Genomic DNA, 56,453 nt, shown 5'->3' with positions numbered 1-56,453 from the left:
CATCAACCAGAAGGAAACTGCCAAAATTTCCTTTCCGTCGAAATTTTGAAAAAATTTCGCGTACTTGTCCCACTCTAAAACAAATCCAATAATGACTGTACTAACCCCACCAAGAAACAACGTCGTAAAAAATAGTCGAACCCACTTGCGGCTATTCACAACACATCCCCCATTATCCTTATATTTCTAATTAAATTGTATCAATGACAATTTCAAAAAGCTAGCCATGTTCATGTATAAATTCCTTAAAGATATTTATATTAAAAAGAGAGAACTGTGCTGAAAGGAGTTCCAACTTATGAAACGGATGCTGCTCGTTTTGACTTCTTCTTTTCTATTTCTTGTACTTGTAGCATGTGCACAAGAAAAAGAAGCAAAGTCCGAACTTGATTATGATCAAACGAAGAAAATGATTGTTGATATTTTAAAAACCGATCAAGGTAAGAAAGCCATTCAAGATGTGTTAACTGATGAAAAAATGAAACAAGCACTCATACTAGATGAAACAGTAGTAAAGAAAACGATTGAAGATGCAATGGTATCCGATAAAGGGCAACAATTCTGGGAAAAGCTCTTTAAAGACCCTGAGTTCTCATCGAAATTCGCTAAAAGTATGGGAAAAGAACAAACAGCCTTAATGAAAACATTACTAAAAGACCCTGAATACCAAGCAGGCGTTATAGAAATTATGAAAAACCCTGAAGTAGAAAAAATGATGTTACAAACAATGAAGAGCAAAGAATACCGTCAATATTTACAACAAGTATTAACAGAAACTGCTGAAAGCCCACTCTTCCAAGCTAAGATGATTGATATTATTAGTAAAGGTGTCCAAAAAGCCGAAAAAAGTGGTTCTGATAAAAAGGAAGCCGGCGGTGAAGGTGGTTCCCAAGAAGGTAAAAAGGAACAGCAGTAAAAATAATAACGATAATAATGAGTGGACAATACATGTATCATCCACTCATTATTATTTTATTTTTGCGCAACAGTTGTTTTATCAATTACCGCTTCAGCTATTGTGCGATAAATAAGACCTGTCGTATGCGTATCTTCATATACTGACGGCGCAAAATCTTCTTTATTCCAATCAGGTTGTTGAAGCGGGATTCGGCCAAGTACTTCTGTTTGAAGTTCTGTAGCTAATTTATCTCCACCACCTCTTCCAAACACATATTCTTTTTCGCCAGTTGTTTTACTTTCAAAATAAGCCATATTTTCAACAACACCAAGAATGCTATGTTCTGTACGTAAAGCCATTGCTCCAGCACGCGCTGCTACAAATGCCGCTGTTGGATGCGGTGTTGTGACAATAATCTCTTTACAAGCCGGCAACATCGAATGTAAGTCTAGCGCAACATCACCTGTACCTGGTGGTAAATCTAAAACTAAATAATCTAAATCGCCCCATTCTACTTCTGTAAAGAAATGATTTAACATTTTCCCAAGCATAGGCCCTCTCCAAATAACCGGTGCATTATCTTCTACAAAGAATCCCATTGAGATTACCTTTACACCTAGACGCTCCACTGGAATGATTTTATCTCCTCTTACTACAGGGCGTTTTTCTATCCCCATCATATCAGGTACGCTAAAACCATAAATATCAGCATCAATGATACCAACTTTTTTCCCTAGACGAGCTAAAGCAATAGCAAGGTTAACAGAAACTGTTGATTTCCCTACTCCACCTTTTCCACTCGCCACTGCTAAAAATGTCGTTTTCGAATTTGGTGACAATAAAGATTCAGTTTGCTCTTCTTCTTGTTCTGGTGCAAACTGAGCTAATTCCTCTTCTGTAAATTCTGCAAAGCGAAGCCCTACTGTTGCTGCTCCTAGTTCTTTTACTAACTTTACAATTCCAGATTGCAATTGCATTTGTTCCGCGGTACCAGTTTTTACGATTGCAATTTTAACACTTACATGTTCCTTCTCAGGCTTGACTGTTACCTCTTTAATTGCACCTGTTTCTTTTAACGTTTTATGTAAAAACGGATCTACAATCCCTTCTAACGCTTCCACTACTTGCTCTTTCGTTACCATAATTAGCCCAGCCCCCTGTATGAAAAATAACATAATGTTAATTAAATATATCTCTCTTTACTTTTGAAATAAATGCGTTTACATTTCCAGTATAACATATTTTCGGAAAACTTCGTTAACGAGAGAAACGCAAAAAAATCCTCCTTATTCTGGAGGATTTCCTTTTTCCGTGAAATAACGTAATATACCACGATATACTGCAGCTGCTACCTTTTGCTGATATTTCTCCGAATTTAACATATACCTTTCATTTACATTCGATAAAAAGCCAGCTTCAATTAAAGCACCTGGGTTTTTCGCATACTTTAATAAATACACATGAGAAATTGTTTTAGCAGAACGATTTGTATTCTCTAAACTCGTTCTCAACTCAGCTTGTATAAATTTCGCAGCACGTTCATTTTCAATTGAAGAACGGTAATAGAACGTTTGTGCGCCTTTCGATCCACTACTAGTTAAAGCATTTAAATGGATACTTGCAAAAAAATCTACATCGGGTTTATTAATAATCTCTACACGTTTTTTTAAATCTTCTGCTTTACGTCTACTATATGACTTTGTATCTTTCTGGGCTAAATCATAATCTCCCTCACGCGTTAAAATAACTAGTGCACCTTGCTCTTGTAAATAATCTTGCACCTTCTTTGTAATCTCAAGCGTAATATCTTTTTCTACAATATCCTTGCCACCAACAGCCCCTCCGTCTGGTCCACCATGCCCAGCATCTAATACGATTACTTTCCCTGATAAGGGTAAATTCCAAGCTCGCCACGATTTTGTAATTTGAAATTCTTGTTTGACTAAAAAAAACAAAATAACCGCAGCGAGTGCAAAAGAGATAATTCGAATTCTCTTCATACCTTTCCTCCTCCAGCTAGTCCCTCTAATTACTTATATGGGACAAGAGGAAAGTTTATGCTTGTCTTAATGAAGCTTTAATCGATATCTTCTTTCACCTTTTTCATATCCTTCCTGCCACCATAAGCCGATAAACTGCTGGCAAGATTCAAAAAGTAATTCCTCATCTTGTAACTTAATCTCCCGCATAGTCATGCTCGTTAAAAATTGAAATAGTGTTTCCGTTAATTGTTGCTCTTCTTCTAAGGCCCTATATTTCACATCAAAGAACGATTCGCCATAATAACCAAATTTACTATATCTCGCTCCTAATAAATACGATTCTATCCCTAATTCAATGCAGTAATCTTCATACTGACGATGAAGTTCCTGCATCTGAAAGGCATCTCTAATATTTGAACGTAATGTTTTTAATGATAATTCCCGCAGCATCTTCCGCTCATATTTCAACTGCTTTTCTTTTTGTTTTTCTTGTAAGCTGACAATGACATTCATAGTACTTATAAACCTCCCTAATACGTATTAGTCTAAACTTCTAAAGAAGAAGCATACGCGAGAGGATAGCACTAAAATATTCCAAACTACAAAAATTTCAAAAGAGGAATGAAACATAAAAAACCCCAACCAAAATGGTTGGGGTTTGTAGTTCGCAAAAATTAACGTTTTGAGAACTGAGGTGCACGACGTGCGCCTTTAAGACCGTATTTTTTACGCTCTTTCATACGTGCGTCACGAGTTAATAGACCTGCACGTTTTAGTGTTAAACGGTATTCTGGATCAGCTTTTAATAAAGCGCGAGAAATACCGTGACGAATAGCACCAGCTTGACCAGTGTATCCACCACCATTTACGTTTACAAGTACATCGTAGTTACCTAAAGTTTCTGTTGCAACTAGAGGTTGTTTCACTACTTCACGTAATGCAGCAAATGGGATATAGTTTTCAAAATCACGACCGTTAATGATAACGCGTCCTTCGCCTGGAACTAGGCGTACGCGCGCTACTGAACTCTTACGACGTCCAGTGCCATAGTATTGAACCTGTGCCAAAGTAAGCCCTCCTTTAATTGATTATCCGCGAAGTTCGTAAACTTCTGGTTTTTGTGCTTGGTGTGGATGCTCTGCTCCAGCATACACGTTTAGTTTCTTAGAAACTTGACGGCCTAAGCGTCCTTTTGGAAGCATGCCTTTAATTGCAAGCTCTAACATTTGTACAGGGTAGTTTGTACGCATTTCAAGAGCTGTTCTTTGTTTAAGTCCACCTGGGTGGTTAGTGTGACGGTAGTAAATTTTATCGTTTAATTTATTACCTGTTAAATGAATTTTCTCAGCGTTAATAATAATTACATGATCACCCGTGTCAACGTGTGGTGTAAATGTAGGTTTGTTTTTACCACGTAAAATGGATGCTACTTCACTAGCAAGGCGACCTAAAGTTTGACCTTCAGCATCAACCACATACCATTTACGCTCAACTTCGTTAGCTTTTGCCATAAAAGTCGTACGCATGTGTTTCCCTCCTCGTTATCTTTTCCATAGAAAAAATCTATTGTTTATCTTAAACACGATTTCCTTCCGGGGCTAATCGTGGTTTTAGAAACAATACCATATGTTATGATATACTTTTGAGTTTCTAATGTCAAGCAAATGTTACACCAGGATTAGTTGTTATAGTTTACCTGCCATAAATAAAGCCCATGACCAGGAGCCATCTTTCCAGCAAACTGACGATTTTGTTTCGCTAAAATCTCTGGAATGCTATCCGGATCAAGCTTTCCTTGCCCTACGCTCAGTAACGTACCAACAATAATCCTGACCATATTATATAAAAATCCATTACCTACAAAACGAAAAATTAATTCGTCGTCCTGCTCAATTAGCTCGATTTCATAAATTGTTCTCACTTTATCTTTTTTGTCAGTTTTTGCCGAACAAAAAGAAGTGAAATCATGCGTTCCAATAAAATAAGGGATCGCTTTTCTTATAGCATTTATTTCGAGCGGATATGGATATTGATATACGTAATTTCTACGGAATACATCCGCAGTCTTTGATAATAATACACGATAACGATATTCTTTTCTCTCGACACCGTAACGTGCGTGAAATTCTTCTGTTTTTTTCTCTACCTGTGTGATAACAATATCATCTGGTAACATAGTGTTTAATGCATTGCTCCATTGCCACTCTTCAAGAGACAACGGTGTATCAAAGTGTATCACTTGTCCTTTAGCATGAACGGTAGAATCCGTTCTGCCCGATGCCTGAACACGAACAAGTTCCCCTTTATGCAATTTCTGCAAAGCTTTCTCTATCTCTTGTTGAACAGTACGATGCTGCGGTTGAATTTGATAACCACAAAAATGCATGCCATCATATGCAACCGTACATTTTATTCTATCCATTTCTCTATTCTCCATTACGATCGCACCCATGCCAAAATACAAGCTAAACAAAGTAAGCTTATAATCGTTACAGTATCGCTTGTTTTCCAGCGTAGTTGCCTAAATTTAGTACGTCCTTCGCCACTTTGATATCCACGGGCTTCCATAGCAATTGCTAAGTCTTCTGCACGCTTAAAAGCACTGATAAATAGAGGAACGAGTAGTGAAATGATAGCTTTCATCCTATCTTTTATCGGTCCCCCTGCAAAATCAATACCACGTGACGATTGTGCCTTCATTATTTTACTCGTTTCATCCATTAATGTCGGGATAAAACGAAGAGAAATTGACATCATTAATGCGATTTCATGAACAGGAACTTTTATACGCTTCAACGGCTTTAATAACGTCTCCAAACCATCTGTAATCTCAATAGGTGTCGTCGTTAACGTTAATAATGTCGTCATTAAAATAATAACGAAGAATCGTATAGAAATGTATATTCCTTGCTCTAATCCTTTTTCATGTATCGAAAACCAACCAAGCTGGAATAATACTTCCCCTTCTTTATTCGTAAAAATATGCAGGAAAAATGTGAAAAGAAAAATCCATAGAATTGGTTTTAAGCCCGAAAGTACATAACGAATCGGCACTTTTGCAAAAAATAAAGCAATGAGTGCATATAAAAATAAAAATCCATATGAAATCGCATTATTTGCTAAGAAAACAACAAATACATATAAAAAGACAATCAGCAGCTTCGTACGTGGATCAAGTTGATGAATAAGAGAATTCCCTGGAATATATCTTCCAATAATCAACTGCTGCATGATTCATGACCACCTTTTCGTAACACCTGCACAACTTCATGAGTAAGATCCTCTAAAGATAAGGTAGCCTTTGGGATTGAAATGCCAAACTTCTCTTCAATTGCACGTTTATACTTTAAAGACATAGGAAGATCCACGCCAATTTTCTCTAGTTCATCAGCATGTGAAAATACTTCCTCTGCACTTCCTTGCAAAAAGACCGTTCCTTTATGCATGACTACAATCTGCTCGGCATATTTAGCAGCATCCTCCATATTATGCGTTACAAGGATAACTGTAAGGCCTTTCTCCTTATGTAGCTTATAAAACATCTCCATAAGTTCCTTTTGCCCTTTTGGATCTAGTCCTGCTGTAGGTTCATCTAATACAAGCACTTCGGGTTCCATCGCTAATACGCCTGCTATCGCAACACGCCTCATTTGCCCACCACTTAACTCAAATGGTGAACGTGCTAACAGTTCTGGTTCTAACCCTACAAGTTGAATTGCCTCTCTTGCCTTTTGCTTCGCTTCTTCTACAGATACACCAAAATTAGTAGGGCCGAAGCAAATATCTTTCTCCACAGTCTCTTCAAACAACTGATGTTCTGGGAATTGAAAGACAACCCCTACCTTTTTACGTAGTGGCTTTAGCTTTTTTTCTTTCTTTCCTGCCGAAATGAAATGTTCACCGATTTGAACTGTGCCATTTGTCGGCTGCAATAAACCATTTAAATGTTGAATCATCGTCGACTTACCTGAACCAGTATGACCGATAATGGCATAATAGCCCCCACTTGGAAACGACACGTCTACATCATAAAGTGCGCGTCTTTCAAATGGAGTTTTATATTGATAACGATGTTCTACTTTTTGGAATGTAATCTCCAAAGTTCGTTCACCAAGCTTTCCATTGTAAGATGCGTATTTTGCAAGAGAATTTCATTTCTTTTTAATAATTCTGCTATTTTCACTGAAAATGGTACATCTAATCCAATTTCTTGGAGCATATGAGAGGACTTGAAAATTTGTTCTGGAGTCCCTTCCTCTAATATCTCTCCCTTATTTAAAATAATGACACGGTCTGACTGTGCCGCTTCTTCTAAATCGTGCGTAATTGATAACACGGTAATACCTTTTTCATTAACAAGTTGTCTAACCGTTTCTACCACTTCACGTCTCCCTTGAGGGTCTAGCATTGACGTTGCTTCATCTAATATCAAAATAGACGGCTGAAGTGCTAAAACGCCTGCTATTGCTACTCGCTGCTTTTGCCCACCAGATAACGAATGTGGCTCATCATTAAGAAAATCTTCCATACGGACTAGTCGTAAGGCCTGATCTAATCTTTCTACCATTTGCTCTCTTGGCATTCCGATATTCTCTAAACCAAAGACAACGTCATCTTGCACTGTCGTTCCAACAAATTGATTATCTGGATTTTGAAATACCATCCCAATTTGTTTTCGAACATCCCATACCGTTTCCTCTGACAAAACCATTGTATCATTTACTGTAATTGTCCCTGCTTCCGGCAAAAACAAACCATTCAATAATTTTGCAAGTGTAGACTTCCCAGAACCGTTTTGTCCAATAACAGATACCCATTCTCCTTCAAATAAGGAGAATGAAACATCTTTTAATGCATAAGTGGCTGCACCAGGATATTGAAATGATATATTTTCTGTCCGAAGTTTCTCTTTTTTCAATACAAGGCACCCTTTCCTTCGCCAAGTAAGCCTATTTTTATATTTAAAAAAAAGGGCCATGACCAGTTTCTTGAAAAGAACTGTCCTGCCCTTTTAATTATCATTATACTAACTCGATAATTACCATTGGTGCTGCGTCTCCGCGACGTGGACCAATTTTTGCAATACGAGTGTATCCGCCTTGGCGCTCAGCATAGCGTGGAGCTACATCAGCGAATAGTTTTTGAAGTGCATCTTGACCAGTCTCAGCGTTAGCTACTTCATTGCGAATGAAAGCTGCTGCTTGACGACGAGCATGAAGATCTCCGCGTTTACCTAAAGTGATCATTTTTTCCACTACAGAACGAAGTTCTTTTGCACGAGTTTCTGTCGTTTGGATGCGCTCGTTGATAATTAAATCAGTAGCTAAGTCACGTAACATAGCTTTACGTTGCGCACTTGTACGGCCTAATTTTCTGTATGCCATTCGTAGTTCCCTCCTTTGTTGATGGGTTTAAATCCTCAGTCGTCTTTACGTAAACCTAAACCTAATTCCTCAAGTTTATGTTTAACTTCTTCTAAGGATTTACGTCCTAAGTTACGAACTTTCATCATATCTTCTTCTGTTTTGTTCGCAAGCTCTTGTACAGTATTAATTCCTGCACGTTTTAGGCAATTATAAGAACGAACAGAAAGGTCTAGTTCTTCGATAGTCATCTCAAGAACTTTCTCTTTTTGATCTTCTTCCTTCTCGACCATAATCTCAGCATTTTGTGCTTCATCAGTTAAACCAACAAAGATATTTAAATGCTCAGTTAAGATTTTGGCACCTAAAGAGATAGCTTCTTTTGGCCCGATGCTTCCATCCGTCCATACATCAAGCGTAAGCTTATCATAATTAGCCACTTGTCCGACACGTGTCTTTTCCACTTGGTAAGTCACACGTGATACTGGAGTATAAATAGAATCAATAGGAATTACTCCTATTGGTTGATCTTCGCTTTTATTTGCATCAGCTGGCGTATACCCACGGCCACGCTTTGCAGTTAAACGCACGCGGAAATGCGCATCTTTTGCTAACGTTGCAATGTGTAAATCTGGATTTAAGATTTCTACATCACTATCGTGAGTAATATCAGCAGCTGTGACAATACCTTCGCCCTGCACATCAATTTCCAACGTCTTCTCTTCTTCAGAGTAGATTTTAAGAGCTAACTTTTTCAAGTTTAAGATGATCGTTGTAACGTCTTCTACTACGCCCTCAACTGTTGAAAATTCATGTAATACGCCATCGATTTGGATAGCAGTAACAGCGGCACCAGGGAGTGAAGATAAAAGAATACGACGTAAGGAGTTACCCAACGTAGTACCATATCCACGCTCAAGCGGTTCAATTACGAATTTACCATATTTAGCATCTTCGTTAAGTTCAACCGTTTCGATTTTCGGCTTTTCGATTTCAATCATTAACTAAACCCTCCTTCAAAACGTCGAAACCCCGGTTAAACAAAGGTATAACCCCTGTCTAACCGAAAGTCCCCCTTAGGCAGTTCCCGATTGTGCACAACAAGCGATGTTTCTGTACGAAATTTCTCGATAATGCATCATATCCATTATAGACAAAAGGGAAAATTCTATACAGAAAAATTACACACGACGACGTTTTGGTGGACGACATCCATTATGAGGAACTGGAGTAACATCTCTAATTGCTGTTACTTCTAGACCTGCAGCTTGAAGAGCACGAATTGCAGCTTCACGACCAGCACCAGGACCTTTAACAGTAACCTCTAAAGTTTTTAAACCGTGCTCCATTGCAGCTTTAGCAGCAGTTTCAGCAGCCATTTGCGCAGCGAATGGAGTAGATTTACGAGATCCACGGAAACCAAGTGCACCAGCACTAGACCAAGAAAGTGCGTTACCGTGAGTATCTGTAAGTGTTACGATTGTGTTGTTGAAAGTAGAACGAATATGAGCTACACCAGCTTCAATATTCTTTTTCACACGTTTTTTACGAGTGTTTGTTTTACGTGCCATTGTTAGTTCAACCTCCTTTACTTATTATTTCTTTTTATTTGCTACTGTACGACGTGGACCTTTACGTGTACGAGCATTGTTTTTAGAGTTTTGACCACGAACTGGTAAACCACGACGGTGACGAAGACCACGGTAAGAACCGATCTCCATTAGACGTTTGATGTTAAGAGATACTTCACGACGAAGGTCTCCCTCAACTTTAATACGATCGATGATATCACGGATACGTCCTAATTCGTCTTCCGTTAAATCACGAACTCGTGTTTCTTCAGAAACACCAGCTTCAGCAAGAATTTTTTCAGCAGTTGTGCGACCAATGCCGAATACGTAAGTTAAAGAAATAACAACGCGTTTGTCACGAGGAATATCTACACCTGCGATACGTGCCATTCTGAATGCACCTCCTTCTGATTAACCTTGTTTTTGTTTATGTTTAGGGTTTTCACAAATAACCATTACTTTTCCACGTCTACGAATAACTTTACATTTTTCGCAGATTGGTTTAACTGACGGTCTTACTTTCATGTCTCGAACCTCCTTAAAGATTACGGAGTGCTATATTATTTAAAACGGTACGTAATACGACCACGATTTAAATCGTACGGAGATAATTCTACCGTAACTTTGTCTCCTGGTAAAATACGAATGAAGTTCATACGGATTTTACCAGAAACGTGAGCCAATACGACATGCCCATTCTCTAATTCTACTTTGAACATAGCATTTGGCAACGTTTCAAGAACGGTACCTTCGACTTCAATTACATCATCTTTAGCCATTCAATAGTTCTCCCTTCTTCAAATCAGTAACATTTTACACTGCTCTGAAATCCCGGAGAGCCAGCTACTTATAAAGTGGTAAGGATTTCGTATCCTGCTTCTGTAAGAGCAATCGTGTGCTCAAAATGGGCACACCATTTACCATCTACCGTTACCACTGTCCAGTCATCAGATAGTGTTTTTACATATCGTCTTCCTTGATTCACCATCGGCTCAACACAGATGACCATTCCCGGCTTTAATCTAGGGCCTCTATTTGGTGGACCATAGTGCGGGATTTGAGGGTCCTCATGTAAGTCTTGCCCGATTCCGTGACCAACATACTCCCTAACGATCGAGAATCCATTCTCTTCAGCATGGGTTTGAACCGCATGTGAGATATTTGATAATCTCTCGCCTGGTTTTACTTGTTCTAGACCAAGATACAACGATTTTTCTGTGACATCAAGTAGCTTTTGAACAGATTCAGAAATGTTTCCAACTGGATACGTCCATGCAGAATCTCCATGGTACCCATTGTATTTCGCACCAATATCGATACTGATGATATCGCCCTCTTTGAGCTTGCGCTTCCCTGGAATTCCGTGTACAAGCTCTTCATTTACAGAAGCACATATGCTCCCCGGAAATCCGTTGTATCCTTTAAAAGATGGCGTAGCACCATATTTTTGAATCGTCTTTTCCGCTATTTGATCGAGCTCTTTCGTTGTAATTCCTGGAGTAATGTGCTGTTTTAACTCTTGATGAGTCAAAGCAACGATCCTGCCCGCTTCTCGCATGATTTCTATCTCGCGAGGAGTTTTGCAGATTATCATTACGCTAAGCCTCCGATGAGAACATCGATATCAGCAAATACTTTATTGATATCTTGCTCACCATTAATGCTTTGTAAGTAACCAAGCTCCTCGTAGAAATCAAGCAAAGGTTTAGTTTGCTTAATATTTACATCTAAGCGATTTGCTACAGTTTCTTCATTGTCATCAGAGCGTTGATATAACTCGCCACCACATTTATCGCACACGTCAGCTTTTGCTGGCGGATTGAATTCTAAGTGGTAAGTCGCACCGCACTCTTTACAAATGCGACGGCCTGTAAGGCGTTTTAATAACAATCCTGAATCCACATTAATGTTTAAAACATAGTCGATTTTTTTGCCAAGATCTTTCATAATCTCTTCAAGAGCTGATGCTTGTGCAACAGTTCGTGGGAAACCATCTAATAAGAAGCCTCTTACGCAGTCTTCTTGACTTAAACGTTCACGAACGATTCCGATTGTAACTTCATCTGGAACAAGTGCCCCTTTATCAATAAAGGATTTTGCTTGTAAACCCATTTCAGTTTCAGCCTTCATAGCTGCACGGAACATATCTCCTGTTGAGATGTGAGGGATGTTATACTTAGCAACAATCTGTTCGGCTTGTGTACCTTTACCAGCACCAGGAAGCCCCATTAAAATTAAGTTCATCCTTGTTCCCCCTCAGAGTACATGAGCATGTAGGGAAGACAATACTTCCCACTTACTCACTGCTTGATAAACCCTTTGTAATGGCGTTTTACCAGTTGGCTTTCTAGCTGCTTCATTGTTTCTAAAGCAACGCCGACAACGATTAACATACTCGTTCCACCGATCTGTGCAGATGGAGGAAGATTTCCCAGCTTCGTAAAGATAACTGGTAAGATTGCAATCGCTGCTAGGAAAATTGATCCTACAAAGGTCAAACGATACAAGATTTTTGTTAGATATTGTTCCGTATTCTTACCCGGACGAATACCTGGAACATATCCACCTTGTTTGTTTAGATTCTCTGACATTTGCTCTGGATTAACCTGAACAAATGCATAGAAATATGTGAAGGCTACAATGAGCGCAACATATATGATCATTCCCACTGGGTGAGAATAGTTAAAGTTTGCAATAATCCACTGCGATACATCATGTTTCGGGAAGAACTGTGCAATAGTCGGAGGCGTAATTAAGAATGAAACAGCAAAAATTACTGGAATAACACCAGCACTATTTACCTTAAGCGGTAAATGTGTGTTTTGTGCTCCAGCATAACCACCATTTCCTCCTGTTACACGCTTCGCATATTGAATTGGGATCTTTCTAACAGCCTGTTGAATGAAAATAACACCCACAATAACTGCTAGCACAGCTAGTAAGATCAATGCAACTTTAACGATACTCATGAACAATTGATCTCCGATATTTTGAAACTGTTGCTGATACACTTGAGATATAACACTTGGGATCGCTGCGGCAATACCACCAAAGATCAGGATGGAAATACCATTACCTACACCTTTAGCTGTAATCTGTTCACCTAACCACATTAAAAATGCAGTACCAGCAGTCAGTACCGTAGCAATGTATAAATAAGTGCTCCAACCAGGATTCAAAATTAATTGTCCACCTACCATACCGTTAAAACCGATTGACATACCAAACCCCTGAATAAACGCAAGAACAATTGTAAAATAACGCGTGAATTGCGTTAATTTACGACGACCCATTTCACCTTGCTTCGCCCATTCCGAAAATTTAGGAACAACATCCATCTGCAATAATTGCACGATGATGGATGCTGTAATATACGGCATGATTCCCATCGCAAAGATGGAGAAGTTTTTCAAGGCTCCACCGCCAAATGTATTTAGAATACCTAAAGCATTTAATTGATCTTGTGCCTTCAGTACGTCTCCATTTGTAAATGGCACGGGGATAAACGTGCCAATCCTGAATACGATTAACATCGCTAAAGTGAATAATATTTTACGTCTTATCTCAGCAACGCGCATAAAGTTGGAGATTGTACGAAACATTAGATCACCTCAACTGATCCGCCAGCTGCTTCAATTGCTTCTTTAGCACTTGAAGAGAACTTGTGCGCTTTAACAGTTAGTTTTTTCTCTACTGCGCCGCTTGCAAGAATTTTAACACCGTCGTTTAATTTGCTGATAACGCCAGTTTCCAGCAATAATTCAGGTGTTACTTCTGTACCATCTTCAAAACGATTTAACGTTGATAAGTTTACAATAGCAAACTCTTTACGGTTAATGTTTGTGAAGCCGCGTTTTGGTAAACGACGGAATAATGGAGTTTGACCACCTTCGAAGCCAAGACGAACACCGCCGCCAGAACGTGCGTTTTGTCCTTTATGACCTTTACCAGCAGTTTTACCGTTACCAGAACCGATACCACGACCGACACGGTTACGTACTTTACGAGAACCTTCTGCAGGTTTTAATTCATGAAGTTTCATTCCCAGGCACCTCCTTATATTAATGAGTTATCCTTAAGCTTCTTTTACAGTTACAAGGTGAGAAACTTTGTTGATCATACCAAGAATAGCAGGAGTTTCTTCCTTAACTACAGTTGAATTCAACTTTTTAAGACCTAAAGCTTCTACCGTCGCACGTTGATCTTGTGGACGACCAATTACACTACGAGTGAGGGTAATTTCTAACTTTTTCGCCATTTGTTTTCCCTCCTTAACCTAGTAGCTCTTCTACAGATTTACCGCGTAATTTTGCAACATCTTCAGCGCGCTTAAGTTCGCTTAATCCGTTCACAGTAGCGCGAATCATGTTGATTGGTGTGTTAGAACCAAGAGATTTCGAAAGAATATCTTGTACACCAGCTAATTCAAGGACCGCACGAACAGGTCCACCAGCAATAACACCAGTACCCTCAGCAGCAGGCTTTAAGAATACTTCACCAGCGCCAAAATGACCGTTGATTGTGTGTGGAATTGTTGTACCAACTAATGGTACAGCGATTAAGTTTTTCTTAGCGTCTTCGATAGCTTTGCGGATTGCGTCTGGTACCTCTTGTGCTTTACCAGTACCGAATCCAACATGACCGTTTTTATCGCCAACTACAACTAGTGCAGCAAAGCGGAAACGACGACCACCCTTAACAACTTTCGCGACACGATTTATCGTAACTACACGTTCTTCAAGTTCTAATTTACTTGGGTCAATGCGATGCATCAATTTTCCCTCCTTTGACCATTAAAATTGTAATCCAGCCTCACGAGCAGCTTCAGCTAGAGCTTTAACACGGCCATGGTATAAGTAACCACCGCGATCAAATACTACTTCTTTAACGCCTTTCTCTACAGCACGCTTAGCAACTGATTCTCCAACTTTCGTAGCAGCTTCAATATTGCTAGTACCGTTAAGAGCAAGGTCTTTATCAAGAGTAGATGCACTTACTAACGTTACACCATTCACATCATCAATAACTTGAGCGTAAATATGTTGGTTAGAACGGAACACGTTTAAACGTGGACGCTCTGCAGTACCAGTAAGTTTAGCACGTACACGTGCATGTCTTTTCTTACGAGTCGCATTTTTATCAGCTTTAGTGATCATTCTTGTCACTCCTTTCTCTCACCTAACGGGTTTACTTAGCAGTTTTACCTTCTTTACGACGAACAACTTCGCCTTCGTAACGAATACCTTTACCTTTGTAAGGCTCAGGAGCACGTACAGCACGGATGTTAGCAGCGAATTCGCCAACACGTTGCTTGTCGATACCTTTGATTACGATCTTAGTTGGTGCAGGTACTTCAACTTCAAGACCTGCTTCCGGAGTCATTTCTACTGGATGAGAATAACCTACGCTTAATACAAGTTTATCACCTTGTTTTTGAGCACGGTAACCAACACCGACTAATTCAAGTCCGCGTGCGAAACCTTCAGTTACACCTTCAACCATGTTTCCGATTAAAGCACGAGTTGTACCGTGTAATGCACGGTGTTCCTTCTGTTCAGATGGACGCTCAACTGTTAATGTATTCTCTTCAATTTTGATAAGCATATCAGCATTGAAAGTACGAGTTAATTCACCTTTAGGGCCTTTTACTGTTACAGTATTGTCTTCTGCAACTGTAATAGTAACACCTGCAGGGATTTCAAGAATCTTTTTACCAATACGAGACATGTGGTCACACCTCCGTTCGTTTTAAATATATATTACCAAACGTATGCTACTACTTCTCCACCAGTTTGTAATTGACGAGCGTCTTTGTCTGTCATTACTCCCTTAGATGTAGAAACAAGAGCGATACCTAATCCGTTAAGTACACGTGGTACTTCGTCAGCTTTAGCGTAAACGCGTAAGCCAGGTTTACTGATACGTTTTAATCCAGTGATTACACGTTCATTGTTTGCACCATATTTCAGGAAAATACGAAGGATACCTTGTTTGTTATCCTCGATGTATTCTACATCACGAATGAAACCTTCACGTTTTAAAAGTTCAGCGATCTCTTTTTTGATTTTAGAAGCAGGAACCTCTAATTTCTCATGACGTACCATGTTCGCATTACGGATGCGAGTAAGCATGTCTGCAATTGGATCTGTCATCACCATGTGTTTTACCTCCTTCCCATTTGTGGGTTTTACCAACTAGCTTTTTTAACACCAGGAATTTGACCTTTATATGCAAGTTCACGGAAACAAATACGGCAAAGTTTAAATTTGCGGTATACAGAATGCGGACGACCGCAGCGTTCGCAACGTGTATACTCTTGTACTTTAAACTTAGGAGTACGCTTTTGTTTCGCTATCATAGATTTTTTAGCCACGTTTTCGCCTCCTCTACTTAGCGTTGGCTTCCATTATTTTTGGAATGGCATACCGAATTGTGTTAACAGTTCACGAGCTTCTTCATCAGTTTTCGCTGTAGTAACGATTACGATGTCCATACCGCGGACTTTGCTTACTTTATCATAATCAATCTCAGGGAAAATAAGTTGCTCTTTAACACCTAATGTGTAGTTTCCACGACCATCGAATGATTTCTTAGAAACACCACGGAAATCACGTACACGTGGTAAAGAAACTGATACTAATTTGTCGAAGAACTCATACATTTGCTCGCCGCGTAAAGTTACTTTCGCACCGATTGGCATACCTTCACGAAGACGGAAACCAGCGATTGATTTTTTAGCACGAGTTACAACAGGTTTTTGACCTGTGATTTGTGTTAATTCTTCTACTGCGTTGTCTAACGCTTTAGAGTTAGATACCGCGTCACCAACACCAGTGTTGATTACGATCTTTTCGATTTTTGGTACCTGCATTACAGATTTATAGTTAAACTTGCTCACTAGAGCAGGAGTAATTTCCTTTTGGAACTTCTCTTTAAGGCGATTCAATGAAGTGACCTCCTTTCTTAAGAAAATTATTTATCTAATAATTCACCAGATTTTTTTGCAATACGAACTTTTTTACCATCTTCTACTTTGAAGCCTACACGAGTAGGTTCACCTGTTTTCGGATCTAAAATCATAACGTTAGAAACGTGAATAGGTGCTTCTTTAGTAATAATTCCACCTTGTGGATTTAATTGAGATGGCTTAGAGTGCTTCTTAACGATATTGACACCCTCAACGATAACACGGTTTTGCTTTGGGAAAGCCACAAGGATAACGCCTTGTTTTCCTTTGTCTTTACCAGTGATTACCTGTACTTTATCACCTTTTTTTACATGCATCTTAATTCTGCACCTCCTTAGCAAGGCAATACCTTAAATTATAGAACTTCTGGAGCTAAAGAAACGATCTTCATGAAGTTGCTATCACGTAATTCACGAGCTACTGGTCCGAAGATACGAGTACCACGTGGGCTCTTATCGTCTTTAATGATAACCGCTGCGTTTTCATCAAATTTGATGTAAGAACCGTCCGGACGACGAGCTCCGCTCTTCGTACGTACTACTACTGCTTTAACAACGTCACCTTTTTTAACAACGCCACCTGGTGTTGCTTGTTTTACCGTAGCAACGATAATGTCACCAATGTTAGCATATTTACGACCAGAGCCGCCTAATACTTTAATTGTTAAAAGTTCACGTGCACCAGAGTTGTCAGCAACTTTCAAACGAGATTCTTGTTGGATCATGTTATGAAACCTCCCTTCGGACTAAAAATTCCGATTCGTCTATTTAGATAATAACCGCTTCTTCAACGATTTCAACTAAACGGAAACGCTTAGTAGCAGAAAGCGGGCGAGTTTCCATGATTTTAACGATATCGCCAAGTTTCGCTTGGTTTTGCTCATCATGGGCTTTGTACTTCTTAGAATACTTAACACGTTTTCCGTACAAGGAATGAGTTTTGTAAGTTTCAACTAAAACTGTAATCGTTTTGTCCATTTTGTCAGACACTACACGACCAGTATAAACTTTGCGTTGGTTACGTTCGCTCACTATGCAAACCTCCCCTCAATTTATCGATTAATTCCGATCTCTCTTTCACGAACTACAGTTTTCATACGAGCAATTGCTTTACGCACTTCACGAATGCGAGTTGGATTCTCTAATTGTCCTGTAGCAAGTTGGAAGCGAAGATTAAACAACTCTTCCTTTAAAGCTTTAACTTTTGTTTCGATTTCGGCAGTGGTTAATTCACGAATATCATTAGTTTTCATTAGATTCACCACCATTTTCTTCACGTTTTACGAATTTACATTTCACAGGTAACTTGTGAGCTGCAAGACGTAATGCTTCGCGTGCTACCTCTTCAGATACACCCGCGATTTCGAACATAATTTTCCCAGGTTTTACTACTGCTACCCAGCCTTCTGGTGCCCCTTTACCGGAACCCATACGTACTTCTAGAGGTTTTGCAGTGTAAGGTTTAGAAGGGAAAATTTTAATCCATACTTTACCGCCACGTTTCATGTAACGAGTCATTGCACGACGAGCAGCTTCGATTTGACGGTTTGTAATCCATGAAGCAGCTTGTGCTTGTAAACCGAATTCACCGAAAGCAATTTCAGTTCCACCTTTTGCACGACCACGCATTTTACCACGATGCTCTCTACGATATTTTACGCGTTTTGGCATTAACATATTATTTTCCTCCTTCCTCAGAAGCTTTCTTTTTTGTAGGAAGGACTTCTCCACGGTAGATCCATACTTTTACGCCTAATTTACCGTATGTTGTATCAGCTTCAACTGCTGCATAGTCAATATCAGCGCGAAGTGTATGAAGTGGAACAGTTCCTTCACTGTAAGATTCTGCACGAGCGATATCAGCTCCGCCAAGACGACCAGAAACCTGTGTTTTAATACCTTTAGCACCTGCACGCATAGCACGTTGAATAACTTGCTTTTGTGCACGACGGAATGATACACGGTTTTCTAATTGACGAGCAATATTTTCGCCTACTAATTTAGCGTTAAGATCAGCTCTCTTAACTTCTAAAATGTTGATGTGTACACGCTTGCCTGTTAATTGGTTAAGAGCTTTACGAAGTGCTTCAACTTCAGTACCACCTTTACCAATTACCATACCAGGTTTTGCTGTGTGAATTGTAACATTTACACGATTTGCTGCACGTTCGATTTCTACTTTAGCAACAGCAGAATCTTTTAAGCGTACATTAATGTACTCACGGATTTTGATGTCTTCATGTAATAATGTAGCGTAATCTTTCTCAGCGAACCAACGAGATTCCCAGTCACGGATAACGCCGACACGAAGACCAATTGGATTAACCTTTTGACCCATCGATTATCCCTCCTTCTTTTCTGATACCACAACTGTGATGTGGCTTGTGCGTTTGTTAATTTGGCTTGCACGACCCATTGCACGTGGACGGAAACGTTTTAACGTCGGACCTTCGTCAACGAAAACTTTCTCAACAACTAGGCTGTTAATGTCCATTTCATAATTGTGCTCTGCATTTGCGATTGCAGATTTTAAAACTTTTTCTACAACTGGAGAAGCAGTTTTTGGTGTGTGGTTAAGGATAGCAATCGCTTCACCCACTTGCTTACCTCGGATTAAGTCTACAACTAAACGAACTTTACGAGGAGCAATACGAACTGTTCTCGCTACTGCTTTAGCTTGCATTGAAGTGCCTCCTCTCATTATCTTCTAGTTTTCTTATCGTCAGCATCATGACCTTTATACGTACGAGTTGGTGCGAATTCACCTAACTTGTGGCCTACCATGTCTTCAGTAACATATACAGGTACATGTTTACGACCGTCATATACAGCGATTGTGTGACCGATGAACTGAGGGAAGATCGTTGAACGACGAGACCAAGTTTTAACAACTTGCTTTTGCTCAGTTTCATTTAGCTTTGCAATTTTACTCATTAAATGATCATCGACAAATGGTCCTTTTTTCAAGCTACGAGCCATTTTGGTGCCTCCCTTCGTGATTGCCGTACGGTTCTCAAAGTGAACCGTACTACAATCCCATTATTTTTTACGACGACGAACGATGAATTTGTCAGACGCTTTGTTTTTCTTACGAGTTTTGAATCCAAGAGTTGGTTTACCCCATGGAGACATTGGAGACTTACGTCCGATTGGTGAACGTCCTTCACCACCACCGTGTGGGTGATCAACTGGGTTCATTACAGAACCACGAACAGTTGGGCGCTTACCTAACCAGCGAGAGCGACCAGCTTTACCGATCTTGATAAGTTCGTGTGACTCGTTACCAACTTGACCTACAGTTGCACGGCAAGCAGATAATACAAGACGCACTTCACCAGAAGTTAAACGTACAAGAACGTATTTACCTTCTTTACCAAGTACTTGTGCAGATGTACCAGCAGAACGAACTAATTGTCCACCACGACCTGGTTTAAGCTCGATGTTATGAACAACAGTACCTACTGGAATGTTGATTAATGGTAATGCGTTACCGATTTTAATGTCAGCTTCAGCGCCAGACATAATTTCCATACCTACTTCTAAGTTCTTAGGAGCAAGAATGTAACGTTTTTCACCGTCAACGTAGTTAATTAATGCGATATTCGCAGAGCGGTTTGGATCGTATTCGATCGTAGCAACGCGTCCTGGAATTCCATCTTTGTTACGTTTGAAGTCGATGATACGGTATTGACGCTTATGTCCGCCACCTTGATGACGTACAGTGATTTTACCTTGGTTATTACGACCAGCCTTTTTGCTTAAAGGAGCAAGTAAAGACTTTTCGGGTCTGTCAGTCGTGATTTCAGCGAAATCATTCGTAGTCATGTTACGACGACCGTTAGTAGTTGGATTATACTTTTTAATTCCCATCTCAATTTCCCTCCTTCTTTAGTAAGAATTAAACGCCTTGGAAGATTTCGATTTCTTTGCTGTCAGCAGTTAGCTTAACGATTGCTTTACGACGACGGCTAGTAAAACCAGCGTGACGACCAACGCGTTTTGCTTTCGGCTTGTAGTTCATGATGTTCACTTTTTCTACTTTAACACCAAAGATCGCTTCAAGAGCATCTTTAACTTCTGTTTTATTAGATTTAACGTCCACATCGAACGTGTATTTTTTTTCAGCCATCATTTCCATAGAACGTTCAGTGATAACTGGGCGCTTAATGATATCACGAGGATCTCTCATTATGCAAGCACCTCCTCTACTTTTTCCACTGCCGCTTTTGTCATGATTAGCTTATCATGATGAAGCACGTCTAAAACGTTTACGCCATCAGCAGTGATTACTGTTACTCCAGGGATATTGCGAGCAGATAACTCTACAGATTCGTTTGCATCAGCAGTTACGATAAGAGCTTTCTTCTCAACAGTTAATCCTTTAAGTACTGCTAGCATATCTTTTGTTTTTGGTGCATTTAACACTAGGTCTTCAAGAACTACAATGTTGTTCTCAACTACTTTAGTAGCTAATGCAGATTTGATTGCTAAACGACGAACTTTCTTAGGAAGTTTGTACGCATAGCTTCTTGGTGTAGGTCCGAATACCGTACCACCACCACGCCATTGAGGAGAGCGGATAGACCCTTGACGAGCACGTCCAGTTCCTTTTTGACGCCATGGTTTACGACCACCACCGCGAACTTCAGAGCGAGTTTTTACTTTGTGTGTACCTTGACGTAAAGATGCACGTTGCATCATTACAGCTTCGAAAAGTACAGCTTCATTTGGTTCGATACCGAAAATAGCTTCAGCTAATTCGATTTCACCAACCTGTGAACCAGTTTGGTTATATACAGTAACTTTTGGCATTGGAATTCCTCCTTCCTATTGTGAATTATTTGCTAACCTTCACAGCGCCTTGAACAACTACAAGAGATTTCTTAGCACCTGGAACGTTACCTTTTACTAATAATAAGTTGCGCTCAGTGTCAACTTGAACGATTTCTAAGTTTTGGATAGTAACTTGGTCTCCACCCATACGTCCAGCAAGTTTTTTGCCTTTGAATACACGGTTCGGAGCAACTGGGCCCATTGAACCTGGACGACGGTGATAGCGAGAACCATGAGACATAGGCCCGCGAGATTGTCCGTGGCGTTTGATAACACCTTGGAAACCTTTACCTTTAGAAATTCCTGTTACATCAACGATTTCACCTGTAGCGAATACGTCAACTTTTACCTCTTGACCAACCTCTAATCCGTCCACGTCTGCATCGCGGATTTCGCGAATGAAGCGCTTAGGAGTTGTAGATGCTTTAGCAGTGTGGCCTTGTTCAGGTTTGTTAGTTAACTTTTCACGTTTATCTTCAAATCCTAACTGGATTGCGTTGTAGCCATCAGTTTCAGTTGTTTTCTTTTGAAGAACAACGTTTGGATTAGCAGCGATAACTGTTACTGGGATTAACTCACCGTTCTCAGCAAATACTTGAGTCATACCGATCTTTCTTCCTAAGATTCCTTTGGTCATGAGTTACACCTCCTACATTTTTAAGTTATATAAATTATAGTTTGATTTCGATATCTACACCAGATGGTAAGTCTAAACGCATTAATGAATCTACTGTTTGTGGAGTAGGACTCACGATGTCGATTAGACGTTTGTGCGTGCGCATTTCGAATTGCTCACGAGAATCTTTGTACTTATGAACAGCACGAAGAATTGTGTAAACAGTTTTTTCAGTTGGTAATGGGATCGGACCAGAAACTGTTGCCCCAGAACGCTTAGCTGTTTCTACAATTTTCTCAGCAGACTGATCAAGAATACGGTGATCGTAAGCTTTTAAACGGATACGAATTTTTTCTTTTGCCATTATTTTCCCTCCTTCGTTCGCCTATTTCTAAAATAGACCTTCTCCATGGAAATTTCCCCACACCATGCCATGGCAAAGCGGCCGGGTGTGTCAGCAACCTTCCACTTCATCGCAGTCAAAGACCAACATTGTCTATTATACAATGTTATTCGTCTAGATGCAAGCATCTTTTTGTTTGCATCTGCTTTTCTCTACTTTTGCTATTATACATGGCACTTTAAAGAATTTCAAGTTTTCATCTACCAGAATTCATTTTACAGTTTCTGGGTTTTGTTTATTGCTTTTTATATATTATAGAAGAAACTCGTCAAAACATAAAAATATGATTTCATTTATTATATAAACGCAAACAAAAACCCCAAGGGAAAATCCCTCGGGGTTTTTTATATCAGTTAAGATTACTCAACGATAGTAGCAACTACACCGTAACCTACTGTACGTCCACCTTCACGAATAGAGAATTTAGTTCCCTCTTCGATAGCGATTGGAGCGATAAGTTCGATAGTCATTTCGATGTTGTCACCAGGCATTACCATTTCAGTACCTTCTGGTAATTGGATGATACCAGTTACGTCAGTTGTACGGAAGTAGAACTGAGGACGGTAGTTAGCGAAGAATGGAGTGTGACGTCCACCTTCTTCTTTAGATAATACGAAAACTTCAGCTTTGAATTTAGCGTGAGCTTTTACAGAACCGCTTTTTGCAAGTACTTGTCCACGTTGGATGTCTTCACGAGCAACCCCACGAAGTAAAGCACCGATGTTGTCTCCAGCTTGAGCTTGGTCAAGAAGTTTACGGAACATCTCTACACCAGTTACAGTTGTAGAAGCATTTTCTTCAGCAAGACCGATGATTTCTACTACGTCACCAACTTTAACGATACCGCGCTCAACACGACCAGTAGCAACTGTACCACGACCTGTGATAGAGAATACGTCCTCTACAGGCATTAAGAATGGTTTGTCAGTTTCACGTTCTGGAGTTGGGATGTAAGCATCAACTTCAGCCATTAATTCAATGATTTTTGCTTCCCAATCAGCTTCTCCTTGAAGAGCTTTAAGAGCAGAACCTTTGATTACAGGAATGTCGTCGCCTGGGAATCCGTATTCAGATAATAGGTCGCGAACTTCCATTTCTACTAATTCTAATAATTCTTCGTCGTCTACCATGTCGCATTTGTTTAAGAATACAACGATGTAAGGTACACCTACTTGACGAGAAAGAAGGATGTGCTCACGAGTTTGAGGCATTGGGCCATCAGCAGCAGATACTACTAAGATACCGCCGTCCATTTGAGCAGCACCAGTGATCATGTTTTTAACATAGTCAGCGTGACCTGGGCAGTCAACGTGTGCATAGTGACGAGTTTCAGTTTCGTACTCAACGTGTGCAGTTGAGATTGTGATACCGCGCTCTCTTTCTTCTGGAGCAGCATCGATTTGATCGTATCCGCGTGCTTCAGCACCACCAGCTTTTGCAAGTACTGTAGTGATCGCAGCAGTTAATGTAGTTTTACCATGGTCAACGTGGCCGATTGTACCGATGTTAACATGGGGTTTAGAACGTTCGAATTTAGCTTTAGCCATTCTAAATTCCTCCTTAGTTTATATAGGTTATTTTATATTTAGGCTAGAAAGCGAAACTTGCGTCCCACTTTCTAAGCTTACATAAGTAGTTATACGTGAAGAATCGATAAAAATCAATTATTCACCTTTATTTTTTTTGATAATTTCTTCAGAAACAGACTTTGGTACTTCTTCATAGTGGTCAAACACCATAGAGAATGTTCCGCGTCCTTGAGTGTTAGAACGTAATGACGTTGCATAACCGAACATTTCAGAAAGTGGAACCATAGCGCGAACAACTTGAGCGTTACCGCGAGCTTCCATACCTTCTACACGTCCACGACGAGATGTTACGTCACCCATAATGTCACCCATGTACTCTTCAGGAATTACAACTTCAACTTTCATCATTGGCTCAAGAATTACTGGGTTACATTTAGAAACCGCAGCTTTAAGTGCCATAGATGCAGCGATTTTGAACGCCATCTCAGATGAATCGACATCATGGTAAGATCCGTCAACTAATGCAGCTTTAATGTCTACTACTGGATATCCAGCAAGTACACCATTTTTAAGTGCATCTTCAAGACCTGCGCCTACAGCTGGGATGTATTCACGTGGAACAACACCACCGACGATCTTGTTTTCGAATTCGAATCCTTTACCTTCTTCATTAGGTTCAAACTCAATCCAAACGTGACCGAATTGTCCACGTCCACCAGATTGACGAGCGAACTTACCTTCAACTTTCGCAGCAGCGCGGAAAGTCTCACGGTATGCTACCTGAGGAGCACCAACGTTTGCTTCAACTTTGAACTCACGGCGCATACGGTCAACGATGATATCAAGGTGAAGTTCACCCATACCAGCGATGATTGTTTGGCCAGTTTCTTGGTCAGTGTGAGCACGGAATGTTGGATCTTCTTCAGAAAGCTTAGATAATGCTGTACCCATTTTATCTTGGTCAGCTTTTGATTTTGGTTCGATAGCTACAGAGATAACTGGCTCTGGGAATTCCATAGACTCAAGGATAACAAGGCTCTTCTCGTCACAAAGAGTATCACCAGTAGTAGTATCTTTTAAACCTACAGCAGCAGCGATATCACCAGCGTAAACTGTTGAGATCTCTTCACGGCTGTTAGCGTGCATTTGTAGGATACGACCTACACGCTCACGCTTACCTTTAGTTGAGTTTTTCACGTATGATCCAGAGTTTAACACACCAGAGTACACACGGAAGAATGTTAACTTACCAACATAAGGGTCAGTCATGATTTTGAATGCTAGAGCTGAGAAAGGCTCTTCATCGCTAGACTTACGTTCTACTTCTTCATCTGTATCCGGAAGAGTACCTTTGATTGCAGGTACATCTAATGGAGATGGTAGGTAGTCGATAACTGCGTCTAACAGAATTTGAACACCTTTGTTTTTGAATGCAGAACCACAGATTACTGGGAAGAATTCTACAGAAGTTGTAGCCTTACGGATACCAGCTTTAAGCTCTTCTACAGTGATTTCTTCACCTTCTAGGTACTTCATCATCATTTCTTCATCAAGCTCAGCTACCGCTTCAATAAGTTTTCCACGGTATTCTTCAGCTAGTTCTTTATGCTCTTCAGGAATTTCAACACGTTGAATGTCTGTTCCTAAATCGTTACCGTACATGTAAGCACATTCTTCAACAAGGTCAATGATACCATTGAACTCATCTTCAGCACCGATTGGTAACTGAATTGGGTGTGCGTTTGCTTGTAAACGATCGTGGATTGTTCCTACAGAGTATAAGAAATCTGCACCGATTTTATCCATTTTGTTAACGAATACGATACGAGGTACGCCGTAAGTAGTAGCCTGACGCCAAACAGTTTCTGTTTGTGGTTCTACACCAGATTGTGCATCAAGTACTGCTACCGCGCCATCAAGTACGCGTAAAGAACGTTCTACTTCTACTGTGAAATCTACGTGACCTGGAGTGTCAATGATGTTTACACGGTGACCTTTCCATTGTGCTGTAGTTGCAGCAGAAGTAATTGTGATACCACGCTCTTGCTCTTGCTCCATCCAGTCCATCTGAGATGCACCTTCGTGAGTTTCACCGATTTTGTGAATACGTCCTGTGTAGTACAGAATACGCTCAGTAGCTGTTGTTTTACCAGCATCGATGTGAGCCATGATACCAATATTACGAGTGTTTTCTAAAGAGAACTCTCTTGCCATTTGGTGTCTTGCTCCTTCCATATATGGATTGGATTTTTTATTTTAAGTAGCAAAAAAGCCACTTTATATTGTTACACATGTCAGTATGTCCAGTACCCTCATTATGTAAAACGAGCGCCCAACGAAAGGGAGAGGCATTCTCCCTCTCCACACTTCCATAAGCGACAAATAAAGCGGTTTATGCTTACATTTATTTTACGTTGAATCCTACCAACGGTAATGAGCAAATGCTTTGTTAGCTTCTGCCATTTTATGAGTGTCTTCACGTTTCTTAACAGATGCACCAGCGTTGTTAGCTGCATCTAAGATTTCGTTAGCAAGACGCTCTTCCATAGTTTTTTCACCACGAAGACGAGCGTAGTTTACTAACCAACGAAGACCTAAAGTTGTACGGCGTTCTGGACGAACCTCAACTGGAACTTGGTAGTTAGCACCACCAACACGACGAGCGCGTACTTCAAGAACAGGCATAATGTTCTTAAGAGCTTGCTCGAATACTTCCATTGGCTCTTTACCAGTACGTTCGCTTACGATATCGAACGCATTATAAAGAATTGTTTGAGATTTACCTTTTTTACCGTCAACCATCATTTTGTTGATAAGGCGTGTTACTAGCTTCGAATTGTACATTGGATCTGGTAACACGTCACGTTTTGCAACAGGACCTTTACGAGGCATATTGAGTTCCTCCTTTCATTAAAAAGTTATTATTTCTTAGCCGCTTTTGGCTTTTTAGTACCGTATTTAGAACGGCCTTGCATACGCTTGTCAACACCAGCTGTATCAAGCGCACCACGAACGATGTGGTAACGTACCCCTGGTAAGTCTTTTACACGACCACCGCGAATTAATACTACGCTGTGCTCTTGTAAGTTGTGACCGATACCTGGGATGTATGCTGTTACCTCAATACCATTTGTTAAACGAACACGAGCATATTTACGTAACGCTGAGTTAGGTTTCTTTGGAGTCATTGTACCAACACGAGTACATACACCACGTTTTTGAGGTGCAGAGATATCAGTTGATTTTTTCTTTAAAGAGTTAAAACCTTTGTTTAACGCAGGTGATTTAGATTTCCATACTTTATCAGTACGACCATTTCTCACTAATTGGTTAATAGTAGGCATTTGATTATCCTCCCTTCGCATGTTTGTATGACCACATATCCAGGTGGTTCATTATTAGTTGAAAACAAAGTTTTTGCAAGGGAGAGCAAATGCTCTCTCCTCACAAAAACAGTTTTAACTTATTATTCCTATTGCTGAAGCTCCCACTTGAATCCCCGCAACTTTTCCAAGTTTACGAACTGATTCAACTTTTGTTATGGGTATGTTATGTTGCAGTGCAGTACGAATGATAACATGGGTTAACCGCATATCAGCATCTTCTGCAATGACAACTTCTTTAACTATACCATTTTTGATTGCCTCCAATGTGCGTTTATGACCAACGACCACATTTTCAGCATTTGACACTTTTTGATAAGACATATAAATATCCTCCAAAGCATCGTTCAGGAGCAACCTTGCTTATAGTAACATTTTGACTCATACAATGTCAACTAGGATTAACTGTTTTTATACAAAATTTACGACGGAAAATTTTACTGTTCCACATAAACTTCATCGTTTTCTACATTCATGTCATCTTGTGTTGTTTTAACAAGATCCACTTTGCGATAACGATTCATACCTGTTCCAGCAGGAACAAGTTTACCGATAATAACATTTTCTTTCAATCCTAGAAGTTCATCGCGTTTACCCTTAATTGCTGCATCAGTTAAGACACGAGTTGTTTCTTGGAACGATGCTGCAGATAAGAATGAATCTGTTTCAAGTGAAGCTTTTGTAATACCAAGTAGAACAGGTCTAGCTGTCGCTGGTTGTTTACCTTGTAGTAACACCTTCGCATTCGCATCAGTAAACTGATGGATATCTAGTAATGTTCCTGGTAATACATCTGTTTCACCTGCATCACTTACACGTACTTTACGTAACATTTGGCGTACCATTACTTCTACGTGTTTGTCACCAATTTCTACCCCTTGCATACGGTATACTTTTTGAACTTCACGTAATAAGTATTCTTGAACTGCCGTAATGTCCGTTACTTTTAGTAATTCTTTCGGATCAATAGAACCTTCTGTTAACTCTTTACCGTGGCTAATTTTCTGTCCTGGAATTACTTTCAGACGAGCACCGTAAGGAATAGCATACGTACGAGCTTCAACTTCACCCTGTACAACTACTTCTTGGCGATCTTTAACATCGTTGATCGCTGCGATAACACCGTCGATTTCACTGATAACAGCCTGACCTTTCGGATTACGAGCTTCGAAGATCTCTTGGATACGAGGTAAACCTTGAGTGATATCATCTCCGGCAACCCCACCTGTATGGAACGTACGCATCGTTAACTGTGTACCTGGCTCACCGATAGATTGAGCTGCGATAATACCTACCGCTTCCCCTACTTCTACGTCTGTTCCAGTTGCTAAGTTACGACCGTAACACTTCTTACATACACCGTGGCGAGTGTTACACGTAAACGCTGAACGAATGTTTACAGTTTCAACACCCGAATTTTCAACGATATGAGCGATATCTTCAGTAATTAATTGATTTTCAGCAACTAATACTTCACCTGTTTCAGGATGTTTTACAGTTTTTCTTGCAAAACGTCCAACAAGACGATCATATAATGACTCAATAACTTCATTACCCTCTTTAATCGCACCAATTAATAAACCGCGATCTGTTCCACAATCATCTTCACGAACGATTACATCTTGTGCAACGTCAACAAGACGACGTGTTAAGTAACCAGAATCGGCAGTTTTCAGTGCTGTATCGGCAAGACCTTTACGCGCACCATGCGTAGAGATGAAGTACTCAAGTACTGTTAAACCTTCACGGAAACTTGATTTGATTGGAAGTTCGATGATACGACCAGATGGATTGGCCATCAGACCACGCATACCAGCAAGCTGAGTAAAGTTCGATGCGTTACCACGGGCACCGGAATCACTCATCATGAAGATTGGGTTGCGTTTATTCAAGGACTTCATCAGTTTTCCTTGGATAACATCTTTTGCATTACTCCAAATAGAGATAACGCGATCGTAACGTTCTTCTTCCGTGATTAAACCGCGACGGAATTGTTTAATTACATTATCTACTTTTGCTTGTGCTTCGTGGAGAATTTCATCTTTTTCACCTAATACAAGAATGTCAGATACCCCAACTGTAATACCAGCTTTTGTAGAGTACTTGAATCCTAAGTTTTTCATACGGTCAAGCATGCGAGACGTTTCTGTAATTTTGAAACGTTTAAACACTTCCGCAATGATGTTACCAAGGATTTTCTTGCTGAATGGCGCCACTTCTTCGCGACTAGCAATAATCTCTTTAATGTTCGCACCTTTTTCAACGAAATATTTCGCTGGTGTTTCTTTTTCAAGGTTTGAATTTGTTGGTTCATTAATATAAGGGAACGACTCTGGTAAGATTTCGTTAAATATTAATTTACCAACTGTTGTTAATAGAAGCATACTCTTCTGCTCTTCAGTAAATGTTGCGTTGTTTACTGCGCTTGCAGCTACTGCAACACGTGTATGAAGATGTACATATCCATTTTGGTATGCAAGTAATGCTTCGTTCGCATCTTTGAAGACCATACCTTCACCGATTGCACCTTCACGCTCAAGCGTTAAGTAGTAGTTACCTAATACCATATCCTGAGATGGAGTAACAACTGGTTTACCGTCTTTCGGGTTCAAGATGTTTTGTGCCGCTAACATAAGAAGACGAGCTTCTGCTTGTGCTTCTGATGATAAAGGTACGTGAACGGCCATTTGGTCACCGTCAAAGTCCGCGTTGTATGCAGTACATACAAGTGGGTGAAGACGGATTGCGCGACCTTCTACTAATGTAGGTTCAAACGCCTGAATACCAAGACGGTGAAGTGTTGGTGCGCGGTTTAGAAGTACTGGATGTTCTTTAATCACAGATTCTAAAACGTCCCAAACTTCAGGTTGTACACGCTCGATTTTACGTTTCGCACTCTTAATGTTGTGTGCTAATCCTTTTTCAACTAACTCTTTCATTACGAAAGGTTTGAACAATTCAAGCGCCATCTCTTTCGGTAATCCACATTGATACATCTTTAAGTTCGGTCCTACAACGATTACAGAACGACCAGAGTAGTCAACACGTTTACCTAATAAGTTTTGACGGAAACGTCCTTGTTTACCTTTAAGCATGTGAGATAGTGATTTTAATGGACGGTTACCTGGTCCAGTAACTGGACGGCCACGACGACCATTATCGATTAATGCGTCTACAGCTTCTTGTAACATACGTTTTTCGTTTTGAACGATAATGCTTGGTGCACCTAAGTCCAATAGACGTTTTAAACGGTTGTTACGGTTAATTACACGACGGTATAAGTCGTTTAAGTCAGAAGTAGCAAAACGTCCACCATCTAACTGTACCATTGGGCGTAGTTCTGGTGGGATTACTGGTAGAACATCTAAGATCATCCAAGATGGCTCATTTCCAGAGTTACGGAATGCTTCTAATACTTCTAGACGTTTAATAGCACGAGTACGGCGTTGTCCTTGTGCTGTTTTTAATTCTTCTTTTAAGAAGTCTACTTCTTTATCTAAATCGATGTCTTGTAATAGCTTTTTAATCGCTTCTGCACCCATAGCAGCTTGGAATGTGCTACCATATCGATCACGATATGCACGGTATTCTTTTTCAGAAAGTAATTGCTTCTTATCAAGTGGTGTATCTCCACTTTCTGTTACAACATAAGAAGCGAAATAAATTACTTCTTCAAGCGCGCGAGGGGACATGTCTAAGACAAGTCCCATGCGGCTCGGGATACCTTTGAAATACCAAATATGAGATACAGGAGCAGCTAATTCGATATGACCCATACGTTCACGACGTACTTTCGCACGCGTTACTTCAACACCACATCGATCACAAACTACACCTTTATAACGTACACGTTTGTATTTTCCGCAATGACATTCCCAGTCCTTTTGTGGTCCGAAAATACGCTCACAGAACAAGCCGTCTTTTTCAGGCTTTAACGTACGATAGTTAATTGTTTCTGGTTTCTTAACTTCACCGTATGACCAAGAACGAATCTTGTCAGGTGAAGCAAGTCCAATCTTCATATATTCAAAGTTATTTACATCTATCAAGGGGCCTACCTCCCTTTTAGTCTACAGGTTATCCCAATTATTCCTTAGTTGTCTCAACTTCGACATTCAATTTATCTGCTGATTGATGATCATCGTCATCTTCTGTATCACGCATTTCAATTTCTGTATCGTCGCTAGACATCATTTTAACGTCCATACCTAAACTTTGCAGCTCTTTAATCAATACTTTGAATGATTCAGGAACGCCTGGTTCTGGAACATTTTCGCCTTTAACAATTGCTTCATACGTCTTAACACGTCCAACAACATCATCAGACTTCACTGTTAAGATTTCTTGAAGAGTATAAGCAGCACCGTAAGCTTCAAGTGCCCAAACCTCCATCTCACCGAAACGCTGTCCACCGAACTGAGCTTTACCTCCAAGAGGCTGCTGCGTTACAAGTGAGTATGGTCCAGTAGAACGAGCATGAAGTTTATCGTCAACCATGTGCGCAAGTTTGATCATATACATGACACCAACAGATACACGGTTATCGAATGGTTCACCAGTACGTCCGTCATACAGGATTGTTTTCGCGTCATTTGCCATACCAGCTTCTTCAATTGTGCCCCAAACATCTTCCTCACGAGCACCATCGAATACTGGTGTTGCAATGTGAATACCAAGGTATCTTGCTGCCATACCAAGATGAAGCTCTAATACCTGACCGATATTCATACGAGATGGTACCCCTAATGGGTTTAACATGATATCGATTGGCGTACCGTCTGGTAAGTAAGGCATATCTTCTTCTGGTAAAATACGAGAGATAACACCTTTGTTACCGTGACGTCCGGCCATCTTGTCACCTTCAGAAATTTTACGTTTTTGAACGATATATGCACGTACAAGTTGATTCACGCCTGGTGGCAATTCATCGCCATCTTCACGGTTGAATACTTTTACGTCTAAGATAATACCGCCACCACCGTGTGGTACACGTAGTGATGTATCACGTACTTCACGCGCTTTTTCTCCAAAGATAGCATGTAATAGACGTTCTTCAGCTGTTAATTCTGTTACACCTTTAGGCGTTACTTTACCAACAAGTAAATCTCCATCTTTTACTTCCGCCCCAACGCGAATGATACCGCGCTCGTCAAGGTTGCGTAATGCATCTTCCCCAACGTTTGGAATGTCACGTGTAATTTCTTCTGGTCCAAGCTTCGTATCACGAGCTTCTGACTCATATTCTTCAATATGAATAGAAGTGTACACATCATCTTTTACAAGGCGCTCACTCATAATGATCGCATCCTCGTAGTTATAACCGTCCCAAGTCATGAAGCCAACAAGCACGTTACGTCCAAGTGCTAGTTCACCTAATTCCATAGAAGGACCATCCGCAAGGATTTCACCTTTTACAACTTCATTTCCAACACTTACGATTGGACGTTGGTTGTAGCAAGTTCCTTGGTTAGAACGAATGAATTTTTGCATTTTGTAGCGATCTAAGTCGCCTTTTACTGTTTGACCGTCAACTTCTACATAGCGACGTACCCAAACTTCACGTGCTTCTACGCGCTCAACAATACCAGGGTGTTTACAGATTACTGCAGCACCTGAGTCTTTTGCTGATACATACTCCATACCTGTACCTACAATCGGTGATTCCGGATTCATTAACGGAACCGCCTGACGTTGCATGTTCGCTCCCATAAGTGCGCGGTTAGAGTCATCGTTTTCTAAGAACGGAATACAAGCTGTCGCTGCCGACACTACTTGTTTTGGTGATACATCCATGTAGTCGATGCGTTCTTTATTTGTGACAATGTTTTCACCACGGAAACGAGCTACGATATCTTCATCAAGGAATTCTCCTTCTTCAGATAATTTCATATTCGCTTGGGCTACAACATAATTATCTTCTTCATCTGCTGTTAAATAATCAACATGCCCTGTTACAAGACCAGTTTCTGGGTCAACACGACGGTATGGTGTTTCAATGAAACCAAACTCATTTACTTTCGCGAACGAAGATAATGAGTTAATCAAACCGATGTTTGGTCCCTCTGGTGTTTCAATCGGACACATACGACCATAGTGAGAGTAGTGAACGTCACGTACTTCAAAGCCTGCGCGCTCACGCGTTAAACCACCAGGTCCTAATGCAGATAGTCTTCGTTTGTGAGTTAACTCTGCTAATGGGTTTGTTTGGTCCATGAACTGAGATAACTGAGAACTTCCGAAGAACTCTTTAATAGATGCAATAACAGGACGAATATTAATTAATGCCTGTGGTGTAATTGCATTTGTATCTTGGATCGACATTCTCTCACGAACAACACGTTCCATACGAGAAAGACCGATACGGAATTGATTTTGTAATAGTTCTCCAACAGAACGCAGACGACGGTTTCCTAAGTGGTCGATATCATCTGTATCCCCTACTTTGTATAGTAGGTTGAAGAAGTAACTGATAGAAGCAAGGATATCACCTGGTGTGATGTGTTTTACATCGCGAGTAATATTTGCATTACCAATTACGTTAATTACGCGCTCGCCTTCTGACTCAGGAGCATAAATCTTAATAGATTGCAGCTCAACATCGCCTTCTACCACTCCACCCATTGGTTTCGCTGTTTTGAATCCAATGTTTTTCTCTAAGTAAGGTAAAATGCGATCAAGTGTACGACGATCTAAGATTGTTCCTTCTGCCGCTAAAATTTCACCAGTTTCTGGATCCACTAATGTTTCAGCTAAACGTTGATTAAACAATCTGTTTTTAATGTGTAACTTTTTGTTGATCTTGTAGCGACCTACATTTGCTAAATCGTAGCGCTTTGGATCAAAGAAACGAGACACAAGTAAGCTCTTAGCATTTTCTACTGTTGGTGGCTCACCAGGACGTAGACGCTCATAAATTTCAAGCAATGCTTTTTCTGTGCTATCTGTGTTGTCTTTTTCTAATGTGTTGCTTAAGTATTCGTTATCACCTAAAAGCTCGGTGATTTCTTGATCAGAGCCAAACCCTAATGCGCGTAACAAAACAGTTACAGGAAGTTTACGCGTACGGTCAATACGCACATATACAACATCCTTAGCATCTGTCTCATACTCTAACCAAGCTCCGCGGTTTGGAATTACAGTAGCAGTAAAACCACGTTTTCCGTTTTTATCCACTTTGCCACTATAGTATACGCTTGGAGAGCGAACTAACTGGGAAACGATAACACGTTCTGCACCGTTAATTACGAATGTTCCAGTCTCTGTCATGAGTGGGAAATCTCCCATGAACACATCTTGTTCTTTTACTTCACCAGTTTCCTTGTTGATTAGACGCACTTTTACACGAAGTGGTGCTGCATACGTCACATCACGCTCTTTGCATTCGTCTACAGAGTATTTAGGTTCACCTAAGCTGTAGTCGATAAATTCAAGCGATAGATTTCCCGTAAAGTCTTCAATCGGAGAAATGTCTTGGAACATTTCTCGCAAACCCTCATCAAGAAACCACTGATAAGAAGAGGTTTGAATTTCGATAAGATTTGGTAACTCTAATACTTCACTAATACGGGCATAACTTCTTCGTTGGCGGTGGCGTCCGTATTGAACTAGTTGACCTGTCAACTGCTTCACCCCTCAAATCATGAGTATTATAAATGCACAAAAAAATTTGTGCAAAATCACAAATAAATACAACTACTGCTATTTAGCGTAGTCTTTTTCTCTTAAAGATAAATACGTTGAGTCTTTCTACCTGTTCAAAAAAGAAAAATGGCTTCTATAAGAAAACCATCATTCTGTTTCATAATCTGCTGATTTTACTATCTTTTCCAAGAGAAACAAAAATATACATCTTTCTCAACGCAGAAAATCATATATTGGCATTGTATAATGTTAACATAGCCAAAAATAACCGTCAACGTTTTTTTGATTTTATGATATAATATCCTTTTTTCTTTTCTACAACTTCGACTTCAGAAAATACTTCTTCTAGTTTCTTTAGCGCAGATGGTGCACCTTGTTTCTTTTGAATAACAATCCACAACTCCCCACCTGGAACTAAATGTTCTACAGCTTTTTCTAAAATCTCATGCACGATATCTTTACCTGCACGAATTGGAGGATTAGATAGAATAGCAGCATACATACCATCTACATTTTCATAGACGCTACTTTGAAAAATGTGCACATTTCCAATTCTATTGTTAGCGGCATTTTCTTTCGCAAGCTCAAGTGCCCTTTCATTCACATCCACCATGTGAACTTTACGGTCTTGAAACTCTTTCGCCAACGATAAACCAATTGGTCCATATCCACAACCTACGTCTAATATGTCACCTTTAATATCTGGCACTTGAAACGCTTCAATTAAAAGACGAGAACCAAAGTCCACTTCGTTTTTCGAGAACACCCCACGGTCAGATAAGAAAGTAAATTGAGATCCACGAAGCGTAAATTCCCATCGCTTACGATCACTTTTACTAGAAGGGTCGTTAGAAAAATAATGGTCTGCCATATGGCCACCTCTTTTCTTTACAGTTAAAAAAAAAGCTCGCATGAGAGCGAGCTTTTTTTAAAGCATCAAAAGTTAATTACTTAACTTCTACAGCAGCGCCAACTTCTTCAAGTTTAGCTTTGATTTCTTCAGCTTCTTCTTTAGCAGCAGCTTCTTTGATTACTTTTGGAGTGTTGTCAACTAATTCTTTAGCTTCTTTTAAGCCAAGACCAGTGATTTCACGAACAACTTTGATAACTTTGATTTTTTGTGCACCAGCGCTAGTTAGTTCCACATCAAATTCAGTTTTCTCAGCAGCAGCTTCTCCAGCGCCACCAGCTACAGCTACAGGAGCAGCAGCAGTTACGCCGAATTCTTCCTCGATAGCTTTTACTAAGTCGTTAAGTTCTAATACAGTCATAGATTTAACTGCTTCAATGATTTGTTCTTTAGTCATTGTAAATATCCTCCCTTAAATAGGTTTGTATTGTTTTATCGATAATACGTAATTATCTTTTAAAAAATTAAGCGCCTTGCTCTTCCTTTTGGTCTGCAACTGCTTTAGTAGCAAGTGCAAGGTTACGGATTGGAGCTTGAAGAACGCTAAGAAGCATAGAAAGTAAGCCTTCACGTGATGGAAGAGTAGCGATAGCTTTAACCTCATCAAGTGTTACAAGTTTACCTTCGATTACGCCTGCTTTAATTTCTAAAGCTTCATGATCTTTAGCGAAGTCGTTTAATACTTTCGCAGGAGCAACTACATCCTCGTTACTGAACGCGATTGCGTTTGGTCCTGTTAAGAATTCATTTAACTCAGCCATTTCAGCAGATTCTGCAGCACGACGAGTTAGAGAGTTTTTGTAAACTTTGAACTCAACGCCAGCTTCACGTAATTGCTTACGTAATTCTGTTGCTTCAGAAACTGTTAAACCACGGTAGTCAACAACGATTGTAGATTTACTAGCGCGAAGTTTGTCCGCGATTTCAGTTACAACTTGTTGTTTAGTTTCGATTACTTTGCTCATGTTATTACACCTCCTGTAGATTATATAGAAGATGTACCGAAAGTGCACTAAAAACCTCCATGCCCAACTTGTAGACATGGAGGCATATAGTCACAGAAAAAAATTCCGCTTCGTATATTAACACCTAGGTAGGAAATTAAGTCTATTGACACCTACTGTCTACGGTACACTAATTAAATTCACAACATAAATGATTATATTAAAACTTCTTTATGAAGTCAACTTCCAAAATTTACGCTAATGTAGAAACGTCTACACGTACGCCAGGTCCCATTGTAGAAGCAACTGTTACGTTCTTCATGTAAGTACCTTTTGCAGCAGCTGGCTTAACTTTTTGTAAAGTGTCAGCGATTGTTCTGAAGTTTTCTACTAATTTAGCATCTTCGAAAGATACTTTACCGATTGGAACGTGGATGTTACCAGCTTTATCAACGCGGTATTCAACTTTACCAGCTTTGATTTCGTTAACAGCTTTAGTTACATCGAAAGTAACTGTTCCAGTTTTAGGGTTTGGCATTAAACCTTTAGGTCCTAATACGCGACCAAGTTTACCAACTTCACCCATCATGTCAGGAGTTGCTACTACTACATCGAAATCAAACCAACCTTGTTGGATTTTACCGATGTAATCAGCATCGCCTACGAAGTCAGCTCCAGCAGCTTCAGCTTCTTTAGCTTTTTCACCTTTAGCGAATACTAATACACGTTGTACTTTACCAGTACCGTGTGGAAGAACAACTGCACCACGGATTTGTTGGTCAGCTTTCTTAGGGTCAACACCTAAACGGAATGCAGCTTCTACAGTTGCATCAAATTTAGCTGTGTTTGTTTTCTTTACTAATTCTACTGCTTCTGTTGCAGAGTAAGCAGCTGCACGATCAACAAGCTTTGCAGCTTCTACGTACTTTTTACCTCTTTTAGCCATTTTTATTTCCTCCTCGAATGTGGTTTTAGCGGAATAACCTCCCACGTTTACGCTTATTTTCAGGTATAACCTGAGGATGCGCGCCATCCATTTATTTAAAAACGATAATCATTTACGATAATAAAGGTTGCGAATTGGAATTCCAGACCCGCAACCTTTTTTAAAAAACAAATCGAATTAGTCTTCGATAACGATGCCCATACTGCGTGCAGTACCTTCAACCATACGCATTGCAGCTTCTACGCTAGCAGCGTTTAGGTCAGGCATTTTAGTTTCAGCGATTTCGCGTACTTTATCACGCTTAACAGTTGCCACTTTATTACGGTTTGGTTCACCAGAACCAGACTCAATACCAGCTACTTTCTTAAGAAGAACAGCAGCAGGAGGAGTTTTAGTAATGAAAGTGAATGAACGGTCCTCAAATACCGTAATTTCAACAGGGATGATAAGACCAGCTTGATCTGCTGTACGAGCGTTAAACTCTTTACAGAAGCCCATGATGTTAACACCTGCTTGTCCTAATGCTGGACCAACTGGTGGAGCTGGGTTAGCTTTACCTGCAGGAATTTGAAGTTTTACCATTTTAATTACCTTTTTAGCCACGAGACACACCTCCTTAAGTCCGTGATGTGGTCAATTGGACAGTGATTTGCCCTCCCACGTCATATTTTATCTGTAAGGATAAAATCTTTCAAAAAACGTCTCCGATAACGAAGACGTACTGACTTAAAAGATATTATCACTTTTTACAATTCATTTCAAGTTTCATTTTATAATTTTTCAATTTGATGGAAGTCAAGTTCAACTGGAGTCTCGCGACCAAACATGTCCACAAGTACGCTAACCTTCTTCTTCTCCACATCAATTTCTTCGATAGCACCTGTATAATCTGCGAATGGTCCCTCATTTACACGTACTGTCTCATGAAGTTCAAAGTCGAAATCAACCACTTCGTTGTCCATTCCCATATGTTTCATAATGGTAACAACTTCCTCTTCTAATAGAGGTGATGGTTTAGATCCAGAACCAGAAGAGCCAACGAACCCAGTTACACCCGGCGTGTTACGTACAACATACCAAGAGTCATCAGTCATGATTAATTCTACTAATACATAACCTGGGAACACTTTTCTTTTCATTAATTTTTCTTTACCGTTTTTCATTTCTACTTCTACTTCTTCCGGGACAACAACACGGAAAATTTTATCTTGCATACCCATTGATTCTACACGTTTCTCTAGGTTTGCTTTTACTTTATTTTCATATCCAGAATAAGTATGGACAACATACCAACTTTTTTCCATTCATTTAGGACGAGCGTCCTTCCCTCCCTGACGTACATTTTTTTGCGCAAATGAAAAAACCCGTTCACCGGGCTTTTACACAGTTCTTATAAATAACATTATATCATGGATAAGTGCTTCTTATTCAAGAATTAACCAAGAATTAACCGAATTAAAGAAGAAATGCCCATATCAACTACTGCGAAGAAAATCGCAAAGAAGACAACTGTAGCGATAACAGTCGCTGTTGAACGGAGTAATTCATCTTTTTTAGGCCAACTTACTTTTTTCATTTCGCGACCTACATCGCCGAAAAAGTTCGTTAAACGCATCTACGGGACCTCCAGTGTATTATTTCAATTATTTATTTTGTTTCCTTGTGAACTGTATGCTGATTGCATGTTTTACAAAATTTCTTTATTTCAAGTCGCTCTACTGAGCTCGTATCTTTCATCGTAGAGTAGTTTCGATTTTTACACTCTTCACATGAGAGTACAACTTTTTTCCTCATTAGTTACACCAACCTTGTAACATTATGTCCCTAAAAATGTATCATACAATAAAAGACAATGTCAATGACATGCCTTTTGTACTCGCTACAAAAAGAAAACAGGTGATTTTTTACACCTGTAGCTCTTGTTATTAATTTGAAGTGGTACTCTCTCTCATTTCCATATATCGTTCCAATTTCCGCTTCACTCTCTGTAAAGCGTTATCAATAGATTTCACATGTCTATTTAACTGTTCCGAAATCTCTTGATAAGAACGACCGTCTAGATATAAAGAAAGCACTTTTCTTTCTAAATCGCTTAATAATTCAGATATTTTAGATTCTATGTCGGTATATTCTTCCTGACTTATAATCATTTCTTCAGGATCAGTTACCTTCGCTTCCGAAATAACATCTAATAATGTCCGATCAGATTCCTCGTCATAAATCGGTTTATCTAAAGACACATATGAATTTAACGGAATATGTTTTTGCCTGGTTGCTGTTTTAATAGCGGTAATAATTTGTCGAGTGATACACAGTTCAGCAAATGCTTTGAATGAAGACAGCTTGTCCTCTTTATAATCACGAATCGCTTTAAACAATCCAATCATACCTTCTTGAACAATATCTTCTCGATCGGCACCCACTAAGAAATAAGATCTCGATTTCGCGCGAACAAAGTTCTTATATTTGTGAATCAAATATTCTAGAGCGTCAGTATTACCTTTTCGAACTAACTCAACGATTGCCTCATCTTCTAAATCACGAAATGTAACGTCGCCTACACTTACGAAGCCTGCTTCCACCTTGATCCCTCCGACCGCTATTTATTTAGAAATATTATACAGTAAAAAGACAAAGAGCGTCAATGCTTCAACGCTCTCCTCTTCTTAATTTTTCTAACTTTTCTGTAATATCTTTACTAAATATCTTTCGCATAGCAGGTTGCTTTTCTTTTGTGTCTTGTGTACGCCTTCTTACTTGTTGCTCCATCGCTTGTACTTCCAACTCTAATTCCCGCGCAGATTTCCGGAGCGCACCTTGAGCAAATATAACCCATTGTTCCGTATAATCAGAAGTCGCAACATATATTTGCGTATTTATATTTCTAAGCTCAATTGCAAGTTGTTCTATCTTTTCATCTGCAGTTTGATTCTTCCTCGTGAATATAACTTCCACACGTGATTGTTTCATCTTTTTTTCAATACCGTGGACTGTATAAGCATCAAAAACGATCATTACCTTTGTACCTGTGTAACCTTGGTAATCCGCCATCTTATCAATCAGTGCATCTCTTGATGATTGCAAATCTACATCCCGTAGTTTCTTCAAGTCTCCCCAAGCTCCAATAATGTTGTAACCGTCAACGATTAAAATATCGTTCATTTTTTATTTACCAATTTCGTTACGTTTACGATATACCTCATACATTAACAAACTTGCAGCCACTGAAGCATTTAAGGATGTAACTTTACCAACCATCGGTAAAGTAATTAAGAAATCACATTTTTCACCAATAATACGACTCATACCTTTTCCTTCACTTCCAATTACTAATCCAATTGGCATTTTACCATCTAAATTACGGTAATCCGTTTTCCCTTTTGCATCTGTACCAGCAATCCAAAGTCCACGTTCTTTTAATTCATCGATTGTACGAGATAAATTCGTTACGCGTGCAACAGGAATATATTCAATCGCCCCAGTAGATGCTTTTGCAACTGATGCTGTAAGTCCCACAGCTCTTCTTTTCGGAATTATAATTCCATGAGCTCCTGTTGCATCTGCAGTACGCATAATAGAACCTAGGTTATGCGGATCTTCAATTTCATCTAAAATTAAGAAGAACGGATCCTCATTACGCTTCTCGGCTACTTTGAATAGATCTTCTAGCTCAGCATATTGATATGCGGCCACTTGAGCAATTACACCTTGGTGGTTCCCCTCAACTAATTGATCTAACTTCTTTTTTGGTGCATGTTGTAAAATAATCTTATTTTCTTTCGCTAGTGCTAGTACAATTTGTACTTGTCCTTTGGCAGCACCTTCTGCGATCCAAATTTTATTAATATCTCTCCCTGATCGTAACGCTTCAATTACAGGGTTACGTCCGATAATATATTCACTACTCATGATGATGTGCCCCCTTCCTTTTCTTCTAAAACAGCAATTGCCTTATATACAATTTCGTCTAATCTTTCACGATTATTTAATAAGTGATGATAGCCAATCAGTGCTTCAAAGGCTGTACTATGTCGATATGTTTGTACATCCGTATTTTTCGGAACAGTACCTGAATTTGCATTACGCCCTCTTCTTAGTACCGCTTCCTCTTCCTCAGTTAAAAATGCTGTCTCTAATAAATGATAAACAACTTTCGCCTGTGCTTTTGCCGAAACAAAGCTTGTCCCTAATCGATGCAACTGATTAGGACGAACTTTTCCTTTTTGAAGTAGGTGATAGCGGATATATTGTTCATATACCGCATCACCCATATACGCTAACGCTAAGCTGTTTAATTGCTTTGCATCAATCATTCTTATCCTCTTTTCCATCTTGTACCTTGAGCGGTATCTTCTAAAATAATATTACGATCTTTTAAATCATCGCGAATTTGATCTGATAATGCAAAATCACGATTTTTACGAGCTTCAATACGTTTTTGAATAAGCGCCTCAATTTCTTCATCTAGTAACTCTTCTTGCGCTAATTCTAATCCTAAAATATCAAATAATGTTTCAAGTTGTTTTACGTATGCTTCAATTACCACTGTAGATGTATGTTCTTCGAGTAAATATTGATTTGCATGATTTGCTACATTATATAACTCAGTAATTGCATTAGCAGTATTGAAGTCATCATTCATTGCTTCCTCAAATGCAGTTTGGAATTTTTCCAGGTCAGCTAACCATTTCTCATTATGATCTGTTAAATCCGTACTACTTTCCATGCGGTGTTTTAAATTACCGTAAGCTGTTTTAATTCTTTCCAGTCCGTTATTTGTGCTTTGTAATAACTCTTCACTGAAATTAATTGGGTGACGATAATGTACTGATAGCATAAAGAATCTAATTAACTGCGGATCATATTGCTTAATGATATCGTGAACTAAAATGAAGTTCCCAAGTGACTTAGACATTTTCTCATTATTAATATTAATATATCCATTGTGCATCCAATAACGTGCAAATGTTTTTCCTGTTAATGCCTCAGACTGCGCGATTTCATTCTCATGATGAGGAAATGCCAAGTCTTGACCACCAGCGTGAATATCAATTGTGTCCCCTAAGTATTTACGTGCCATTGCCGAGCACTCGATATGCCAGCCTGGGCGACCTTGACCCCAAGGGCTTTCCCAGAAGATTTCTCCTTCTTTCGCAGCTTTCCATAATGCAAAATCAAGAGGGTCTTGTTTCTTTTCTCCTACTTCAATACGCGCACCGTGACGTAAGTCCGCGATCGGTTGATGTGATAACTTACCGTACCCTTCGAATTCCTTCGTTCTAAAGTACACATCCCCTTCTGATTCATATGCATATCCTTTATTCACAAGTTCTTGAATAAATTCAATAATGATATCCATATTTTCTGTTACACGCGGATGAACTGTTGCATGTTTGCAACCTAGTGCCGTTACATCTTCAAAATATGCTTCCACGAAACGGTCCGCAATTGTCGGCACATCTTCACCTAACTCATTTGCTGCTTTAATTAATTTATCATCTACGTCAGTAAAGTTAGATACATACTGCACATCGTACCCTTTATATTCTAAATAACGGCGCACCGTATCAAATACCATAGGTGGTCTTGCATTCCCAATGTGAATATAGTTATAAACTGTAGGCCCGCATACATACATCTTTACCTTATTTTCTTCTAATGGAGTAAACTCTTCCTTTTGACGTGTTAACGTATTATAAATGTGAATAGTCATTTTTATCCTTCCTTTCTACCTTTACTTCAAGTTGTTTTTTCAATTTATCAAGTTCTACTTCCATGACCTTTAATTTATCAAAAATTGGGTCTGGAAGGTCGGAATGATTCAATTCTTGACCGATCTTTACGCCATTTTGAATAACGACTCGGCCAGGTATACCTACAACTGTAGAATGTGCAGGGACTTCTTTTAATACGACAGAACCTGCTCCAATTTTAGAATTCTCTCCAACTGTAATAGAACCCAGTACTTTAGCACCTGTTGCAATTAATACATTATCCTGAATTGTAGGGTGCCTCTTTCCCTTTTCTTTACCCGTACCACCTAATGTAACTCCTTGATAGATCGTTACATTATCACCAATTTCGCACGTTTCTCCAATTACAACCCCCATTCCATGGTCAATGAAAAAACGACGACCAATTGTTGCTCCTGGATGAATCTCAATGCCAGTAAAGAAACGACTAACTTGTGAGATCCAACGTGCAATAAAGAAGAAATTCTTTTTATAAAAAGCATGTGCAATTCGATGGGCCCAAACTGCATGTAATCCAGAGTAAGTCAAAATGACTTCGAAATAACTTCTTGCCGCTGGATCCTGTTCAAAAACGACTTCAATATCTTCCCGAAGCCTCTTAAACATCGACGTTCCCTCCCCTTTATGGGCTGCTTTTTCGAGTGAACTAACTCCCTACTTATCCCCCTAAATCTTTATACACGTGGATAAAACTTATACTCATACCCAATTTTACGGTATAAAAAAAGACGCCTCTGTCATATTGACAGAGACGCCTTATAAGCGCGGTTCCACTCTGTTTAGGCTAAAAAAAGCCTCAAACTCATCTCTGATAACGGTGTACACCGCTTCTGCTTACTTTACGTCCTAAGACGTTTCGCAAAACAATTTGCTGTTCAGCAGAAGACTCGAAGGGGCATTTCAAAAATCCGCTTATAAACCACTTCCAGCCTAAGGTGGTTCTCTCTGTAAAAAGCCTGATTTTCTACTTCTCCTTCTCGTCGCTTTTCCTTATTAGGTTTTAAGTATACTTATTATATTTCTAAACCTAGAAAATGTTAACCAATTACTTTTTGAAGACGATTTAAAACTTTTTCTTTTCCAAGAAGTGCAATAGCATTAGGAAGCTCTGGACCGTGTGTTTGACCAGTAGTTGCAACACGGATTGGCATAAATAGGTTTTTACCTTTATGACCTGTTTCCTTTTGAACTGCTTTAATAGCCGCCTTAATTGCTGCCGGTTCCATAGCTTCTAGTGCTTCTACTTGACCAGCAAATGCACGAAGTACTTCTGGTACTTGTTCACCTTTTAATACTTCTTGTCCTTCTTCTTCATAATCAACATGATCTTTGAAGAACATTTCAGAAAGCTCTACAATTTCAGCTCCAAAGCTCATTTGTTCATGATATAACGCAATTACATCACGAATCCAAGCTTGTTCTTGTTCACTTAAAGTTTCACCTATACGTCCAGCTTTCACTAAATGCGGTAAGCTTAATTCTACCACCGTATCTAAATCTTGCTTTTTCATATATTGGTTGTTCATCCATTTTAGTTTTTGAGAATCAAATAATGCAGGTGATTTTGATAAACGAGCTGCATCGAACATTTTGATAAACTCTTCTTGAGAGAAGATTTCTTCTTCTCCTACTGGCGACCAACCTAGTAGTGCAATAAAGTTAAAGATTGCTTCTGGAAGATATCCAAGCTCTTTATATTGCTCAATAAATTGAATAATAGATTCATCACGCTTACTTAATTTTTTACGGCTTTCATTTACAATTAAAGTCATATGACCGAATTGAGGAATATCCCAACCGAAAGCTTCATAAATCATCATTTGTTTTGGCGTGTTTGAAATATGGTCATCACCACGAAGTACGTGTGTAATTTCCATTAAGTGATCATCTACTGCTACTGCAAAGTTATAAGTTGGAATCCCATCTTTTTTCACGATAACGAAATCACCGAAATCATTTGAATGGAATGCAACTTCATCTTTTACAATATCTTTAAATGTGTAATCACGGTCAGCTGGTACACGGAAACGAATACTTGGAATACGTCCCTCAGCTTCAAATTCTTTCACTTGCGCTTCAGTTAAATCACGGTGGTTACCTGCGTAACGAGGTGTTTCACCACGAGCAATTTGCCCTTCGCGTTCTGCTTCTAGCTCTTCTTCTGTCATATAACATTTGTAAGCTAAACCACGCTCTAATAAATCTTCATATAACTTTTTATAAATATCTAAACGCTCTGTTTGACGATATGGTCCAAATTCACCACCAACATCAACACCTTCATCCCAGTCCATACCGAGCCATTTCAAGTATTTTAATTGGCTTTCTTCTCCACCAGCAACATTACGTTTTACATCAGTATCTTCAATACGAATAATAAACTTACCATCTTGATGACGAGCAAATAAATAATTAAATAATGCCGTACGCGCATTTCCGATATGTAAGTGTCCTGTTGGACTTGGCGCATAGCGCACTCTCACTTGCTTTTCCATAATTGGTACACCTTCCATTCTTAATGTCAACACATTCTATAATTGTACACCAAAAAAATGTGATTATCCATCTTACGAATTAAAAACCATTATTTTTTCTGTAATAAAACAACTGCTTGAGAAGCAATTCCTTCTTCTCTACCTGTAAATCCTAATTTTTCTGTTGTTGTTGCCTTTACATTGATATTATCGATAGACGTTTCTAATAGCTCACTAATGCGTTTGCGCATACTTTCAATATGTGGTGCCATTTTTGGCTTTTGAGCAATAATTGTACAATCTAAATTCCCTAATTCATAACCTTGTTCACGCACAAATTCCCAAACCTTTTGCAATAATACAGCCGAATCAGCATCTTTAAAGGCGGGATCTGTATCAGGGAAATGTTTTCCGATATCTCCTGCTGCAATTGCACCTAAACACGCGTCCGCGATCGTATGTAACAATACATCTGCATCAGAGTGACCGATTAATCCTTTCTCATGTGGAATTGTAATTCCGCCAATAATTAACGGTCTACCTTCCGCGAATTCATGCACATCAAAACCTTGTCCAATTCGAAACATTTTTTACATCCTCCTCGAGCTAAACTACTGAGCTTTATGATTCTATATTATATCGCTATCCTTATAAAGAAAAGCCCGGCCTTTGCCGAGCTTCTCTTCGCTATAATCATTGCTATCATTTCTTTTGAACGTGAAGAAAACTTTCAGCAATTAGTAAATCCTCTGGGGTCGTCACTTTAATATTATAGTAACTCCCCTCTACTACACCTACTTGCTTCCCGATACGTTCTACGAGACTTGCATCATCTGTACCAAGGAAACAACTCTGCTTCGCACTTCTATGAGCTTCTAACAAAAGAGAAACAGAGAACCCTTGCGGTGTTTGAACAGCTTTAAGTTGAGATCTTTCTACCGTTTCGACAACAACACCCTGCTCTACTTTCTTAACAGTATCTTTCACTGGCACCGCACAAATGGAAGCTCCATATTTTTCTGCTGCAGTTAATACATCTTGGATCACTTTATTCGTTACGAACGGGCGCGCACCGTCATGTACAAGAACATACTCAACATCACTCGTATGCTGAATCGCATTATATACACTATCTTGTCTTTCAGCTCCACCTTGAATAAATTGTACTGGCTTTGCAACCGGATACTTTTGCATTAACTCTTCAAAATACGGACGCTCTTCTTCGTTAATTGCCATAATAATATTTTTACATGCTTTATCCTGTTCGAAAGCACGTAACGTATGCACAATAATCGGTACTTCATTAATAAGTAAGAACAACTTATTTTTGCCAGCACCCATCCGCTTTCCTTGACCAGCTGCTGGAATAATTAATGTATACATATTAATAATCCTCTACTTATAATGCTTTTTCTAATAATTTACGTTTGGCAAAAATCATGCGCCCAGCCGACGTTTGTAACACACTCGTAACGAGTACATCGAGTTGTGAGCCTACATATTCTCTACCATCTTCTACTACAATCATCGTGCCGTCATCTAAATATGCTACACCTTGATTTTGTTCTTTTCCATCTTTTACAACATAAACACTTAATTCTTCACCTGGGAGTACAACAGGTTTAATTGCATTAGCTAAATCATTAATGTTTAACACCGTTACCCCTTGTAATTCAGAGACTTTGTTTAAGTTGAAGTCATTCGTTACTACCGTTCCACCAGTGATTTTTGCCAACTTTACAAGTTTGCTATCCACTTCCTGAATATCATCGAAATCGCCTTCATAAATTTCTACCGGGATCGGCATCTCTTTTTGAATACGATTTAAAATATCTAATCCTCTGCGACCACGATTACGTTTTAAAGCATCAGAAGAATCGGCAATGTGCTGAAGTTCTTCTAACACGAATTGCGGAATGACAATTGTTCCTTCTAAAAACTTTGTTTGGCAAATATCAGCAATACGTCCATCGATAATTACACTTGTATCGAGAATTTTCCAATGCGCTAAAGATTCTTCTACCTCATTTTCTGGTTCTTCATTCTCACTATTATTATTTTTCTTCTTCCCACGTTGTGGTAATGTAAATAATCCTAGCAATTCATTCCTCTTTTTAAACCCTACTTGGAATCCTAAATATCCTAGTAAAAGAGTAAAGAACACTTGCAACACTGTACTAATAACTGGAATTGTAAATTCACGAATTGGTATTAAAATTAAATACGCAACAATAAGCCCAGAGATTAAACCTAATGTACCAAACAAAACATCTGCTACAGGCGCTTTTACAAGAGCCTCTTCAATATGCTTAATAAGTTGAACAATATAATCTACAAGCCAAAATGTTGTTAAAAATAAAATAATTGCACCAATAATTGCACGAACATACGATCCTTCCAATAAAGGAACGGCACCGATGTCTAATACATTAATAACTTTTGGGATTAAGTAAATCCCTAACGCTCCCCCGATTACTAAAAAGAAGAGCTGTACAATCCGTTTTAACATCCAACCACCTCCTACTCATTATTAACCATTGTTTCGCTAATCAAAACGCCGAATGCAAAAGCGGACGTGTTTTTTTATAAATAGTTTTATTTACCAATATATCATATCATATACCAAAAATGTTCTAGTGTCGTTATATTATGGAATCAATGTAATATTCTTAATTGTGTCTACTCATATAGAGATGCTCTTGAATTCTTTTTAGGCCTTCTCGTATTTTCTTCGCCCTGACTTCTCCAATTCCTTCCACATCATCTAATTCATTAATAGTTGCACGACAAACACCTTGCAAAGTTTTAAATCGATTAATTAAATTTTCAATGATAAGTGGTGGAACACGCGAAATTTTGCTTGTGATTCGGTATCCTCTCGGCGTCACACTTTCTTCTAAACTCGTTTGTCCTGGGTATCCAAGCAATTTAACTAAATCACTGTCCTCTAGAAGTTGTGTATTCGCAAGTTCTTGTAACTTTTTCAAAATTTGATGATGGTCTTGTGTTTTTTCTTGATAGTAATCTTTAATTAATAGCGCTGCCTCTGCTTCTAAGTCGGCTAATAGTTCCGTAAGTTGTAAACGAATTAACCTACCTTCTGTTCCCAATTCATGAATATAGCTCAATATTTCATTTTTAATACGTAGTACCATTTCAACACTATGTAAAACATGGACTACCTCGGACATTGTAACAACCTCTTCAAATTCTAGAATGCCCAAATTCGTAATCCCATCATTCCATACAGCCTTATATTTTTCTAACGTTTGGATAGCTTGATTCGCCTTTGTTAAAATAACGCCTATATCTTTTAGTGTATAACGTAAATTCCCTTGATATAGCGTAATTACGTTACGTCTTTGTGAAATAGCCACAACAAGGCTGCCTGTCTGCTTTGCTACACGCTCCGCCGTTCGGTGGCGCATACCTGTCTCAATAGAGTCAATAGATGACTCTGGAACTAACTGTGCGTTCGAAATCAAAATTTTACTTCCCGTTTCATTTAAAATAAGTGCCCCATCCATTTTTGCTAATTCATATAAACTAGCTGGAGAGAATGCACAATTAATATGAAAACCTCCATCAACAATACTTTTAATCTGCTCATTATATCCAAGAACAATTAATCCCCCTGTTTGTGCGCGAAGTACATTATCTATCCCTTCGCGCAGTGGTGTTCCCGGGGCCACAAGTTGTAAAATATTAATCATACTTTTGACACGTTGCTTGTTTTCTTCCATAGCCTAGCCTCCTAATGTCAAACGAAGTGCTTCTCCTAAATTAGATACACCAACTACCTCAATCCCATCTGGAATTGTCCATCCTCCCAAATTTTTTCTAGGAATAATAGCGCGTTGAAATCCTAATTTAGCTGCTTCTTGTACACGTTGTTCAATTCTTGATACTCTTCTTATTTCTCCAGTTAATCCTACTTCTCCTATTACTGCATCGGTTGGTGCCGTAGATTTATCTCTAAAACTTGAAGCTATACTTAAAGCGACAGCTAAATCAATTGCTGGTTCATCTAACTTCAAACCACCTGCTACTTTTAAATATGCATCCTGATTTTGCAATAATAAGCCTGTTCTTTTTTCTAGCACTGCCATAATAAGCGATACACGGTTATGATCAATTCCCGTTGCCATTCTTCGAGGGTTTCCAAAACTAGTAGGGGAAATTAATGCTTGTATTTCTACTAAAACTGGTCTTGTTCCTTCCATTGAGGCGACCACTGTTGATCCTGCAACCCCAACTGGTCTTTCCTCAAGAAAAATTTCAGAAGGGTTTAATACTTCTGCAAGGCCAAGCTCTTTCATTTCAAAAATACCCATTTCATTCGTAGAACCAAAACGATTCTTTACTGCTCGCAAAATGCGGTATGTATGATGACGGTCCCCTTCAAAGTAAAGAACTGCATCGACCATATGTTCTAACATACGAGGTCCTGCAATCGCTCCCTCTTTTGTCACATGTCCAACGATAAAAATAGGGATTCCTTTCGTTTTTGCAAGTTTCATTAATTCCGCTGTACATTCACGAACTTGTGCCACACTTCCCGGTGCTGATGTTACTTCAGGTAGATGTATTGTTTGAATAGAATCAATAACAACAAAGGCTGGATTCACCTCTTCAATATGTGTTGCAATTCGCTGTAAGTCCGTCTCTGATACAACAAATAGATTACTACCATTTACATGTAAACGATCCGCACGCAGTTTAATCTGTTTTGCTGATTCTTCACCCGATATATATAGGACATCATATGAAGAATCCGCTAATTGTGATGATATTTGTAATAGTAACGTTGATTTTCCAATCCCAGGGTCTCCACCAATCAGTACTAAGGATCCATCTACAATCCCGCCACCAAGTACACGGTTAAATTCTTGAAATTTTGTTTCAATACGCGCCTCAGACTTTGTTTCCACTTCTGTTAGACGTCTTGGTTTTGTTACTTCTGTTTGAATTGCATTCGCATAATTAAGGCGCCTTGATGATACAACCGGTTCCATCTCTTCAACAAGCGTATTCCATTGACCACATCCAGGGCATTTCCCCATATATTTTGGTGACTGATACCCACACTCTTGACATGTGAATTTTGTTTTCTTTTTAGCCATATCGTTTTATATCTCACTTCACTTTCATCTATAAACAATTTATCCTTATCGTACAAGAAAGAGGGCTATCTCGTAGCCCTCTTAGTTTGTCTATACTTATTTTACCTTTTCAGCACTATGAATGACAAATGATTCTCCTTCAACATCAAAGATAACTTTTTGTCCTTTCTCAATAGCACCTTTTAAAAGTTCTTCCGATAGTCTATCTTCTACATGTTTCTGAATTGCTCTACGAAGCGGACGAGCACCGTACTCTCGGTCAAACCCTTTATCAGCAATAGCCGAAATCGCTCCTTCTGTTAAATGCAATTCAATTTCTTGCTCTTTTAAGCGATTTACTAACTGATTTACCATAAGTGTTACAATCTCTTGAATATGTTTTTTCTCAAGCATATGGAACACGATAATTTCATCAATACGGTTTAAGAATTCTGGACGGAATGCCTTTTTCAGTTCATCCATTACTTTACCTTTCATATCTGAATAATCGCGGCTCTCATCTTGTACGTTAAATCCAAGATGTTTATTACGTTTTAACGCTTCTGCACCAACGTTAGATGTCATAATAACAATTGTATTACGGAAATCAACTGTACGCCCTTTAGAATCTGTTAAGCGACCATCTTCTAATACTTGTAGTAAAATGTTAAACACATCAGGATGAGCTTTCTCTACTTCATCTAATAAGACAACTGAATATGGCTTACGGCGAACCTTTTCTGTTAATTGTCCACCTTCTTCATATCCAACATATCCTGGAGGAGATCCAACTAAACGAGAAGTAGAATGCTTCTCCATGTACTCAGACATATCGATGCGAATCATTGCATCCTCATCACCGAACATAGATTCTGCCAACGCTCTTGCTAGCTCCGTTTTACCTACACCTGTTGGTCCTAAGAAAATAAATGAACCAATCGGACGTTTCGGATCTTTCAAGCCTGCTCTAGCACGACGAACAGCTTTCGCTACAGCTACTACCGCTTCATCTTGACCAATAACACGATCGTGAAGAATCGATTCTAAGTTTAATAATTTATCAGTCTCTGTTTGTGCAAGCTTAGAAACCGGGATACGAGTCCACGTAGAAACAACATTTGCAATATCTTCTACTGTCACTTCTGAGTTTTCTTTTCCTTGTTGCTCTTTCCATTGACGCTTCGTATCTTCTAACTTCTCACGTAAACGTTGTTCCATATCACGTAAGGAAGCAGCTTTTTCAAACTCTTGACTTTGTACAGCTGCATCTTTTTCTTTTCTGATTTCCTCAAGCTTCACTTCAAGCTCTTTTAGATTTGGTGGTGTTGTATAAGAGCGTAAGCGAACCTTTGAAGCAGCTTCATCAATTAAATCAATTGCTTTATCTGGTAAGAAACGATCTGTAATATAACGATCTGAAAGCTTTACAGCTGCATCAATTGCATCATCTGTAATAGATACGCGGTGATGTGCCTCATAACGATCGCGTAAACCTTTCAAAATTTGAGTTGATTCATCTAAACTTGGCTCATCAACGTGAATTGGTTGGAAACGTCTCTCTAAAGCTGCGTCTTTTTCAATATATTTGCGATATTCATCTAACGTTGTCGCTCCAATACATTGTAACTCTCCACGAGCTAAAGATGGTTTTAAAATATTCGATGCGTCAATAGCACCTTCTGCGCCACCTGCACCAATTAATGTATGAAGTTCATCAATAAATAGAATGATATTTCCTGCTTGGCGGATTTCATCCATTACTTTCTTCAAACGGTCTTCAAATTCACCACGGTATTTCGTTCCGGCTACCACTGTACCCATGTCTAGTGTCATAACACGCTTATCTCTTAAAGTTTCAGGAACTTCATTATTTACGATTTGTTGTGCTAATCCTTCTGCAATTGCCGTTTTACCTACACCAGGCTCCCCAATTAATACAGGATTGTTTTTTGTTCTACGGCTTAAAACTTCAATTACACGTTGAATTTCTTTACCACGTCCAATAACAGGGTCTAAACGATTTTCACGTGCAACAACTGTTAAATCACGTGCTAAGCTATCAAGTGTTGGTGTATTTGCATTTGTTGAAGAACCACCTTGATGACCTGAACTTGCTTCATTACTTCCAAGAAGTTGCAATACTTGTTGTCTTGCCTTATTTAAGCTAACACCTAAGTTATTTAAAACACGTGCTGCTACCCCTTCACCCTCGCGGATTAAACCAAGTAAAATATGTTCTGTTCCAACGTAAGAATGACCTAATTTACGAGCTTCATCCATAGACAGCTCAATAACCTTTTTAGCACGCGGTGTATAATGTACGGTTTGAGAAGCTTCTGTTCCGCGTCCGATTAACGCTTCTACTTCTTTTTGAACTTTCTCCGGGCTTAATCCAAGAGCAATCAACGCTTTTGCTGCAATTCCTTCACCTTCGCGTACAAGCCCAAGTAAAATATGTTCTGTTCCAATATTGTTATGCCCAATACGAATCGCTTCCTCTTGAGATAAAGCTAATACTTTCTGTGCTCTTTCTGTAAATCTTCCAAACATCATAGAAATCGCCTCCTACTTGCGCTTAGTTTTTTTCAATACGTAATCGCTCACGGATTAAGGTTGCTCTTCGATAATCTCTTTCTTCTGGCCCTAAAGGTCCTCCCGCATATTGTTGTAAAATGCCTGGTTGTGTAAGAACCATTAGCTCAGTCAAAATATTTCTCGATATACCTTTTATATATCCTAAATCAATACCAAGTCGTAAATCTGATAAGCAATTGGCTGCTTCCGCAGATTGAATTAAACGACTGTTGGCTAGTATGCCATAAGAGCGATAAACTTTATCTTCAAGCTCAATACTTGAATTTTGTACAATTAATTCTCTAGCCATCTTTTCTTGCTGTATGATTTGTTGAATGACACTCTTTAAATCTGCAATAATATCTTCTTCAGATTTTCCTAGCGTCATTTGGTTTGACACTTGAAATATATTACCTAACGCTTCGCTACCTTCACCGTATATTCCTCTTACTACTAACCCTAATTTTTGAATTACTTGTATAATACGGCTAATTCTTTTCGTTAAAACGAGCCCTGGTAAATGAATCATTACGGAAGCCCTAAGTCCTGTACCAACGTTAGTAGGGCAGCTCGTAATATATCCAAGTGATTCATCAAAAGCATATTCAACCTCTTTCTCAATCCAATTATCTATTTGATTGGCACTTTGAAGGGCCTCTGATAACTGCAATCCTGAAAATAAGCACTGAATCCGAATATGGTCTTCTTCATTCAGCATAACACTAATATGTTCGTTTTCTGACAATAGACACGCTCCATATTCTGTTCCTGCAAGGTTGGGACTAATTAAATGCTTTTCAACTAATACTCTCCTTTGAAGAGGCGTTAATTCATTCATTTTTAATAGTTCAAACTCTCCAAAAGGTTCTACTGTTTTATTTATAAATTCCTTTTTAAATAATTCTTGAATCTGTTTAGCTTCTTCTTCGTTTTGCATAGTAGAGAATTGATATTTTTTAAAATTACGAGCCAAACGAATTCGACTACTTAAAACAATATCAGAATCAGGGCCATCTCCCTTCATCCATGGACTAATCGCTTCATTCATAATTTTGTCCAGTGACATAGAACTATTCCCCCTCTCTATGCTCACTAAGCTGAGTTTCAAGATTTCTAATTTTATCCCTTACTCCAGCAGCTTTCTCAAATTCCTCTTTCTGTACGTATTGTTTCAGAATGAGTTTTAGTTCATCTAATTCTTTCTTTAAGTGAATATTTCCTTCTATACGCTTCGGAATTTTTCCACAATGATCTGTATGCCCGCCGTGAAGACGTTTTAATAACGGCTTTAAATGTTCCTTAAATGTATCGTAACAAGAAGCACATCCAAAGCGTCCTACCTTTGTAAGCTGCTCATATGTCATTTTACAATTTGGACATCTTAATATATTTGTGTTCGAAAATCCGCTTTTTTCTTCTTCAAACATTGTTGATTCACCGTGTAATAACCCAGCAAATAAATCATGGAATGAAAAGTTAGACTGCGATGATTGAAAGAAAGACGTATAGCCACTTTGTTCTGCACATTGCTCACAAAGATGAACTTCCGCCTTCTTTTCGTTAATTACTTTTGTATAATGTAAAGTTGCTGGTCTTATATTACAGTTTTGACAAGTCATCACTATCCCCACCTTTACAACAGGAACGATCTATCTCATAGTACTTTTCATACATTACTAGACTGTTCACTTTCCTTTATTCGTTTACATAAAAGTGCGTGTTCTTTTTTCAAAACTCCTACAATATTTAACTGCCTTATCTTTTAGTTATTATTCTTTTACAAAAGCTGTATTTATTTATATTTCAGTGTTCTTAACATTGCGCATAATATTCGAGCCCTAAGTTCATCTCGAGAAGGAACATCCATTGATAATACAGAACGATCTAGTACGCTTAACATAAGTTTAGCTTCACGATTCGTTATGATTCCCTCTTCTATTAAACGTATAATCATACTCTCTGCATTTCCTTGCGCAACGCTATGATCAATCATATGAAGCATTTGATCAATAATGTCTATATCGTCATGCAGTTTGACTTTTATAATGCGAATGTAACCTCCTCCACCACGTTTACTTTCTACTACAAATCCTCTTTCTAACGTAAAACGGGTATTGATTACATAATTGATTTGAGATGGTACGCACTCGAATCGATCCGCAATCTCATTTCTCTTGATTTCAATCACATTATTATTACTTAAGTCAATAACTTGCTTTAGATATTGCTCAATGATATCAGATATATTTCTCATTTATCCGCCACCTTTATTGACTTTGACTATCTTTGACTTTAATTATATACGTATTAATAAAATTTGCAACTCTTTTGCTTATTTACTATCCTAGCCACATTCCCCTGTATTTAATCAAAATAATAATGATTTAAATACATTTTTTATTACTATGGATTATAAAAGAAAACACGAAAAAACACGAGTCATTTGACTCGTGCTTAGTTGCTTGGCGACGTCCTACTCTCACAGGGACAAGGTCCCAACTACCATCGGCGCTAGAGAGCTTAACTTCCGTGTTCGGTATGGGAACGGGTGTGACCTCTCTGCCA

Annotated in this window: 72 protein-coding genes, 1 rRNA gene and 2 other annotated features (1 of these 75 running past the window's edge); of the genes, 1 reads left to right on the top strand and 72 read right to left on the bottom strand. The window is 39.1% G+C overall.

Going from position 1 to position 56,453, the window contains the following annotated elements:
• Positions 1-159, bottom strand: the start of a protein-coding gene (kbaA, locus tag ACTFNE_RS26385) for a KinB signaling pathway activation protein KbaA (RefSeq protein WP_001088516.1). It extends 453 nt beyond the left edge of the window; 159 of the gene's 612 nt are visible here — the first part of the coding sequence; its start codon is at positions 157-159; the stop codon falls past the left edge of the window.
• Positions 160-298: 139 nt separating this feature from the next.
• On the opposite strand from kbaA, the gene gerD reads away from it, so the two are divergent.
• Positions 299-916 carry a spore germination protein GerD gene (gene gerD / locus ACTFNE_RS26380; protein ID WP_000827519.1) on the top strand — a complete coding sequence of 206 codons (618 nt, stop codon included), beginning with the start codon at positions 299-301 and terminating at the stop codon, positions 914-916.
• Between the two features lie 56 nt (positions 917-972).
• Here gerD and ACTFNE_RS26375 read toward each other — a convergent pair whose 3' ends face one another.
• From ACTFNE_RS26375 to rrf, 71 genes are all read right to left on the bottom strand, one after another.
• Positions 973-2,040, bottom strand: a complete 1,068-nt coding sequence (locus ACTFNE_RS26375) for an Mrp/NBP35 family ATP-binding protein (protein WP_000256607.1) — start codon at positions 2,038-2,040, stop codon at positions 973-975.
• A gap of 144 nt (positions 2,041-2,184) precedes the next feature.
• Positions 2,185-2,898, bottom strand: a complete 714-nt coding sequence (gene cwlD / locus ACTFNE_RS26370) for an N-acetylmuramoyl-L-alanine amidase CwlD (RefSeq protein WP_000822435.1) — start codon at positions 2,896-2,898, stop codon at positions 2,185-2,187.
• A 66-nt stretch (positions 2,899-2,964) separates the two neighbouring features.
• Positions 2,965-3,393 carry a YbaK family protein gene (locus ACTFNE_RS26365; RefSeq protein ID WP_001101006.1) on the bottom strand — a complete coding sequence of 143 codons (429 nt, stop codon included), beginning with the start codon at positions 3,391-3,393 and terminating at the stop codon, positions 2,965-2,967.
• 161 nt (positions 3,394-3,554) lie between these two features.
• On the bottom strand, positions 3,555-3,947 hold the full coding sequence (rpsI, locus tag ACTFNE_RS26360; RefSeq protein WP_000079986.1) for a 30S ribosomal protein S9: 393 nt from the start codon (positions 3,945-3,947) through the stop codon (positions 3,555-3,557).
• A 21-nt stretch (positions 3,948-3,968) separates the two neighbouring features.
• Entirely contained in the window at positions 3,969-4,406 is a 438-nt protein-coding gene (gene rplM / locus ACTFNE_RS26355; RefSeq protein ID WP_001260793.1) for a 50S ribosomal protein L13, read from the bottom strand.
• A gap of 152 nt (positions 4,407-4,558) precedes the next feature.
• Complete coding sequence (gene truA, locus ACTFNE_RS26350) at positions 4,559-5,302, bottom strand: tRNA pseudouridine(38-40) synthase TruA (RefSeq protein ID WP_002163776.1); 744 nt, start codon at positions 5,300-5,302, stop codon at positions 4,559-4,561.
• A gap of 14 nt (positions 5,303-5,316) precedes the next feature.
• Positions 5,317-6,111, bottom strand: coding sequence for an energy-coupling factor transporter transmembrane component T family protein (locus ACTFNE_RS26345; RefSeq protein ID WP_001186532.1), 795 nt, complete (start codon positions 6,109-6,111; stop codon positions 5,317-5,319).
• On the bottom strand, positions 6,099-6,980 hold the full coding sequence (locus tag ACTFNE_RS26340; RefSeq protein WP_046199535.1) for an energy-coupling factor ABC transporter ATP-binding protein: 882 nt from the start codon (positions 6,978-6,980) through the stop codon (positions 6,099-6,101). Before ACTFNE_RS26340 ends, ACTFNE_RS26345 begins: the two co-directional genes overlap by 13 nt.
• Positions 6,956-7,798: an energy-coupling factor ABC transporter ATP-binding protein gene (locus tag ACTFNE_RS26335; protein WP_046199534.1), complete on the bottom strand. Its 843-nt coding sequence runs from the start codon at positions 7,796-7,798 to the stop codon at positions 6,956-6,958. The genes ACTFNE_RS26340 and ACTFNE_RS26335 overlap by 25 nt, the downstream gene beginning before the upstream one ends.
• Positions 7,799-7,901: 103 nt before the next feature.
• Positions 7,902-8,264, bottom strand: a complete 363-nt coding sequence (rplQ, locus tag ACTFNE_RS26330; protein ID WP_000331490.1) for a 50S ribosomal protein L17 — start codon at positions 8,262-8,264, stop codon at positions 7,902-7,904.
• Positions 8,265-8,299: 35 nt separating this feature from the next.
• On the bottom strand, positions 8,300-9,244 hold the full coding sequence (locus tag ACTFNE_RS26325; RefSeq protein ID WP_000569643.1) for a DNA-directed RNA polymerase subunit alpha: 945 nt from the start codon (positions 9,242-9,244) through the stop codon (positions 8,300-8,302).
• Positions 9,245-9,424: 180 nt separating this feature from the next.
• The gene (rpsK, locus tag ACTFNE_RS26320) at positions 9,425-9,814 is read right to left on the bottom strand and encodes a 30S ribosomal protein S11 (protein ID WP_000101799.1); all 390 of its coding nucleotides are present in this window, start codon (positions 9,812-9,814) and stop codon (positions 9,425-9,427) included.
• A 24-nt stretch (positions 9,815-9,838) separates the two neighbouring features.
• The gene (rpsM, locus tag ACTFNE_RS26315) at positions 9,839-10,204 is read right to left on the bottom strand and encodes a 30S ribosomal protein S13 (protein ID WP_000090789.1); all 366 of its coding nucleotides are present in this window, start codon (positions 10,202-10,204) and stop codon (positions 9,839-9,841) included.
• Between the two features lie 21 nt (positions 10,205-10,225).
• Entirely contained in the window at positions 10,226-10,339 is a 114-nt protein-coding gene (gene rpmJ / locus ACTFNE_RS26310; protein ID WP_000868344.1) for a 50S ribosomal protein L36, read from the bottom strand.
• Between the two features lie 35 nt (positions 10,340-10,374).
• Positions 10,375-10,593 carry a translation initiation factor IF-1 gene (infA, locus tag ACTFNE_RS26305; RefSeq protein WP_001029884.1) on the bottom strand — a complete coding sequence of 73 codons (219 nt, stop codon included), beginning with the start codon at positions 10,591-10,593 and terminating at the stop codon, positions 10,375-10,377.
• A 68-nt stretch (positions 10,594-10,661) separates the two neighbouring features.
• The gene (gene map, locus ACTFNE_RS26300; protein ID WP_000582539.1) at positions 10,662-11,408 is read right to left on the bottom strand and encodes a type I methionyl aminopeptidase; all 747 of its coding nucleotides are present in this window, start codon (positions 11,406-11,408) and stop codon (positions 10,662-10,664) included.
• Positions 11,408-12,058 carry an adenylate kinase gene (locus tag ACTFNE_RS26295; RefSeq protein WP_001048996.1) on the bottom strand — a complete coding sequence of 217 codons (651 nt, stop codon included), beginning with the start codon at positions 12,056-12,058 and terminating at the stop codon, positions 11,408-11,410. The genes map and ACTFNE_RS26295 overlap by 1 nt, the downstream gene beginning before the upstream one ends.
• 56 nt (positions 12,059-12,114) lie before the next feature.
• Complete coding sequence (gene secY, locus ACTFNE_RS26290) at positions 12,115-13,416, bottom strand: preprotein translocase subunit SecY (RefSeq protein WP_000490114.1); 1,302 nt, start codon at positions 13,414-13,416, stop codon at positions 12,115-12,117.
• Positions 13,416-13,856 (bottom strand): 50S ribosomal protein L15, encoded by a 441-nt coding sequence (gene rplO, locus ACTFNE_RS26285; RefSeq protein WP_000766080.1) that lies wholly within the window; start codon positions 13,854-13,856, stop codon positions 13,416-13,418. Before rplO ends, secY begins: the two co-directional genes overlap by 1 nt.
• A 33-nt stretch (positions 13,857-13,889) precedes the next feature.
• Entirely contained in the window at positions 13,890-14,072 is a 183-nt protein-coding gene (gene rpmD, locus ACTFNE_RS26280; protein WP_001085234.1) for a 50S ribosomal protein L30, read from the bottom strand.
• A gap of 13 nt (positions 14,073-14,085) precedes the next feature.
• Positions 14,086-14,586 (bottom strand): 30S ribosomal protein S5, encoded by a 501-nt coding sequence (gene rpsE, locus ACTFNE_RS26275; RefSeq protein ID WP_000554646.1) that lies wholly within the window; start codon positions 14,584-14,586, stop codon positions 14,086-14,088.
• 21 nt (positions 14,587-14,607) lie between these two features.
• Entirely contained in the window at positions 14,608-14,970 is a 363-nt protein-coding gene (gene rplR / locus ACTFNE_RS26270; protein WP_000628816.1) for a 50S ribosomal protein L18, read from the bottom strand.
• 31 nt (positions 14,971-15,001) lie between these two features.
• On the bottom strand, positions 15,002-15,541 hold the full coding sequence (gene rplF / locus ACTFNE_RS26265; RefSeq protein WP_000086558.1) for a 50S ribosomal protein L6: 540 nt from the start codon (positions 15,539-15,541) through the stop codon (positions 15,002-15,004).
• A gap of 32 nt (positions 15,542-15,573) precedes the next feature.
• Entirely contained in the window at positions 15,574-15,972 is a 399-nt protein-coding gene (rpsH, locus tag ACTFNE_RS26260) for a 30S ribosomal protein S8 (RefSeq protein ID WP_000245511.1), read from the bottom strand.
• A 29-nt stretch (positions 15,973-16,001) separates the two neighbouring features.
• Positions 16,002-16,187: a 30S ribosomal protein S14 gene (gene rpsN / locus ACTFNE_RS26255; protein WP_001085700.1), complete on the bottom strand. Its 186-nt coding sequence runs from the start codon at positions 16,185-16,187 to the stop codon at positions 16,002-16,004.
• A 33-nt stretch (positions 16,188-16,220) separates the two neighbouring features.
• Positions 16,221-16,760, bottom strand: a complete 540-nt coding sequence (rplE, locus tag ACTFNE_RS26250; RefSeq protein WP_001080831.1) for a 50S ribosomal protein L5 — start codon at positions 16,758-16,760, stop codon at positions 16,221-16,223.
• 26 nt (positions 16,761-16,786) lie between these two features.
• Positions 16,787-17,098: a 50S ribosomal protein L24 gene (rplX, locus tag ACTFNE_RS26245; RefSeq protein ID WP_000558200.1), complete on the bottom strand. Its 312-nt coding sequence runs from the start codon at positions 17,096-17,098 to the stop codon at positions 16,787-16,789.
• 38 nt (positions 17,099-17,136) lie between these two features.
• Positions 17,137-17,505 carry a 50S ribosomal protein L14 gene (gene rplN / locus ACTFNE_RS26240; protein ID WP_000615912.1) on the bottom strand — a complete coding sequence of 123 codons (369 nt, stop codon included), beginning with the start codon at positions 17,503-17,505 and terminating at the stop codon, positions 17,137-17,139.
• A 43-nt stretch (positions 17,506-17,548) separates the two neighbouring features.
• Positions 17,549-17,812: a 30S ribosomal protein S17 gene (gene rpsQ, locus ACTFNE_RS26235; protein WP_000004106.1), complete on the bottom strand. Its 264-nt coding sequence runs from the start codon at positions 17,810-17,812 to the stop codon at positions 17,549-17,551.
• A 20-nt stretch (positions 17,813-17,832) separates the two neighbouring features.
• On the bottom strand, positions 17,833-18,033 hold the full coding sequence (rpmC, locus tag ACTFNE_RS26230; protein WP_000855718.1) for a 50S ribosomal protein L29: 201 nt from the start codon (positions 18,031-18,033) through the stop codon (positions 17,833-17,835).
• A complete protein-coding gene (rplP, locus tag ACTFNE_RS26225; RefSeq protein WP_000928969.1) occupies positions 18,023-18,457 on the bottom strand; it encodes a 50S ribosomal protein L16 in 435 nt (144 codons plus the stop codon). Before rplP ends, rpmC begins: the two co-directional genes overlap by 11 nt.
• A gap of 1 nt (position 18,458) precedes the next feature.
• Entirely contained in the window at positions 18,459-19,118 is a 660-nt protein-coding gene (rpsC, locus tag ACTFNE_RS26220) for a 30S ribosomal protein S3 (RefSeq protein WP_000529956.1), read from the bottom strand.
• 3 nt (positions 19,119-19,121) lie between these two features.
• Positions 19,122-19,463 (bottom strand): 50S ribosomal protein L22, encoded by a 342-nt coding sequence (gene rplV / locus ACTFNE_RS26215; protein WP_001148025.1) that lies wholly within the window; start codon positions 19,461-19,463, stop codon positions 19,122-19,124.
• A 17-nt stretch (positions 19,464-19,480) separates the two neighbouring features.
• Positions 19,481-19,759, bottom strand: coding sequence for a 30S ribosomal protein S19 (gene rpsS, locus ACTFNE_RS26210; RefSeq protein WP_000124453.1), 279 nt, complete (start codon positions 19,757-19,759; stop codon positions 19,481-19,483).
• A 60-nt stretch (positions 19,760-19,819) separates the two neighbouring features.
• Positions 19,820-20,650 (bottom strand): 50S ribosomal protein L2, encoded by an 831-nt coding sequence (gene rplB, locus ACTFNE_RS26205; RefSeq protein WP_000511580.1) that lies wholly within the window; start codon positions 20,648-20,650, stop codon positions 19,820-19,822.
• A gap of 28 nt (positions 20,651-20,678) precedes the next feature.
• On the bottom strand, positions 20,679-20,969 hold the full coding sequence (gene rplW / locus ACTFNE_RS26200; protein ID WP_001205558.1) for a 50S ribosomal protein L23: 291 nt from the start codon (positions 20,967-20,969) through the stop codon (positions 20,679-20,681).
• A complete protein-coding gene (gene rplD, locus ACTFNE_RS26195; protein ID WP_001127258.1) occupies positions 20,969-21,592 on the bottom strand; it encodes a 50S ribosomal protein L4 in 624 nt (207 codons plus the stop codon). Before rplD ends, rplW begins: the two co-directional genes overlap by 1 nt.
• Positions 21,593-21,617: 25 nt before the next feature.
• Positions 21,618-22,250 (bottom strand): 50S ribosomal protein L3, encoded by a 633-nt coding sequence (rplC, locus tag ACTFNE_RS26190; RefSeq protein WP_000160207.1) that lies wholly within the window; start codon positions 22,248-22,250, stop codon positions 21,618-21,620.
• A gap of 34 nt (positions 22,251-22,284) precedes the next feature.
• Positions 22,285-22,593, bottom strand: a complete 309-nt coding sequence (gene rpsJ, locus ACTFNE_RS26185) for a 30S ribosomal protein S10 (RefSeq protein WP_001040596.1) — start codon at positions 22,591-22,593, stop codon at positions 22,285-22,287.
• 398 nt (positions 22,594-22,991) lie between these two features.
• Positions 22,992-24,179: an elongation factor Tu gene (tuf, locus tag ACTFNE_RS26180; RefSeq protein WP_001029614.1), complete on the bottom strand. Its 1,188-nt coding sequence runs from the start codon at positions 24,177-24,179 to the stop codon at positions 22,992-22,994.
• 117 nt (positions 24,180-24,296) lie between these two features.
• The gene (gene fusA, locus ACTFNE_RS26175) at positions 24,297-26,375 is read right to left on the bottom strand and encodes an elongation factor G (protein WP_000090372.1); all 2,079 of its coding nucleotides are present in this window, start codon (positions 26,373-26,375) and stop codon (positions 24,297-24,299) included.
• Positions 26,376-26,582: 207 nt separating this feature from the next.
• Positions 26,583-27,053: a 30S ribosomal protein S7 gene (gene rpsG, locus ACTFNE_RS26170; RefSeq protein WP_001137493.1), complete on the bottom strand. Its 471-nt coding sequence runs from the start codon at positions 27,051-27,053 to the stop codon at positions 26,583-26,585.
• A 29-nt stretch (positions 27,054-27,082) separates the two neighbouring features.
• Positions 27,083-27,505: a 30S ribosomal protein S12 gene (gene rpsL, locus ACTFNE_RS26165; protein WP_001142340.1), complete on the bottom strand. Its 423-nt coding sequence runs from the start codon at positions 27,503-27,505 to the stop codon at positions 27,083-27,085.
• A gap of 114 nt (positions 27,506-27,619) precedes the next feature.
• Positions 27,620-27,868: a 50S ribosomal protein L7ae-like protein gene (locus ACTFNE_RS26160; protein WP_000121830.1), complete on the bottom strand. Its 249-nt coding sequence runs from the start codon at positions 27,866-27,868 to the stop codon at positions 27,620-27,622.
• A gap of 113 nt (positions 27,869-27,981) precedes the next feature.
• A complete protein-coding gene (gene rpoC / locus ACTFNE_RS26155; protein ID WP_000567937.1) occupies positions 27,982-31,593 on the bottom strand; it encodes a DNA-directed RNA polymerase subunit beta' in 3,612 nt (1,203 codons plus the stop codon).
• 37 nt (positions 31,594-31,630) lie between these two features.
• Complete coding sequence (gene rpoB, locus ACTFNE_RS26150; RefSeq protein ID WP_000147554.1) at positions 31,631-35,164, bottom strand: DNA-directed RNA polymerase subunit beta; 3,534 nt, start codon at positions 35,162-35,164, stop codon at positions 31,631-31,633.
• Positions 35,165-35,456: 292 nt separating this feature from the next.
• Positions 35,457-36,056 (bottom strand): class I SAM-dependent methyltransferase, encoded by a 600-nt coding sequence (locus ACTFNE_RS26145; RefSeq protein WP_000763282.1) that lies wholly within the window; start codon positions 36,054-36,056, stop codon positions 35,457-35,459.
• A gap of 76 nt (positions 36,057-36,132) precedes the next feature.
• On the bottom strand, positions 36,133-36,492 hold the full coding sequence (gene rplL, locus ACTFNE_RS26140) for a 50S ribosomal protein L7/L12 (RefSeq protein ID WP_000159736.1): 360 nt from the start codon (positions 36,490-36,492) through the stop codon (positions 36,133-36,135).
• Between the two features lie 67 nt (positions 36,493-36,559).
• Positions 36,560-37,060: a 50S ribosomal protein L10 gene (gene rplJ / locus ACTFNE_RS26135; protein WP_000048716.1), complete on the bottom strand. Its 501-nt coding sequence runs from the start codon at positions 37,058-37,060 to the stop codon at positions 36,560-36,562.
• Positions 37,061-37,099: 39 nt separating this feature from the next.
• Positions 37,100-37,243: a sequence feature (ribosomal protein L10 leader region), on the bottom strand.
• A 49-nt stretch (positions 37,244-37,292) separates the two neighbouring features.
• Complete coding sequence (gene rplA / locus ACTFNE_RS26130; protein WP_002020168.1) at positions 37,293-37,985, bottom strand: 50S ribosomal protein L1; 693 nt, start codon at positions 37,983-37,985, stop codon at positions 37,293-37,295.
• Between the two features lie 177 nt (positions 37,986-38,162).
• Complete coding sequence (rplK, locus tag ACTFNE_RS26125; RefSeq protein ID WP_001085872.1) at positions 38,163-38,588, bottom strand: 50S ribosomal protein L11; 426 nt, start codon at positions 38,586-38,588, stop codon at positions 38,163-38,165.
• 167 nt (positions 38,589-38,755) lie between these two features.
• Positions 38,756-39,289: a transcription termination/antitermination protein NusG gene (gene nusG, locus ACTFNE_RS26120; protein ID WP_000415794.1), complete on the bottom strand. Its 534-nt coding sequence runs from the start codon at positions 39,287-39,289 to the stop codon at positions 38,756-38,758.
• A 131-nt stretch (positions 39,290-39,420) separates the two neighbouring features.
• Complete coding sequence (secE, locus tag ACTFNE_RS26115) at positions 39,421-39,600, bottom strand: preprotein translocase subunit SecE (RefSeq protein ID WP_001241321.1); 180 nt, start codon at positions 39,598-39,600, stop codon at positions 39,421-39,423.
• A 32-nt stretch (positions 39,601-39,632) separates the two neighbouring features.
• Positions 39,633-39,779, bottom strand: a complete 147-nt coding sequence (gene rpmG / locus ACTFNE_RS26110; protein ID WP_002070160.1) for a 50S ribosomal protein L33 — start codon at positions 39,777-39,779, stop codon at positions 39,633-39,635.
• A gap of 131 nt (positions 39,780-39,910) precedes the next feature.
• The gene (locus ACTFNE_RS26105; RefSeq protein ID WP_000387199.1) at positions 39,911-40,567 is read right to left on the bottom strand and encodes an RNA polymerase sporulation sigma factor SigH; all 657 of its coding nucleotides are present in this window, start codon (positions 40,565-40,567) and stop codon (positions 39,911-39,913) included.
• 67 nt (positions 40,568-40,634) lie between these two features.
• Positions 40,635-41,147, bottom strand: coding sequence for an NYN domain-containing protein (locus ACTFNE_RS26100; RefSeq protein ID WP_000997883.1), 513 nt, complete (start codon positions 41,145-41,147; stop codon positions 40,635-40,637).
• A 3-nt stretch (positions 41,148-41,150) separates the two neighbouring features.
• Positions 41,151-41,894: a 23S rRNA (guanosine(2251)-2'-O)-methyltransferase RlmB gene (gene rlmB, locus ACTFNE_RS26095; protein WP_000093759.1), complete on the bottom strand. Its 744-nt coding sequence runs from the start codon at positions 41,892-41,894 to the stop codon at positions 41,151-41,153.
• Positions 41,891-42,298 (bottom strand): Mini-ribonuclease 3, encoded by a 408-nt coding sequence (locus ACTFNE_RS26090; RefSeq protein ID WP_000564261.1) that lies wholly within the window; start codon positions 42,296-42,298, stop codon positions 41,891-41,893. The genes rlmB and ACTFNE_RS26090 overlap by 4 nt, the downstream gene beginning before the upstream one ends.
• Positions 42,299-42,300: 2 nt before the next feature.
• Positions 42,301-43,698 (bottom strand): cysteine--tRNA ligase, encoded by a 1,398-nt coding sequence (gene cysS / locus ACTFNE_RS26085; RefSeq protein WP_000152268.1) that lies wholly within the window; start codon positions 43,696-43,698, stop codon positions 42,301-42,303.
• Positions 43,679-44,344, bottom strand: coding sequence for a serine O-acetyltransferase (gene cysE / locus ACTFNE_RS26080; RefSeq protein ID WP_000476500.1), 666 nt, complete (start codon positions 44,342-44,344; stop codon positions 43,679-43,681). Before cysE ends, cysS begins: the two co-directional genes overlap by 20 nt.
• A 138-nt stretch (positions 44,345-44,482) precedes the next feature.
• Positions 44,483-44,728, bottom strand: a binding site (T-box leader).
• A gap of 47 nt (positions 44,729-44,775) precedes the next feature.
• Positions 44,776-46,233 (bottom strand): glutamate--tRNA ligase, encoded by a 1,458-nt coding sequence (gltX, locus tag ACTFNE_RS26075; RefSeq protein ID WP_000415154.1) that lies wholly within the window; start codon positions 46,231-46,233, stop codon positions 44,776-44,778.
• A gap of 89 nt (positions 46,234-46,322) precedes the next feature.
• On the bottom strand, positions 46,323-46,799 hold the full coding sequence (gene ispF, locus ACTFNE_RS26070) for a 2-C-methyl-D-erythritol 2,4-cyclodiphosphate synthase (protein ID WP_000488386.1): 477 nt from the start codon (positions 46,797-46,799) through the stop codon (positions 46,323-46,325).
• A gap of 115 nt (positions 46,800-46,914) precedes the next feature.
• Positions 46,915-47,595 (bottom strand): 2-C-methyl-D-erythritol 4-phosphate cytidylyltransferase, encoded by a 681-nt coding sequence (gene ispD, locus ACTFNE_RS26065; protein WP_000288304.1) that lies wholly within the window; start codon positions 47,593-47,595, stop codon positions 46,915-46,917.
• A 16-nt stretch (positions 47,596-47,611) separates the two neighbouring features.
• Complete coding sequence (locus tag ACTFNE_RS26060; RefSeq protein WP_000919684.1) at positions 47,612-48,721, bottom strand: PIN/TRAM domain-containing protein; 1,110 nt, start codon at positions 48,719-48,721, stop codon at positions 47,612-47,614.
• Between the two features lie 160 nt (positions 48,722-48,881).
• The gene (gene disA / locus ACTFNE_RS26055; protein WP_000392171.1) at positions 48,882-49,955 is read right to left on the bottom strand and encodes a DNA integrity scanning diadenylate cyclase DisA; all 1,074 of its coding nucleotides are present in this window, start codon (positions 49,953-49,955) and stop codon (positions 48,882-48,884) included.
• 3 nt (positions 49,956-49,958) lie between these two features.
• Positions 49,959-51,335 (bottom strand): DNA repair protein RadA, encoded by a 1,377-nt coding sequence (radA, locus tag ACTFNE_RS26050; RefSeq protein ID WP_001085212.1) that lies wholly within the window; start codon positions 51,333-51,335, stop codon positions 49,959-49,961.
• Between the two features lie 96 nt (positions 51,336-51,431).
• A complete protein-coding gene (gene clpC, locus ACTFNE_RS26045) occupies positions 51,432-53,867 on the bottom strand; it encodes an ATP-dependent protease ATP-binding subunit ClpC (RefSeq protein ID WP_000971179.1) in 2,436 nt (811 codons plus the stop codon).
• A 22-nt stretch (positions 53,868-53,889) separates the two neighbouring features.
• The gene (locus tag ACTFNE_RS26040; protein ID WP_000050825.1) at positions 53,890-54,954 is read right to left on the bottom strand and encodes a protein arginine kinase; all 1,065 of its coding nucleotides are present in this window, start codon (positions 54,952-54,954) and stop codon (positions 53,890-53,892) included.
• Positions 54,955-54,958: 4 nt separating this feature from the next.
• The gene (locus ACTFNE_RS26035; protein WP_000128382.1) at positions 54,959-55,507 is read right to left on the bottom strand and encodes a UvrB/UvrC motif-containing protein; all 549 of its coding nucleotides are present in this window, start codon (positions 55,505-55,507) and stop codon (positions 54,959-54,961) included.
• A gap of 173 nt (positions 55,508-55,680) precedes the next feature.
• Positions 55,681-56,142: a transcriptional regulator CtsR gene (gene ctsR, locus ACTFNE_RS26030; RefSeq protein ID WP_001244563.1), complete on the bottom strand. Its 462-nt coding sequence runs from the start codon at positions 56,140-56,142 to the stop codon at positions 55,681-55,683.
• 206 nt (positions 56,143-56,348) lie between these two features.
• Positions 56,349-56,453 (bottom strand): 5S ribosomal RNA (gene rrf, locus ACTFNE_RS26025); the annotation flags it as partial.

Origin of the sequence: Bacillus cereus group sp. MYBKT111-2 (assembly GCF_051915205.1) — a bacterium.
Lineage (GTDB): Bacteria > Bacillota > Bacilli > Bacillales > Bacillaceae_G > Bacillus_A > Bacillus_A paranthracis.
Note: the sequence above shows the minus strand (reverse complement) of the source record. Positions and strands in the feature narration are given on the sequence as shown.

Bases quoted from the DNA above. Each gene is read 5' to 3' on its own strand.
- ACTFNE_RS26365 (WP_001101006.1), bottom strand. From the start codon at position 3,393: ATGAATGTCATTGTCAGCTTACAAGAAAAACAAAAAGAAAAGCAGTTG.
- ACTFNE_RS26375 (WP_000256607.1), bottom strand. From the start codon at position 2,040: ATGGTAACGAAAGAGCAAGTAGTGGAAGCGTTAGAAGGGATTGTAGAT.
- map (WP_000582539.1), bottom strand. From the start codon at position 11,408: ATGATAATCTGCAAAACTCCTCGCGAGATAGAAATCATGCGAGAAGCG.
- ACTFNE_RS26040 (WP_000050825.1), bottom strand. From the start codon at position 54,954: ATGTCACTGGACAAAATTATGAATGAAGCGATTAGTCCATGGATGAAG.
- rplB (WP_000511580.1), bottom strand. From the start codon at position 20,650: ATGGGAATTAAAAAGTATAATCCAACTACTAACGGTCGTCGTAACATG.
- ACTFNE_RS26090 (WP_000564261.1), bottom strand. From the start codon at position 42,298: ATGATTGATGCAAAGCAATTAAACAGCTTAGCGTTAGCGTATATGGGT.
- ACTFNE_RS26160 (WP_000121830.1), bottom strand. From the start codon at position 27,868: ATGTCTTATCAAAAAGTGTCAAATGCTGAAAATGTGGTCGTTGGTCAT.
- ACTFNE_RS26345 (WP_001186532.1), bottom strand. From the start codon at position 6,111: ATGCAGCAGTTGATTATTGGAAGATATATTCCAGGGAATTCTCTTATT.
- gltX (WP_000415154.1), bottom strand. From the start codon at position 46,233: ATGGAAAAGCAAGTGAGAGTGCGCTATGCGCCAAGTCCAACAGGACAC.
- nusG (WP_000415794.1), bottom strand. From the start codon at position 39,289: ATGGAAAAAAGTTGGTATGTTGTCCATACTTATTCTGGATATGAAAAT.
- rplV (WP_001148025.1), bottom strand. From the start codon at position 19,463: ATGCAAGCTAAAGCAGTAGCGAGAACAGTTCGTATTGCTCCTCGTAAA.
- rpsK (WP_000101799.1), bottom strand. From the start codon at position 9,814: ATGGCACGTAAAACAAACACTCGTAAAAAACGTGTGAAAAAGAATATT.
- rplQ (WP_000331490.1), bottom strand. From the start codon at position 8,264: ATGGCATACAGAAAATTAGGCCGTACAAGTGCGCAACGTAAAGCTATG.
- rpsM (WP_000090789.1), bottom strand. From the start codon at position 10,204: ATGGCACGTATCGCAGGTGTAGATATTCCTCGTGACAAACGCGTTGTT.
- ACTFNE_RS26295 (WP_001048996.1), bottom strand. From the start codon at position 12,058: ATGAACTTAATTTTAATGGGGCTTCCTGGTGCTGGTAAAGGTACACAA.
- ACTFNE_RS26035 (WP_000128382.1), bottom strand. From the start codon at position 55,507: ATGACTTGTCAAAACTGTAATATAAGACCAGCAACTTTACATTATACA.
- truA (WP_002163776.1), bottom strand. From the start codon at position 5,302: ATGGATAGAATAAAATGTACGGTTGCATATGATGGCATGCATTTTTGT.
- ACTFNE_RS26145 (WP_000763282.1), bottom strand. From the start codon at position 36,056: ATGGCAGACCATTATTTTTCTAACGACCCTTCTAGTAAAAGTGATCGT.
- rplC (WP_000160207.1), bottom strand. From the start codon at position 22,250: ATGACCAAAGGAATCTTAGGAAGAAAGATCGGTATGACTCAAGTATTT.
- rpsL (WP_001142340.1), bottom strand. From the start codon at position 27,505: ATGCCTACTATTAACCAATTAGTGAGAAATGGTCGTACTGATAAAGTA.
- rplF (WP_000086558.1), bottom strand. From the start codon at position 15,541: ATGTCTCGTATTGGTAAAAAGATTCTTGAAATCCCTGCAGGTGTTACT.
- ACTFNE_RS26100 (WP_000997883.1), bottom strand. From the start codon at position 41,147: ATGAACGATATTTTAATCGTTGACGGTTACAACATTATTGGAGCTTGG.
- ctsR (WP_001244563.1), bottom strand. From the start codon at position 56,142: ATGAGAAATATATCTGATATCATTGAGCAATATCTAAAGCAAGTTATT.
- rpsG (WP_001137493.1), bottom strand. From the start codon at position 27,053: ATGCCTCGTAAAGGTCCTGTTGCAAAACGTGACGTGTTACCAGATCCA.
- rpsS (WP_000124453.1), bottom strand. From the start codon at position 19,759: ATGGCTCGTAGCTTGAAAAAAGGACCATTTGTCGATGATCATTTAATG.
- clpC (WP_000971179.1), bottom strand. From the start codon at position 53,867: ATGATGTTTGGAAGATTTACAGAAAGAGCACAGAAAGTATTAGCTTTA.
- infA (WP_001029884.1), bottom strand. From the start codon at position 10,593: ATGGCTAAAGATGATGTAATTGAAGTCGAAGGTACCGTTCTTGAAACG.
- rpsE (WP_000554646.1), bottom strand. From the start codon at position 14,586: ATGCATCGCATTGACCCAAGTAAATTAGAACTTGAAGAACGTGTAGTT.
- secE (WP_001241321.1), bottom strand. From the start codon at position 39,600: ATGCGTTTAACGAACTTTTTCGGCGATGTAGGTCGCGAAATGAAAAAA.
- rpsH (WP_000245511.1), bottom strand. From the start codon at position 15,972: ATGGTGATGACAGATCCAATTGCAGACATGCTTACTCGCATCCGTAAT.
- rplX (WP_000558200.1), bottom strand. From the start codon at position 17,098: ATGCATGTAAAAAAAGGTGATAAAGTACAGGTAATCACTGGTAAAGAC.
- ACTFNE_RS26325 (WP_000569643.1), bottom strand. From the start codon at position 9,244: ATGATTGAAATCGAAAAGCCGAAAATCGAAACGGTTGAACTTAACGAA.
- rpmC (WP_000855718.1), bottom strand. From the start codon at position 18,033: ATGAAAACTAATGATATTCGTGAATTAACCACTGCCGAAATCGAAACA.
- rpmJ (WP_000868344.1), bottom strand. From the start codon at position 10,339: ATGAAAGTAAGACCGTCAGTTAAACCAATCTGCGAAAAATGTAAAGTT.
- cysS (WP_000152268.1), bottom strand. From the start codon at position 43,698: ATGACTATTCACATTTATAATACGTTAACACGTCAAAAGGAAGAGTTT.
- disA (WP_000392171.1), bottom strand. From the start codon at position 49,955: ATGGAAGAAAACAAGCAACGTGTCAAAAGTATGATTAATATTTTACAA.
- rplJ (WP_000048716.1), bottom strand. From the start codon at position 37,060: ATGAGCAAAGTAATCGAAACTAAACAACAAGTTGTAACTGAAATCGCG.
- rplM (WP_001260793.1), bottom strand. From the start codon at position 4,406: ATGCGTACGACTTTTATGGCAAAAGCTAACGAAGTTGAGCGTAAATGG.
- rlmB (WP_000093759.1), bottom strand. From the start codon at position 41,894: ATGAGTAGTGAATATATTATCGGACGTAACCCTGTAATTGAAGCGTTA.
- fusA (WP_000090372.1), bottom strand. From the start codon at position 26,375: ATGGCAAGAGAGTTCTCTTTAGAAAACACTCGTAATATTGGTATCATG.
- ispD (WP_000288304.1), bottom strand. From the start codon at position 47,595: ATGTATACATTAATTATTCCAGCAGCTGGTCAAGGAAAGCGGATGGGT.
- rplP (WP_000928969.1), bottom strand. From the start codon at position 18,457: ATGTTAATGCCAAAACGCGTAAAATATCGTAGAGAGCATCGTGGTAAA.
- rplN (WP_000615912.1), bottom strand. From the start codon at position 17,505: ATGATCCAACAAGAATCTCGTTTGAAAGTTGCTGACAACTCTGGTGCA.
- rplD (WP_001127258.1), bottom strand. From the start codon at position 21,592: ATGCCAAAAGTTACTGTATATAACCAAACTGGTTCACAGGTTGGTGAA.
- gerD (WP_000827519.1), top strand. From the start codon at position 299: ATGAAACGGATGCTGCTCGTTTTGACTTCTTCTTTTCTATTTCTTGTA.
- rpmD (WP_001085234.1), bottom strand. From the start codon at position 14,072: ATGGCGAAAAAGTTAGAAATTACCCTCACTCGTAGTGTAATTGGTCGT.
- ACTFNE_RS26060 (WP_000919684.1), bottom strand. From the start codon at position 48,721: ATGTTAAAACGGATTGTACAGCTCTTCTTTTTAGTAATCGGGGGAGCG.
- rplL (WP_000159736.1), bottom strand. From the start codon at position 36,492: ATGACTAAAGAACAAATCATTGAAGCAGTTAAATCTATGACTGTATTA.
- rplA (WP_002020168.1), bottom strand. From the start codon at position 37,985: ATGGCTAAAAGAGGTAAAAAGTACGTAGAAGCTGCAAAGCTTGTTGAT.
- radA (WP_001085212.1), bottom strand. From the start codon at position 51,335: ATGGCTAAAAAGAAAACAAAATTCACATGTCAAGAGTGTGGGTATCAG.
- rpsJ (WP_001040596.1), bottom strand. From the start codon at position 22,593: ATGGCAAAAGAAAAAATTCGTATCCGTTTAAAAGCTTACGATCACCGT.
- rplR (WP_000628816.1), bottom strand. From the start codon at position 14,970: ATGATCACTAAAGCTGATAAAAATGCGACTCGTAAGAAAAGACATGCA.
- cysE (WP_000476500.1), bottom strand. From the start codon at position 44,344: ATGTTTAAGAGGCTTCGGGAAGATATTGAAGTCGTTTTTGAACAGGAT.
- rpmG (WP_002070160.1), bottom strand. From the start codon at position 39,779: ATGAGGAAAAAAGTTGTACTCTCATGTGAAGAGTGTAAAAATCGAAAC.
- cwlD (WP_000822435.1), bottom strand. From the start codon at position 2,898: ATGAAGAGAATTCGAATTATCTCTTTTGCACTCGCTGCGGTTATTTTG.
- tuf (WP_001029614.1), bottom strand. From the start codon at position 24,179: ATGGCTAAAGCTAAATTCGAACGTTCTAAACCCCATGTTAACATCGGT.
- ispF (WP_000488386.1), bottom strand. From the start codon at position 46,799: ATGTTTCGAATTGGACAAGGTTTTGATGTGCATGAATTCGCGGAAGGT.
- rpsC (WP_000529956.1), bottom strand. From the start codon at position 19,118: ATGGGTCAAAAGGTTAATCCAATTGGTCTTCGTGTCGGCGTTATCCGT.
- secY (WP_000490114.1), bottom strand. From the start codon at position 13,416: ATGTTTCGTACAATCTCCAACTTTATGCGCGTTGCTGAGATAAGACGT.
- rplW (WP_001205558.1), bottom strand. From the start codon at position 20,969: ATGAGAGATCCTCGTGATATCATTAAGCGCCCAGTTATCACTGAACGT.
- rplO (WP_000766080.1), bottom strand. From the start codon at position 13,856: ATGAAACTTCATGAATTAAAACCTGCAGAAGGTTCTCGTAAAGTACGT.